Here is a 57,671-nt window from a genome sequence, read left to right as displayed (position 1 = left end):
GGTGGGTATTATAAAAATTTAGTAAGAATGAAAGAAACAGAATGCTTGAGCTATTTAAAATAAGTATACAATATGAATTAGATTATTAACAATACACATGCAATTTCCTAAAATTTAATCAATTTCTTAAGCAACATTGACAATTTTAAGTTAATCTGTATGCTTAATATCTATTCTTGAAGATGGTATGAGAAGTAAAGAACATGATTTTCATTTAGTGGATCCAAGTCCTTGGCCAATTGCTATATCAGCAGCAATTCTTATTCTTGTGCTTGGATTAGTTAGCACGTTCCATAAACAAATTTCTGGAATATTTGGTTTAGTTTTAGGAATCTCTACTATATCAGGAGTGTTGTTTTATTGGTGGAAGGACGTAATAAAAGAAGCTATTTACGATAAATGCCATACTGCAATTGTAAAACATGGACTCAAGATTGCAATGTATTTATTTATCCTTTCAGAAGTCATGTTTTTTGTGTCGTTCTTTTGTTCATTCTTTAAAGCCTGGCTTGATCCAGTTTTTTTGTTTGAAGGATTTTCTCCCACAGATAAAGTTAAATGGCCTCCTAAAGGAATTCTACCTCTTAATCCGTGGTCATTACCGTTCATGAATACATTAGTATTATTACTTTCTAGTACAACAATCACCTCGGCACATCACTTTTTACTTAAAAATGATAAAGAGAATATGGTTAAAATGTTGTCTATAACTATATTGCTTGGGGTATTTTTTACAATAGTGCAAGCAATAGAGTATCATGAGGCAAGTTTTTCTCTACAAGAAACAGGAGAAAAGCTAATCTATGTATCCAATTTTTATATGATTACTGGATTTCACTGTGTGCACGTTATAATAGGAATAATATTCTTATTAGTGTGTTTATTTAGAGCGCAGAAAGATCAATTTACACCTCAGAACCATTTATGCTTTGAATTTGCTTCTTGGTACTGGCATTTTGTAGATATAGTCTGGATATTTGTGTTTGTGTTTGTATATTGGTTAAGCGTTTATTGAATAGTTAAAATAATAGATCTTGATCACGGATAAATAAAGACTAGATGATTATTATTAATTTAAGTAAAAAAAGTAGTATTGAATTTTGGGTAGTAATATTACATCACCAACAGAAGCTCAGCGTAGGTAAACACACCTGCATATAATTTTTGAATAATTAAAAAGTTAATTTCTTTATATTCTCCAAATGAAGCTCAGTGGAGAGAATTTTTGTTAATAAAAATCTAAAAATCTTCGCTAATTTTACAATATGCAAGAGAAATCATAATTTTAGTGTTAGAAATGACAGAGCTGATCATAAATGAATATGACGTAAATTATGTAAAAAAGTATTACTGAAATGGCCACACTAATAAAGATCAGATTATATTTATAGTGAGATAGGTGGTTGACAACTTAAATATAAAGTGTCACCATGCTGCTGATGTTCTTGCTATAGCAATTTGTCTTTTTTATACGAAAGGTTCTAATTTTTATTAAATAGTTTTACATGAGGTTCAACATTTCAACAACAATATGAGTATCATTAAAGTGATAAAAGAAAAAATAAGAAATTCAATAGATATAATTGATATTGATATTATTGATGAGTCTATAGAACATGCAGATCATTATTTTGCTTCATCTTCAGCATTACCTTCACACATCAGGCTAATATTGATATCTAATAGCTTTATCGGAATGAACGCTTTAAAAAGACACAGATTGATTTATGGATTACTAAAAAGCGAAATAGAGCTAATACATGCAATTTCTCTTCATTTCTATACGCAAAGCGAATACAATGTTAAAAACAAATAGCAAAAGTATGAAAGAAGAATCTTTATTGATTAAAGCAGGAAGAAAATTCAATGACTATAAAGGTTCTATGAACCCTCCAATTTATCATTCTTCTACTATATTATTTCCTACTTACAAGGACTACTTAAATGCAGCAAACGGAAAGAGCATATATGATGTAATCAACGATGGTGTGTTAAGGGATTACAGTTATAGTAATGTTGGTACTCCCACTGTTCATTATCTTTCAAATGCGCTTGCTGAAGTTGAAGGTAGGGGACAAGCATTGATCTACCCTTCTGGGTTGTTTGTGCTTGCTTTTGCTATTCTGACTTTTGCTAAGGCAGGCTCGCATATTCTGGTTCAAGATAATAGTTATTACCGAGTTAGAAGATTTGTTGAAAGTGAGCTACCAAAAAGAGGAGTAAAAGTAACTTTTTATGATCCAACGCAGAGTATAACCAGTTTGATTAGGAATAATACTTCATTGATAATGATTGAAACTCCAGGTTCTGTGACGTTTGAGATTTCGGATGTAGAGCATATAGTAAAAATTGCTAAGGAACATAAAATCATAACCGTTTGTGACAATTCATGGGCTACTCCCTTGTTATTTAAACCCCTTGATTATGGGATTGATGTTGCTCTATACGCACTTACAAAGTATATAGCCGGTCACTCAGATTTATTGATGGGAGCCGTTGTTGCAGAAGGTGAAATTTTTAAATTACTTTATGAAAGCTATAAGAATTATGGAGTCACTGTTCAGTCGCACGATTGTTACCTTGCACACAGGGGACTTAGAACATTGCATATACGCATAAAAAGGCATCAAAGCACAGCCATGAAAGTAGCAAAATGGTTAGAGAAGCATCCAAAAGTGAAAAAGGTTTTATATCCAGCGCTTCCTTCTCATCCTCAGCACGAGTTGTGGAAAAATTACTTCAAAGGAGCAGGTAGCGTATTTAGTATAGTACTAGATAGAGAGTATTTATGTGAAGAGCTCAGTTACATGGTTGATCATATGAAAATTTTTAGTATTGGTGCTTCTTGGGGAGGGTGCGATAGTTTAATGTTACCAATAAATCGTACATCTATGCCAAGATCTATAATGCATTTGGATTATGATGGAAGTTTCGTGCGGATATTTTGTGGACTAGAAGATCCTGAAGATCTAATCTCTGACTTAGATGCCGCACTAGCTAGGCTGCCATGTTTAGCTTTTTAAGCTGATGAAGTAAGGCATGAAACTGAGGGAGTTACTGTATAACATTATTGATGTTACTTTTGATATTGAAATCAAAGGTGTCACGTGTAACCCTAAGAGAGTCAAAGAAGGCTACCTTTTTGTTTGTATATCAAAGGAACATGAAAAGTGTATAAGTGATATAAAAACTTCAGCTATAATAGCAAATTTTATGGTACATGACTCTCGAATTTATATTCTTCACCCAAATCCTCAAGAAATATATAGCAAAATAGTTAGCAGATTTTATCAATTCAAACAGCCTAAATATGCTGCTGCTGTAACAGGCACGAATGGCAAAACTTCAGTGATAGAGTTTTGCTGTCAGATCTGGCAAAATGCTGGCTATAATGCGGCGTCTATTGGAACACTTGGAATGTATACCAATAATGAAAGGAAAGCTAATCATAATAGCCTTACCACTCCAGATGCAGATGACTTTTATGCAACACTATGTGATATAAATAGTAAAGGTATAGAGTATTTAGCATTAGAGGCTTCAAGTCATGGAATTGATCAGTACAGAATTCATGGACTTGAGTTAACTGCTGCGGCTTTTACAAATCTCTCACAAGATCATTTAGATTATCATCAGAACATCAGCAAATATTTTAAGGCTAAGAAAAGGTTATTTCATGAGGTACTATCAAAAGAAAAAACAGTAATTTTAAATGCAAATACAGATAAGTACTATGCATTACTTAAGATAGCTAAAAAACGTGGCAACAAAGTTATAACTTATGGGGAAAAAAGCTCTAACATTACTTTAATAAAGCAAGTACCAGCACTAAATGGCCAATACCTAACGATTAGAATCAGTAATGAGGTTTATAACGTGTTTTTTCCAGTTTTTGGACAATTTCAAGCATGCAATTTAATGTGTGCAATCGGTATAGCTATCTCGTCTGGGTTGGATTACAAAAAAATGTGTATAGATAAGCTTATTTCTCCACCGGGAAGAATGGAAAAGGTAAAACCTTTTGTGTTTGTGGACTACGCACACACTCCAAGTGCACTTAAACAAGCGATATTGTCTTTAAAATGGCACTTCAATAAAAAAATAGTTCTAGTTTTTGGTTGTGGTGGTAATCGCGATCAGGCAAAACGTGCAGAAATGGGTAAAATAGCACAAATGTATGCAGAGAAAGTTATAATCACAAATGATAATCCACGTGATGAAAATCCAACAGAAATTCGTCGTGATATTTTGCTACATTGTCCTGATGCAGTAGAGGTAGAAGATAGGAAAGAAGCTATAGAAAAAGGTATAGATATTTCTTACAATAAAGGCATGATCCTGTTGATCGCAGGAAAAGGACACGAAAGATTCCAAATCATAAATGGTCAAGCTCTTGAATTCAGTGATGTTGAGGTTGTTAGAAACTATGCTTCATAATACTGATTTTTTACAATTGGCTCATCTCTTAACCTTACTACTAAATTTTTAATAACCTCAATTATTACATACTATAATAAAAAGTTAATTCCACAACCTAAGGTTGTAGCTTTACTAAATTCTAAAAAACAGCCACAATGGAATAGGCAAATATTTATAAGTTAAATTTAGTGTATAATCAGCAAACAAAAACGTTGTTAGCAATAATACTCTGCAAAGTCACAATATGGTATGATCATATGCTCTTTATTGATCTGGTTAATATAATCAGCAGGGAGTTTTGTTCTGCAAAGGATGTTTACTACAACATACTCCAATTATTTGGAATTGCAGGTTTGGGTGCGATGGTAAGACCACTTGGCGCATCTGCATTCGGTCATATTGGTGATAGGTACGGAAGGAAAATGGCATTAATGATTGCCATCTTGTTAATATCGATTCCATCTAGCCTCATTGCATTTATTCCAAGTTATAATCAAATAGGTATAACTTCTACTATATTGCTTCTTGCAATCCATGTAACACAAGGAATTGCGTTCGGTGCTGAACAAGGAGGCAGTTCTGTTTATCTAATAGAGCACTTACCTGATAAGAAAAAGCTAGGGGCGTTTTGTGGAATAACAAGTTTAGGTCGCTCTATTGGCATCTTGCTTTCTGTAATGATAGTAATCATCTGCAAGAAAAACACTGATTTTAACACTTGGGGTTGGAGACTGCCGTTCACTTTCTCAGCCATTTTAGGGTTAATCAGCACATGTAGTATATATACATTGGAAGAAACTTTAGAGTATGAAAAGGATCAAAAGCAAAAAAATCTACCAAATTTACCAATAATAGAGCTTATAAAACACTATAAGAGAGGTCTTATACTTGCTGTTTTAATATCAGTACCAGTTAATGTTATTGTTGGATTTACCATATTTCTCCGAACTCTTGCAAAAGAGACAGTATCAGTTAAAACATATGTAACAACATACGTCAATGAGATTATGTTGATTATAACCAGTATACTAATGCCAATATTCGCAATAGCGCTTGGAATGTTAGCCGATAGAATAGGCAAAGAACGCACTGCGATTTTGTTTATAGTGATTACAATGGTACTATGTTGCCCTATATTATCTATTGCGTACTACTATAAAAGTTATCTCATAATTATGCTTAGTATAATGGTCCTTTCTGCAGTAGAAAAAGGTATAAGCCCTATAGGAATAGTTGCATCTGAACTTTTTCCTACCAATGTTAGATTCAGTGGAGTGAGTTTATCACGCAATATCTCTTTTGCTTTTCATGGTGGATTTACTCCTATGATATGCACTTGGTTTACTATAACATTTCCTCAAGTAAACTTTGCAGCTGGGCTTTATATAGTTCTCTGTTTATTAGTCGGTTTAGTGGCAATATTACAAATAAAACCGCAGGATAAAAAATGCGACTGGTAAAATTCTGATATAAACTATACACGTTATAAGTTAATTCAAAATTGCAAGTTAAAAAATGTGATTAAATGTTTATAGAAAGTATCATATTATTGATAGTACTTTTTAAACTGGTTTAGTGTAACCTTTTCAAAATTCCTCGATCCAAAACTGGGTCTGAAGTTCAAAAAAGTCTTTGTTACAGAGAAAAAAAATGTCCTTGTTCATCTTTTGAACGATATTTTAAGGTATACTAATATCAAGGTTTTGTTGATAACAGATTTATGGTCAGAAATATAGCTTACTCATAATAAAAGCTTTAAAAACGCACTCAATATTACGCTGCCACAGCTTATTTTAAGAGGTCTTCTTTATTGAACCTCGAGCTGTGTTTTATTTTCTGAGATAATAAAACTAATAAGTACAGCTTACAAGACTTTCAATTTATATCTATTGAATTACCTAAATTCCCTTAAAATGAAGCAAAACAATTAACAAGCTAGTAGAGCGCTGTTGCTCTTTTAAAAGAATATAGAAAAAACAATAAAGGAAGATATAGAAATCGGTATAGAGAAAGGAAAAACTGAAGTAGCAATACCACTTGCTAATGGTATAAACGTTGTTACCGTTGCTAAGTTAACAGGGTCGCGAAATTGAAAATTATAAAATTGAGAACACTCATCAATTGATTTTAACCAGTGTGTTGAAGTGACAGAAAAATTTAATGTTAATTGGTAACCTAAACTAAGTCCTTAACTTTTCAAAAAAATCCCTTAACAAAAAAGAGCATTCTGTTTCTAATATCCCACCGTAAACTTCAGGTACATGGCTGCAAAATTGAAATATTTTAGCACCATTCTCAATTCCTCCACCTTTAGGATTATAAGCTCCAAAGTATACCCTTCTAACTCTTGCAAAAGAGATGGCTTGAGCACACATCGGACACGGTTCCAATGTCACATACATATCGACATCACAAAGTATTGGTGTTGAAAGCAATTTACATGCTTGTCTGATTGCTAACATTTCTGCATGCGCAGTTGGATCATTGTATATATTGTGTGCAAAAGAAACTATATTGTTTCCACTGACTATTACAGCTCCTATAGGAATTTCGTCATTTTTCTGAGCAATTTTTGCTTGCTCTACGGCAAGCTCCATGTATCGATATTTAAACATTTTCTCTTTTAGTCTTCTTTCTTTTAATTTTATTGACTGCTGCTTTAATAAAGGATACAAAAAGAGGGTGAGGAGAAAAAGGCTTTGATTGAAATTCTGGGTGGAATTGTACACCAGTAAACCATGGGTGATTATCTAACACTACTGCTTCTATGCATGTTCCATCTTCTGATATACAGCTGCATGTTAGCCCATTTTTTTCTAAATCATCTTTATAATCCAAATTAACTATATATCTGTGCCTATGCCTTTCGGAGATAGTGGTATTACCATATACATCTGCCATTTTAGAATTTGCTCTTATATTACATTTATACGCTCCAAGTCTCATAGTTCCACCAATATCAACGCCCTTATCACCAGCTAGCTTAATAATTGGGTGCTTACAGGTACAAAATTCTTCAGAGTGTACATCCTCAAGCTTAATGACATTGCGAGCAAATTCAATAACTGCAAGCTGCATACCAAGACATATTCCAAAAAATGGGATATTATGCCTACGGGCGTAACTTATTGCTGATATTTTACCCTCTACTCCATCGTCACCAAACCCTCCTGGCACAAGGATTGAATGAGAATTTTGTAGCTTTTCTCCTATAAATTTTTCATCAATAGGTTCTTTACTTTTTTCCCTCGAGTTAACCCAATTTATCTTTACTTTGACTTTGTTACTAATTGCACCATGATTCAATGCTTCAACCAATGATTTATATGCGTCAGGGAATTCAGTGTATTTTCCTACTATAGATACAGTGACTTCTTGTGTTGAGTTTCTTATAGAAAGTACTATTTGATCCCATTCAGTTAAGCTTGGTTGTGGTTTACTTAAATGAAAGTGTTCTAGAATTTGTGTACCAAGCCCAGATTGATTATATAAGACCGGCAACTCATATATATGATTCACGTCAGGAGCAGATATTACATTAGATAATGAGACATTACAAAGGTTAGCTATTTTTCTTTTTTGATCATCAGAGGTTTTCTTCTCACTACGACATAATATAATATCTGGTTGTAACCCAGCAAAATTTAACTCTCGAACTGAATGCTGTGTTGGTTTTGTCTTTAGTTCTTGCGCTGCAGTTAGATATGGTACTAAGGTTAGGTGAATAAGGATAACTCTTTGTTTTCCAAACTTATAACTGGTTTGACGTATGGCTTCTAAAAACGGTTGGCTTTCAATATCGCCTACAGTTCCACCTATTTCACATATTACAAAATCTAAGTCCTCCGTACCATTAAAAATAAATGATTTAATCAAATCTATTACATGAGGAATAACTTGTACAGTTTTACCTAAATAATCACCACGCCTCTCTTTCTTCAGCAACTCGTGATATACTTTACCAGTTGTTATATTGTCGTCTTTAGTTGCTTTAATTCCAGTAAAACGTTCATAATGCCCAAGATCTAAATCAGTTTCAGCACCATCTTCGGTAACGAACACCTCCCCATGCTGAGTTGGACTCATTGTTCCAGGATCAATATTCAAATATGGATCAAGCTTTCTAATACATACCTTAAAACCATAAGCTTGAAGAAGCGCACCTATACTTGAAGAGACTAAACCCTTGCCAATGGATGAAACAACCCCACCTGTTACAAAGATAAATTTAGCTTCTTTCATTAATCTTCAAAAGGAACGGAAGTAGATTCATTTTCTTGTTTCTTTTCCGATATAATTTTCTCTACAATCGACTTTTTGTGTACATTTTTTGAACACAATCCTGACAATAATAATGTGTTTGCTATAAATAGCCCAACAACTATAGCCGTTATTTTGCTAAGCAGACTTGCTGAATGTTTCACTGAAACCATTAAATTGAGTCCATGTTGTGAGTTATTAAAACCACTTAATGAACTACTCCCAGGAGGACGCGAAAGCACTAAGGTTGCTAAAATGACAACCAATATTATTTGTAGTATACTTAATACTGTTATTGACATTATGAGTAAGACTAAAACAAAGATTCTAGGAATGTAAAGTACATAAGTCAAGTTTTTATCGATATCTTAAAATAACAAAGAAACTTATTTATTATTTTATTCAATAATCTTATTTATTATTGTAAAAGATATATAGCAAATAATTTATTAATAGTGAAAAATTACAAAAGATAATATAGAAAACTCCTAAGAGAGAAAATTAACCTAGATGATGAACAATTACTGCTTGATTATACAGTTCTAAAGCATATTTTGTATTCAGCATACAGAAAAGAGCATTATAAAAAATTTTAGTAATTTAAATAAAATTTTTAATGCTAATTCTAGAAAGAACTATAAAATCCTAATAGTCAACAATACGTCTATACCTCTATCATCTTTTGTTCGAAATAAGCCTTCGCTCGTTTTATAAGAAAGAAAATAAAAAACCTACCTATGATCAATAACTGGAAAAATTACTTAATTATTTAAAGTAAGTATTAAGTATAGAAAGCCTAAGTAAAAAAATTTTCGTGTTACCTTACACATAAGTAAAAAGTATTGTCTAATAATGAAAGACCTTCAAAACACTAATACAATACGTTAAACTATTTATCTTGTGTAAATAGATTATAAAATGTGCACTCTTTTGATTAGCTAAATGTCCTTGTGCTATTATTATATAGTGTTCAAATGTCAACATATCTATAAATGTATTTTTATACAGTCCTTCTTTTTGATTTATTTTGTGTCTAAAAGAACGTTTAATTAAAAAAAGCCATTTTTATACACCCCTTTTATAAGATTATATATTATATTTAGTATAACATAGAGGATAACAACCTTAAGCTTGATACTATAAACTCTCAAAAAAAGGAAATGCATGTATATTAATTGGTAAATAGCATTTCAAGTTTCATCAAAAATCAGATTGCAGGGTTAAATCTTCTATCCAAATAACCATACACTCTATTTGCTTATTCGGATATACCTCTTGTACTAGGGTTTTGTAGGTCAACATTTGCTTTTTTATTTCATTTAATGAAGAAGCAGAAATGTTACGGTGTAATTTGTAATCAATTATGATTGCTTTATCCTGCGTTATGCACAACCTATCCAATCGTGCTAGTACTGGTTCACCATCGATCATTCCACTCAGCATAATCTCCGATTTACCTTCTAAGTCAAATAGGTAATCATATTTTTTATTAAAGGCTAATATTTTACTGTAGATCTCATCTTTTTTTTCTCTAGTGCTTATATTATCAAGGTACTTCTTAATCCAATTCTTTCTTCTATCTTTCTCTATCTTAGGCATATACTGCAACATACTGTGAATTATTAAGCCTCTTGTACAACCGTCTGTCATCCCAATGCTCTTTCCTCTATCATTCCAAGTAGCTACCACTGGGATCCGAGCTTCTTTTTCTTTGGATTCCAGTGTCACACCCTGAAACAGGGAAGGAGAGTAAATAGTTGACACTAATTCTCCTTCTTTTTTTCTAGATTCTTGAAATGATATCGCCAGTGTTGACGGAAGCGAAATCACTGAGTCATCAAAATAATCTAGTTTTTTATAAGCGTAAGGATAGTTTGCATTTATGCATAATACTTCAATTTTTTTTTTAAATATCGGCTGTAACCAAGCTTGTTTCTTTTCATATAACTCTTGACGCTTAGTAATCAGATCATACCAAGAACCTTTTTGCACTGGCTCTTTACCTAAAATATATAATTCATCTTCAGCACGTGTAAGTGCTACATATAGCAAACGCAGATATTCATCATAGTCTTCCACTCTCCTCTCTCTCTTTACTCGATCGCAATAAACGTTGCTATTCTTTCCACACCAAAATGGTGCTTCCATTGCATCGAAAATAATATTTTCATTATTTCTTGGTATTGTGTTTGTATCAACCAAGAACACTATAGGAGCCTGGAGACCTTTTGACTTGTGGATTGTCATTATTCGCACAGCATTGCGCTTTGATTGCATATCATTTTTAATTTCCGGGTTATTCTCCTTAATCCACTGAATAAATGCTTGAAGAGACGGGTTTTCAAATTGTAACACAAGGTTTATGAACTCGTCCAGAACCTCAAAGTACTCGAGACCAAGCCTTGCAGCAAATTTTTTCTTACCTGTACGCATTACATGCGTAAACAACGTAAGAGGCGATTCTGTACGAGATAAATTGATTAGATAACTTAATTCGCTATAGATAACCCCGCAATAATCACGAAGTCTTTCCCATAACGACTGTCCTTTGCGATTATATGCAATATTAAATAAATCATCTTCAGTAAAGTCAAATAGCGGTGATTTTAAAACATTTGCAAGAGCCAAATCATTTGTAGGAAGAAGTAAAAATTCAGCTAAAGCTACTAAATCCTGCACAACTATGTAGTCCATAATCCTAAAATAGTCCCGTCCTACAACCGGCACGTTTACTTTTCTAAGCTCATTTATTATATAATCAACTAACACATTTCTTTGTCGAACTAGGATCATAATGTCTCTTGGTTCTATATGGCGATCTTTAGCAACTAAAATCCGCCTTCTGCTTAACCAATTATGAATTTTATAAGCTATTGTTTGAGCAAGTAGTCGGTCTGATATCACATGATCTTTCTTATCTGTTAAGTGGATTTGTAAGGCCTGTTGTTCTTCCTCCTTACATCTTGGTAATAACGGCCAAATTTCAATGTACCCTTGATCATTTTTTCTATGCGGAATATGTTTTATTTCACTATTAATAAAAGATACCTCCTCACGAAAGTTGTTAAATATTCTATCTACAAAGACTAAAATTTCTGGAGCTGAGCGAAATGATTTTTTAAGTTGGCATGATATCCAGTCTCTGTCACCAGTTTTTGCATGGAAGTATTGTTGCATATAGTTGAACAGATGAGGATTTGCTCCTTGAAATCTATAAATAGATTGTTTTATGTCGCCAACAACAAATAAGGTTCGTTTTTCCTTACCACCAGTAAAAAATTCATCACAGAGATTTGTTATAATTTCCCATTGACCAATACTATTATCTTGCGCTTCATCAACAAGAATGTGATCTATTTTTTGATCTAGGCTAAACAATGCCCAATTTTTATACTCTGGATCGCTCAGAAGGTTTGTTGCTAAATCAATTATATCATTGTAGTCGAGCAATGCATTTTTTGCTTTTTCACTGTTATACAAGTTAGTGTATACTTTAAATATGTTGAGTAAGTTGCTAGTTCTCTTGAATATTTTGTAAGAGTTAACATTACTTATATAAGTGAATACTATATTCTGAATATTCTCTACTATCCATTCTGCATCTCTGAATTTCTCTGAGGTACCCTTTGTTATTATAGATGATATACTTTTTTTTTCATACGACTCTGATTTTAAAAAAATCTTAGCTAGGTTTTCTATTTTACAATCATCCCAGTGTATAACTCCGAAATCTATACTTTTTTTCTGTATCTCAGTGTCAGCTACTTGAATAGTAGATAGTTTTATGCCGTTACACCAATTAGAAAGTATCACACTATAACTTCGATCTCTTTTACTGCCCTTACTTAATATTTCGACCAATCTTTTTACATACTCAATTATCTCATTCCTTGAATCATGAATTTCATCTAGAACGTTCAGCTTACCTTTGATATATTCCAAATCAGTTGATAACAATGGCCTTCTTACACATAAAGTGTAAAGCAAATCACGTAGTCTATTCTCATCAATTTCCACTGCAATAGAGTTTATACTATCTTGCACGGCCTCATTGTGAAGTGTTTTTTCAAACACTATGGAATGTAATTCTTTGCACTCACTCAGCATATAATTTGGAGCGATACCAGCCTCCATAGGAGAGCTAGAGATCAATTTGTAACAAAAAGCATGTATGGTCTGTATAGTTAAGCCCAGATTTTCCAATTCAGAAAAAAGCTTTCTTGCTTGAATTACATAACGATTAAGTACTTCACTTTTTTTAGATCTTAGTGTTGAATACTGGGATAACATCAAAGAGTGGGATGGTGAGTGGTGACACTTAGGTAGCAATAAGGAAAGACCTAGTTGTTCCAAATGTGTAATTAATTCGCTATTTGAGCACATTGCCCATTTACTGAGTATAGTGTGAATGCGGTTCGCCATTTCATTCGCTGCAGCATTAGTAAGTGTTAAGCAAAGAATATTTCTCTTATTTTCTAATAAAAGTCTTAATACTCTATCTATTAAGATTTTTGTTTTGCCTGTACCAGCAGATGCATTTATCCATACAGAAAAATTAGGATTTATGATATTCAATCTCATCAAAAGAGCAAAATTGTATAAAATTTGACTAAAATGGCATTGTAAAATATACTGTAAAAGTAGTGTTAGTGAAAAGATATATAAATGAAAAGTTTTTGTGTAAAGGCTCCTGCAAAGATTAATCTTTTTTTACATGTTATGGAAAAAAAAGAAATAGGATATCATTTAGTTGAAGGCTTACTTGTTTTTGCTAATCTTTCAAATTTCTTAGAAATAAAGGTAGGTGAAAAGGAATCCAGATACGATAACTCTATAGTCGAATTCATAAATTCTGAACTCAAAATAAGTAACAGGTACAACACCGTAATGAAAGCAATTAATTTACTGCTCAGATATGCTCCTGTACGTACTAAAGTCGTTATAAAAGTTGTAAAAAATGTGCCAACTGCTGCAGGTTTAGGTAGCGGTTCCTCAGATGCTGGAGCTGTAATACGTACACTAGGAAAGTTATGGCGAATTGACAGATCAATCTTAAACGAAATAGCTGTAAGCATTGGTGCTGACGTTCCTGCAAGCATAGATAGTAAGCCAGTTTTGGTTAGAGGTATTGGTGAAGAGTTATATCCCATAAAAAAATTTTCTTTGCCCAGAAGTGTAGTACTTGTGAAACCAAAAAAAAAGTTTTTGAGCACACCAGAAGTATTTTCAAAATATAAAGGAAATTTTTCTAAACCAATTGAATGGAGCGATGACCTTGGAAAGGATATATTAAGACTCCTTAAAGAAACTAGAAATGATCTTCAAGAAATAGCGGTAAGTCTTGTACCTGAAATTAAGGATGTGATATTAGCATTAGAGTCTCAAAAAGGTTCTGTACTATCTCGCATGTCAGGTAGTGGTGTAGCATGTTTTGGAGTGTTTGATAGTGAAAAAAATGCAAAAGCTGCTGTAGCAAATATCAGAGAAAAGCAGCCAGAATGGTGGGTATGTGGCACCCAGTTAATAGTTTAATTTATGAATATAATCCCTTTAATTCCTCAAAGTAAAAACTTTATATATAGTTACGAGATAGGAAAATTCTTGGTAAAGAATCAAGAATATTGTAGCTCGGTTATAGTTTTCCCTGAAAAAGTGATTGAACTTAAAGAAAGTAATATAAATAGTAAGGAACATTTTATGTCTTTTTTAACAGAGGAAATAGAAATTTTATTAGTAGGCACTGGTATAACACGTAAGACAACAAATGTTTCAGTAAAGTCTTACCTTACAGAACAAAAGGGCTTGAACTTTGAGTTTATGACAACTGATGCAGCATGTAGAACACATAATGTCCTGATATCTGAAAACAGATTTGTTGTTACTTACCTAAAAGTAATGTAGTATGTTTGAAATATTTATGCAAGGCTTCTTTATTAATAGCCTGATTGCAATACTTATAATTAGCTTGGTGACAGGTATATTAGGATCATTTATGATATGGCAAAGATTATCATATTTAGGTGATAGCTTATCACATTCTTCGTTACTTGGTATTGCACTAGCTTTGATCTTTAGAATTAGTCCATCAATTAGCATAATGCTTATAGCAATTGCTTTTGCAATACTACTTTCCCTTAATTTTAATAGATTATATTCTGTTGATACGATATTAAATATCGTTACTAATGTAGTTTTATCATCAAGTTTAATATTGATGTCCTTTTTTCCATCTAGCAATAGTAGTATTATTAATTCCCTATTTGGCGATATATTAACATTGGAACAGAGTGATATAGTATTAATTTTTCTAATCTCAGTAGTAGTTACTCTGATATTAGCATTTAGATGGCGCTACTGGCTAATGATTTCAATCGATCAAGATTTAGCAATAGTTGAGAAAGTAAACGTGAGTTTGGTTAGATTAGAATTCTTAATTACTCTTGCTATATTTATAGCAGTGTCTGCTCAATTAATAGGAATATTACTCATCGCTGCATTTTTATTGATACCAGCCTCATCTGCAAGGCTTATCTCAAAAACTCCAGTACAGATGATTATTGCCGCAACAGGTTTCTCTGTGATCTCTGGAATATCAGGCCTGATATTATCTGCAAGTTTTGATTTACTAACAGGACCTACAATTATACTTGTAGCAGCTACATACTTAATTATTGCTTATTTTATAAGGTTGATATCAAATAGATTGGCTTAATTCCGTTTTAGGCTATCAATGATCTATCTAATGGTTATTAGATGTATATTCCAGTTGCTTTATGGTAAAATAATTCTTATTATATATATGTGGTTATAGTTATTAATTTATGAGTAAGTAATATGACTGAAGGAGAACTTTTTCTAAATACATACCTGACCCTTATAAAAAAATTTTATTATAAATATACTCTCAGAGAGACAGATTAATCAGATAACACGCAGAATACAGCAAGTAATGCATATGATGCTATACAACAATTTTTTAATTAAGCAAAAATGATATCATGTAAAAGATATGAGGATTACACCATCTAAGATTAAAAAGTTCTTAGAGAAGCCTGATGCTTTAAGTGGTGTATTAATTTATGGAAGCGATAATAACAGAGTAGATTTTTTTGCACAAGAAGTAATTGCTAGCTTAAATGAATATTCAGTTCAGGTAATGGACTTTGCGATAGTAGATAAATCACCTGGTTTATTATCTTCTGAGCTGGTAAATATTTCGATGTTTACTAACAAGAAATTAATTAAACTGATAAATATAAATAGGGGAATCTCTAAAGAGTTGAAGAATGTGTTGAATTATAATACAAATGGTCATTATGTAGTAATGGTAGCAAGCGATCTCCCGTATAACTCTACAACTAAAGGTTATATGGAAAGCTCAAAAAATTTTGGTGTCATTGCTTGCTATAAGGACAGCAATAGTAACCCTTGCGATATAATACTAAATTATTTGAAACGAAATGGCATAAAATATACAACTGAAATAATCTATCATTTGCAATCTTACTTTAAGTATAGTAATTTGCCTATATATTCAGAGCTTGAGAAATTAGTTTTATATCTGGGAGAAAGAAAAGATCTTAAACCTGCTGATATAGAACTATGCCTTTCAACTTCTAGCAATAGTTATGTTACACTCAATAACCTATTCTCTGCTATAGCAAACAGAGATATGGCACAATTCATCAAAGTTTCCGATACATTAATATTACAAGAAAATTTTTCACCAATAGCACTGATTCGTATTATATCAAATTATTTCCTACATCTTGAAAATGTTTTACTGTTAATCCAAAGTGGAATGAATGAACAAGCTGCAATTAACCAACTGCATCCCCCGTTACTCTTTAAACAATTACGAAGTTTTAAATCTCATCTAAAAATTTTCCAACTTTTAGAACTCAAGAAGTTTATAGAGAAATTAATAAGTTTGGAAATTACCTGTAAAACAAACGATTTAGATCATAGAATGATTTTTCAGCATATCCTGCAAATTGGCTGGTGTTAAGTCCTAGTTTTTCTTATAATCTTATCATAAGATAATATTTTATACCTATTAACTTTAAGTGCACTCTCTACGTTTTTATACTATTACTAATAGGCTATAATTAAATATAGCTAGACAAAAGTGCAAATATGCCTAATATTTCAAAAATCATAGTAATACCGAAATGCTAAAATTAGCTACTGAAATTGGTCAGTTTAAGGAGGTATCGTAATTGTTAGTAATTATTAAGCCCTTAAGAGAAGGTATAAGTACTCAAGAAAATTACTACAATTAGAAGTATTTGTCCTTTTTTATTCACATTGAAGGAGCAAAACTATTAGATCGTGAAGTTGATTAATTACTATCTAAACTTGATACATAGTCATTTCGTTCTCGGGGCGAACAAGAAATAGCTCTAGATATGCGCATTTATGTAAAGAGGTATTTCAAAATCTTGAAATATGCCATTTACAGAAAAATTATAGAGCAATTTCATATCTGGTTTATAAATTTTCATATAAAGATTAAAGTTATATGAGAAATAAAGAATATAAAAAACCTCCTAATTATATTTAGGCATTTGACAAACCTGAAAAAAGTTTAAGCATAATTTTTGAAACAGTGATAAAGATGCAAGAACTTATTTATTGAATCAGCTAGCAATATTAGAATTTGAATTATTACACCCTTTGTTAATTATCGTTATCTTTACAGTTACTTTTTTAGCTATCCACCTCTTTAGAGGTATTAGGGCATGTCTACTTGACTTACAGTTTTCTCGAGAGAATAACTAAAAGTAACAAGGGATATTACTCAACTTTGCATTGTACTTAACGTCTCTAAAGAGAATGCAGATGTAACTTTAGCATACGGCTTACCTTCTTTCAAAGGTCACTACAAAAGCAGAAGTCTCATTTTAAAAAAAGGTGCACATGAAAAAGCATTGAATTCCTGTTTGCCGCTACTTTCAGCTAAAATGTCAATTTTACTTGGTAAACACCATGTACGTCTTATAATTAAGAATTTAGAAAACATCACTAAAGTAAGCCATAGTGCCTTAAAAAAGCATGTATCTAATCTTGTAAAGAAAATCACACATTTGACAACGAAAAAAGCATGGCAGTTTAGCATATATTTCGATAAAATATATACTTATTTTAAATTGTAAGTAGATCTATTTAGATTATAGCTTACAACAATGACAAAGTTTCAAAAAAGGTCTAATGTAACATAAAAAGCTTTATGAAAATCAGAGTTGGAGTAGTAGGCTGCTTAGGAAGGATGGGCAAAAAAATACTTAGTGAATTAGTTACAAATACTAAAGTAGAGATAGCAGGCGCTGTTACCCGCTTTGGTAGCAAATACATAGGTTTGGATATTGGGCAAATCATAGGTCACAGTTCTATTTTAGGAATCAAAATTACACATTCCATTAGTGATGTATTCGAGTCATCAGATATTGTAATAGATTTTACAACTAAAGAATGTATGTTAGATTGCCTTAAAGCGGCTGTGAAATTCAAAACACCTCTGATTAGTGGAACAACTGGAATAGAAGATATCAATTTAAAAGAGTATGCTGCTGAGATCCCGATATTGTGGTCAGCGAACATGAGTGTTGGAATTAATGTGCTGCTAAAATTGGTAAAAAAGGCTACTGAGCTTTTGGGAGATAAATATGACGCTGAGATTTGGGAAATGCATCATAGCTTAAAAAAAGGTTCACCATCTGGAACAGCTATAGAACTTGGTAATGCGATTGCTAACGCTCTAAAAAGAGATTTAAAGTTCAATCAATATTTACTTAATAGTTCAAATATAAGAGAAAAGAGTGGAATAGGTTTTGCAGTGTCTCGTGGAGGTGGAGTAATAGGAGATCATAGCGTAATGTTTATTAATTCTGATGAACGAATAGAATTAAATCACAAAGCAATCGATCGAACAGCGTTTGCTAAAGGCGCTATTCAAGCAGCAATATGGCTATACGAGAACAAGAGGAAAACTCCAGGGCTCTATTCAATGCAGAGTGTAATATGAGTGATATACGTGCCTCCATTAAAAACTTAAACCTTTGGTACAGTTCTAAACAAGTCTTGTTCAATATAAACCTAGATATTCGTAAAAAAAAAGTTACTACTTTTATTGGACCATCTGGATGCGGTAAATCAACATTTTTGCGTTGTTTCAATCGCATGAATGATTACGTACCAGGATGCAAAGTTATTGGTGGACTGATTATCGATGGACTAGGTAATATATATTCACGTGATATGGATGTTGTACTGCTCAGAGCAAAAGTCGGTATGGTATTTCAAAAGCCAAACCCTTTTCCAAAATCAATATATGACAACGTTGCTTATGGTCCTAAATTACATGGCATGGTAAAAAATAAGGAAAAATTAGATGAAATAGTCGAAAATAGTTTAACCAAAGTTGGTTTATGGGAAGAGTTAAAAGATAGATTACGAGATAGTGCATTAGATTTATCTGGCGGTCAACAACAAAGGCTATGCATCGCTCGCGCAATTGCAGTAAAACCGACTATTTTATTGATGGATGAACCATGTTCCGCACTTGATCCAATGGCAACCAATGCAATCGAAAATCTTATACAAGAGTTGAAATTAAGATTTACCATAATTATGGTAACTCATTCAATGAAACAAGCTAAAAAATTATCTGATAGTGTAATTTTCTTTCACAATGGCAAAATTGTTGAATCTGGAAGCGTCCAAGAAGTATTTGAAAACGCTCGGTTTTCTTTAACAAAAGAGTATATTCTGGATCATTAAAATTTTTAGCTATACATAATAAGGGTTTTACATCGATAATTCCTTTAGCAATAACATGGCTTTCACGGTCAATATCTATTTATTATATTAAGTAATGAATTGATGTTAATATAGCTATCAAAATTTTCTATTGTTAACTCTACCACTTTTACTATCCCCAGAAAAATCAACGCATGATTTCAGAAATTCATTGACAGCTACTTTGTTTGCAGCATTGAGCACAATACTGTTTGTGGTGTGGCAAAAAGAAATTTAATACTCCCATGCTAAGCTTTAGTGCAGGAAAGCATTTGTAGTCAGGCTCTTAAAAGGTCAATTTCTTTTGCTTTGTTAAACTAAGTTATAACTTAAAGCTGATCTTTCTGGCCAAGACAGAACCTATAAATAGGAACTACCATATCAGTTTTCGCAAGTACAGTAAAGTTGAAATCATCTTTATAAACTACAACTCCATGTATTACCGATTCAGGGTGTACTATTGCTTCAACTTTATTTGGCGAGACTTTCCCATGCTCCAAATAGAACGATTTAATGCTTGATCTACTATAACAATTCTTAATTGCTCAAAGCTATAATTTAAGAATGCCCTGCAAGAAGCAGCAAGTATAATCTTCTCTATGCATTTGTCATCATTTTGCAAAACTTTAAAAATTGTATTGTGTTCAGAATCAATAGTAAATTATTATATATTTTTTTCTTTAGCTTTCTTAAGTAGTAATTTCCTACTGTAAACAATACTTTCTTTATTTGCTAATGCCAATGACTTTAGTGCCACTTTCTATAACTATTACATTAACTGAGAGATCAATAGCCAAAGAAGCAACATTTGCTTTAGACCTTTAATTTAACATCTTGTACCAAGCAAACTTTCTTTTAAACCTTTATAAAACCTTTCATCAGAGATAGTTACGTTACATATTTTGCGCCTCAATTTTGCTTAATTTACTAGCAAAGCGAAACTCGAGTAGGTACTGAGTACTTCTTACCTGATATTTTCTCCTTTTCTTCAGTAATAAATCTACAGTTTTTTCTCGATACTTCCTCTTGATCCTAAAATTGAAACCTTTTTCACTAAAACTAATTCGTGTCAATTATGATAAATTAAAGAAAAATATTACTCCTCAACTGTTATTTAACCAATTCTTAGACACTAAGCTCATATCCATGGTCATCACCAACAGAAGGTGAAGGAGAAGGTGAAAAAGAACAATCATGATAATCACCTGAATTATGTATACCATGTAAACCATCAGCGCTATGAGCTATTTCACTGCTAGAGTTAGAGTAATCATCTAGGTGAGAACCTTTATTACTATAACCCATATCCGTTTCTTCTAATGTTATACCTTCACCATCTCCTCCTCCACCTGAAAAATGTTCTGCAAGACCTTCAAGAAATTTTATGTCAAACATATTACCTGATTTTCCAAATAATGTTACCAAACTACTACCACTTATCAAACCTTCAAATACGTTATTGTAGGAAGTAATTGCTCCTTCATGAAAGCTGAACAGCCATTTCATTCCATCTACAATCGTAGCAACAGAGTCACTATGACCAAGACCAAAACCACTCTTTCCTCCTTGATATTCTTGGTGTTGTTGTTGAGCTTGCCACTCTGCAATGTTTGGACCTTGAACTTCACTACTCATAAGTTTTTACTTTAAACCCTTGAACACTATACATTTTATCACAGATATTAAAAAATGTCAATAAGACTCTTAAATAACTGTTTCTTGAATAAAGGCTAGCGAAACGGTTTCACAATCACTGCAATAATTATAACTATTATTAGTACTGTGATTACCTCATTTAGGACACGAAAATAAACATGAGCTTTCTTATTTAAACCCATTGCAAAATTTTTCCTATGTTTTGCAAGTAGCACATGAATAGCAAACATAAAGAATAATGCTAATACTTTTACATGAAACCATCCCTCGTAGTAGGCCTCTCTTATCATCATTAGTGTAACACCAAAACCGAGCGAAAAAAGCATTGCAGGGTTCACAATATATTTAAGTAGCCTTTTTTCCATTGTTTGAAGTAAGCTATCGTTTTCTGATCCTAGCTTTACAGCTGCATGATAGACATAAAGCCTAGGCAAGTAGAGCATACCTGCCATCCACATAATGACAGAAATAACATGAAAAGCTTCGAGCCAACGGTAATAATCCATTATAAAATGTTAGAAATTTCTGATATTATCTGAGTTTAATAAAAAAGAAATCGATATGAAAGCAAAAAATCTCACTAAAGAACAGGTAATTGGATTTTACAGAAAAATGTTACTAGTGCGCAGATTTGAGGAAAAAACAGGACAATTATATGGAATGGGATTAATAGGTGGATTTTGTCACTTATCGATAGGGCAGGAGGCAGTTGTAGTTGGAACTCACGCTGCATCAAATCCTGGCGATGCTTTTATCACAAGTTATAGAGATCACGGGTTAATGCTTGCATGTGATTCTGATCCGAATATTATAATGGCAGAACTAATTGGTAAAGAAACGGGGTGCTCAAAAGGTAAAGGTGGTTCAATGCATATATTTGATATTGAAAGAAAATTCTTTGGTGGACATGGAATAGTTGGTGCACAAGTTCCAATTGGTACAGGAATAGCCTTTGCTAATAAATATAAGAAAAAAGACAACGTAGTATTTACATATTTTGGTGACGGTGCTGCAAATCAGGGACAAGTATATGAATCGTTTAATATGGCATCTCTGTGGCAATTGCCAGTGATTTATATTATAGAGAACAACGGATACGCAATGGGAACCTCCGTTCAGAGATCAACTTTAGTAACTGAGTTATATAAAAGAGGAGAGGGTTTCGGTATTCCTGGAAAGCAGATTGATGGAATGGATTGCTTTTCTGTTTATGAAGCAACAGCTGAAGCAGCTAAGCACGTTCGTTGCGGTAAAGGTCCTATTCTGCTTGAAATGAAGACGTATCGATATCGTGGCCATTCAATGTCGGATCCTGCTACTTATCGTTCGAAAGAAAAAGTTGAAGATATGAAGCAAAATCGTGACCCCATAAGCACTTTAAAAAAATACATGATAGATAATAAGGTTGCTTCAGAGGAAGAATGCAAGACAATCGATAAGGAAATACGTGATTTAGTAAAAAAATCGGAGGACTTTGCCAAAAATAGCAAAGAACCAAGCATTGATGAGTTATGTACTGACGTTTACAAATCTATTGAATACTAGCTATTAGTAAAACGCAAAAAAATTGCTTGATAAGGTTTTAAAGAACTTTACTATTACCATGCTAAAGCTATTTTATAGCCTGAAACTTATTTCTCCTGTAGGGCTTTTCATTATTCCTCTTCCATGTCTACTGTATTTTTCTTGATCATTATTTATTGAGTGTTCATCATATAAAAGATCAGTCACATTTCTAGTCTAGATTAGAAAACAGGGGGGGGAGTGCTTATATCTGTATGTTTTTTCCTTTTTAAAAGGCAACTATCTCGTAATCACCCCTTAAGAGGGGGGGGTACAACACCTCAATGGACTTTTTAAAGTTCTCAGGGAGAGGAGCAATGATAGTGATCTCTTTGTTACTTGGCAATTTAAAAGATAAAGAATACGAATGGAGATGAATTTTATTTGCTATTCCATTAACAAAAGCTTTTTTACCACCGTATTTACCATCACCAAGAATAGGACAGTTTATATAGGCTAGATGTGCCCTTAACTGATGAGTCCTGCCGGTAATTGGTTGCAGTTTTACGTAAGCAACATTTTGTTCTAACCTCGCTATGACCGAAAAGTGTGTAGTGGCACTCTGAGGTGAATATTTGTCAACAACCACTTTTTCTTGACCTGAAATACACTTTTTTATCAATGGATAATCTATTACTCCTTTATTTTTACTTGGTATGCCGGAAGTTAATGCTAAATAAGTTTTTTTTACTCTTTGCTCTTTAAACTCCTCCATAAGGTACCTGGCAACATTAGTATTGTGCGCAAATATTATCACTCCGCTTGTATCTTTATCTAACCTATGGACAATCTTAAATATTTTTCCTTCTCTGATTCGGTCAAGTAAATCACTAATGCTGACTTTTCCCTTTATACCACCTTGAACAATTACTCCTGTAGGTTTATTTACAGCTAGTATATATTTATCTTCATATAAAATATTATCTTTCAATATATTCACTAACTCTTGATTATATCTGCGGTCAGAATTAGCATTTTTAATATAATTTAAGTATTTTATTGTTATAGTTTGTCCATAGTACACTCTATCACTTGATTTCGCTTTACAATCGTCAACTTCGATCAACCTTCTTCTTAAAGATTTCTCAATTGTAGACTGTCTCAGGTCTGGGAAAATTCTTCTTATATATCTATCCAGCCTAATATTATTATCTTCTATTGATATGGTTGTAATACTTTGAGACATTTCATTATTTGTAATAAACATCCAATAAAATGTCAATTGTCGTTTTCATTCTAATATTCCTTCCTAATATTATCCAATTAGCAAGCATTGAGATCAGATTTTTATACAATTTTATTAGAATTAGCATAAGGACAGCTACTTTCGTGTTACTTAAATAAGTTAAATATAAAATTTCAAAACTCCACTATCAACTTTCTACAGAAGTAGTGAAACCAGACTTGCTTAAAATTATTTAATTAGTTATAGTTTAAACTTTCAATTGTAATAGAATGATTGCTTTTATCCCTTTATTTATTTTTTTAATCTTCCATCTTGGAAGTGGCATTTATTTTTTCTTTATCGGAACTGATAATCCACTTCGTCAGATTTCTCCGGTAGTTTGTTTACTGCCAGCACTATTTTTTGCTATCTCACGTAAAACAGATAAAATTCAACATAACATCGATACCGTCATCGAAGGCATGGGTAACAAAAACACCCTTACTATGTGCTTAATTTTCTTGTTTTCAGGAGCATTTTCTTCTGTTAGTCAATCAATTGGTAGCGCAGACACTGTTGCCAATCTGATTCTCAACTTTCTTCCAGCAAGGTTATTGTTACCTGGACTATTCTTGGCTTCTGCTTTTATTTCAACTGCAATTGGCACATCCATGGGAGTTGTTGCACTGATGGTGCCAATTGCTGTTAACTTAGCAAAAAGTGGAGCTTTTGATCTCGAAATAGGAACTGCAACTGTAGTTGGAGGTGCCGTATTTGGTGACAACCTCTCAATGATATCTGACACCACTATTGCATCTGTTTCTTCACAAGACGCTACAATAAAAGATAAATTTCAAGTGAACTCTAAAGTAGCGTTTATTGCAAGCATTATAACACTTATCTACCTAGTAATAACTGCAGGTAGTACAAGAATTGTTACTATATCAAATTTAGATTACTTATCGATAATAAAGGTTATTCCCTATATTTCTTTAATAGTCATGGCCCTATTTGAAGTCACTACACTAGTAACAATAACTGTAAACATAATTATTGCCGGTATACTAGGAATAGCTTTTTCTGACTATTCTATTATTCAATTCTCTAATGACATATATAGGGGATTCAAAAAAGTAAATGAGATAGTAATGTTTGCCCTATTTATTGGTGGATTGAGCAATATAATGTATAAGCAAGGTCAAAAAACATTACATAAACTCATCGATGAAAGCAGTATTACAAAAACTAAAGCTGAATTTTTAATAGCAGGAATAGCATCTATGTTTACTATTTTAGTTGCTAATAATACTATTGCTATTCTACTAAGTGGTAGCATTGCAAAAAGACTTGCAAAAAAGCATAATATTGCACCATACCGTAGTGCATACTTATTAGATGTTTTTGCTTGTTCTACAAAAGGCATTTTACCTTACGGGTCCCAACTATTGCTAGCGGGTAGCATAGCCTCTGTATCTCCTATTTCCTTATCAACACAGGTACATTACTGCTTTATTTTAGCAGTAGTAACAATAGGAGAAATAATTATCAACAGCAGGAAAGAAAAGGGTCATGCTACTGTAACTTAATGTACAGGAAGATTGGAGTTTCTCTTATTTCCATATCTTTTTACTTATTTCATCTCTTCTAATGGCTCTATGTTAAAAACAGAAAGCCCAGAAGCAATGATATGTGCTAAGGCCCGGACAAGGAATATCCTTGCAGCAGTAAGATCTAAATTATCTTTTAGTATAAACCGCATGCTCAAGTCGTTTTTACCATATCCCCATAAAGTATGGAATGCTTCTGCAACTTCAAGTAAGTAAAAAGTAATTCTGTGTGGCTCATAAAGCCTTGCCGCTATTTCTACCACACTTGGCCACTTTGCTAAGATTTTTATAAGTAATAGTTCTCCATCGGTCTTTAAAAGTGAAGTATCTGCATTTGGAAGTCCTTTTGGAGCGTTACGCATCAACGAATGAGCACGGGCATATGCATATTGCACATAAAAAATAGGATTGCCTTTTGACTGTTCCTTCACTTTAGCAAAATCAAAATCGAGAACCACGTCATTTCTTTGTGTTAACATCATAAAACGGGTAATATCTCTACCAACTTTCTCAACTACATCTTTTACTGTCAGAAAATTTCCTGACCTTTTAGACATCTTAACAGGTTTTCCGTTTTCGAAGAAATTCACAATATTATGCAGTTTTACTTCTATCTTCGCTTTATTATCACTGAGCGCAGAAACAACTGCTTTAAGCCTTTTGATATAACCACTATGATCACTACCAAGTTCTACTATTATATTGTTAAAGCCGCGTGATATCTTATCAAAATGATAGGCTACGTCTGATGCAAAATAAGTCCAGCTACCGTCTTCTTTTTTAAGTGCACGATCAACATCATCACCAAATTTTGTTGAGCAAAACAACATCTCCTTTCTAGAGGTCCAATTTTCACTTTCTTTACCCTTTGGTTTTCCTAGATATCCTTCATATATTAAACCTTTGTTAGACAATATCTTTATGCTCTCCTCAATTTTGCCACTTTTTTGCAACTCATATTCTGAAGTAAAAATATCATGATTTACTCCAAGTAAGTGCATATCTTCTTTTATGAGTTCTAAGATAGAACTTAAAGCATAATCTCTAATTATTTGATAATCTTGCTTTTCTAGAAGACCTTTACCATATTTTTTGGCTAGCTCTTTTCCTATTTTTTTTAAATATTCGCCTGGATATAAACCTTTTTCAATACTAATCTTTTCTCCAAGAGCTTCCTTATATCGCAAATATACTGACCGAATTAGTGTATCTATCTGTGTTCCAGCATCATTAATATAATACTCCTTAGTGGCTTGATAACCAACTTTTTTTAACAAATTTGCTAAAACGTCACCGAATACTGCTCCTCTTGCATGACCAATATGTAATGGACCAGTTGGATTTGCAGATACAAATTCAACATTAACGGCCTGGTTATTCCCAATGTTTAGAGTACCAAACTCTGTTTTAAGTTCATTTATTTGCTTGAGAAGCTTGTGCCATACTTCTATTTTAAAGTGCATGTTAATGAAGCCAGGGCCAGCTACTTCTATTTTTGCGATTTCATCAAAAAGCTTAAATTCTTCTGCTAACATCTCTGCAATCTCAACGGAATTTTTTCTTTCATGCCTTGCGAGCACCATAGCAATATTTGTATAAACATCCCCATGTGCTTTATTACTTGGAGGTTCTAAGATAAAATTTTCTACATTAGCATTTATGACGCTCCTTTGCTTTAACTCATCTAATTTACTAAGAATTAGCGAGGAAATTCGTTTAAAAATGTTCATCAATCAAAAAGTTATAAATCCTGTAGGTTATAAAGTTAACCCTCTTTACCCTCTCTTTTACACAAGTTTATTGAGTTTAAACAGCCTTTTGTACCTATAATAACAATTAAAAACATCGTAACCTTGGTCATATATATTAGTACAGGCTTATATAAATCAAAGAGTTTTATATGACCTCTAATTTTTACTATAAGTAACCTACCTTTCCAACCATAAAGCATTAACTACTGTATTTCTAGAATCATAGGTATAATAACATGCAGTTGTAGTAACCACTGTAACATGGATATTCATATACAGGAGTTGCATTTTACTTTCCCAGCCCACTACAAAAATATAAAACTTGACATTATTTCAGATTAATAGTATAGTAAAAAAGGAAAGAAAAGTCACACAATCAAATAAGCTATCAAGATTATAAGCCAACGACACAGGCACGTGATGTATGTTATATTATATTTAATATATTAAATCACTACTCTCGATCATCTACACATCTTTTATATTTTTCATCACCTTCGCTATAAATTAGCTTATAAAGTTCTATTATCTTTGAACTATTCCAGCAGTAGAAACAGCCTCTGCATGATCTTGTACTATTTTAGTTTCTGCAATTTCTGTTGCTCTAGGTCTGTTTTTTTAACTTCCAGTCCAATATGCTAGTATATTTCAGCATCACTATGTACTAGATTTATGAATATGACAATATGCTACATTATTAGAACATAAATTGTAATAATACTTAAAAGATGAAATATAGCGACGCTCGAGAAACTTAGAAATACAGTAATCATTGCCTATAGGAAAATTTTTATTCAGTTATGAAGGTCTTATTTTAATAGATCCTGTTATCAAATTTATCAGATATGTATCACGGGTTTACAATCTGAGAAATAAGGTTCATCTATATTATGAAAATAGACATTGTGTAGTTATGAAATTGAGAATAACAAGCTATAAAGATCCTTTTTAAAATAACTATTAGATTATTATAAGGTAAAATTGATCAGTTATTTTATAATATAGAGATTAAAATTAGCATATCTTGAATCCTGAATCTATAATGCATTTTAAAATACAACTTCAATAGTAATGCAATTAAAATAATTATGCTTAACAAACTTACTTCTATGGCTGGCAGATTTATTATGCTGTGTATGGGTAAGCAGCTATTACACAAAATTATTAGAGTTCAGAGGTTTTACTACGATCAAAAGATGATAAAATTTCAAAAGAGAGCTATAGATATAGTTAAATTAGTTGTGTTATTGATAGTATAAAACTGCTATGTAGGTAATAAGTAGTAAGCTATTTGCTTATGAACTTTCTTTATTAAGCAAAGTGTAAAGTGCGTAGTATTGTTTAAATAATGCCCATATGCTCTCAGAAAGACATAAGGCTACGCTTAAAGCAATACTATGTACATATATAAATTATTTTAAATAATTTTCTAATAAATAGAGCTAGTGCATTACGATGATTTTGATTTACGTTAAGCAGGTAATAACATGAGTTAAAGTGACTATAATACAAATTAACAACATAAGGTATATATGTAGACATATAAAAAGTGTACATTGATAAAATTAGTGCTGATAATAGGCAATTACATATTGTTGGCATGGTAAAAAACATGAGCGTAAATCATAGTAATCCTTAAAAAGGAATGTTGGTTTATTGTAAGTTAAAATATTTAAGAATTAAATAATTTAACCCTAAATTTAGGGTGTCAATCTGACTTGTAACAGTATGATTTAAATTTTTTAAATTTATATTATATTTCAGTAAACTATATCCGCTATATTTTCGCTAATTTTGCATACAGTCCATTCTTATTTATAAGGGAATCGTGAGTTCCTACTTCTTCTATTTCTCCATGATTAATTACTACGATCTTATCGGTTTTGAGTATAGATGACAGTCTGTGTGTAATCATAATCGTTGTTCTGTTTTGCATTAATTCATTCAGTGCTTTTTGCACAAGGTTCTCACTTTTATAGTCAAGAGCGGAAGTTGCTTCATCCAATATTAAAATCTGAGGATTTTTGAGTATAGCTCTTGCTATTATAATACGTTGTTTTTGCCCTTCAGAGAGCTTTAATCCTCTTTTCCCTACAAATGTATCGAATTTATTAGGTAACTTATCAATAAACTCCATCGCATAAGCACTGATAGCTGCTTGTCTCACTTCCTCATACTTAGCACCTGGTTTACCGTATAGTATATTTTCCATTATTGAGCAGGAAAATATCGTATGATCTTGTGGTACTAAACCAAATAACAATCTAAGGTTACTTAATGCGATTAACTTAATGTTGTGCCCATCAATGGTAATGCTGCCTTTGTTTGGATCATGAAAGCGAAGCAGAAGTTTTAAAATAGTACTTTTACCACTACCAGATGGTCCAACAATTGAGACAGATTGACCTACCTTTATAGAAAAGGACACATTGTTTAATGCTGGTCTATCAAGCTGAGATTCATAAAAAAACGTTACATCATTAAATGCAATTTCTTTTTGAACACTATGAATTTTTATAGGGTTGCTAGCATCCACTATAGAGCTTTTCATATCTTTAAGTTCAAGTAAACGCTCTATCACCCCAAGACCTCGTTGTAAATCACTGATATTATCACTCAAATTATTTACAGCTCCTGCTGCAAGCGCTGAATAGAACACAAATGAGGAAAGCTCTCCAATAGTCATATTACTGCTTAAGACCTCCTTGATACCAAAAAAGAGCAAAACAACTAACGAACCTATTACACATGAGATAATCAAAGTTACTAAAATAGCACGTAAGAGCACTAACCTTACGTATGATTTCGATACTGAGTTTAGGTACTCCTTAAAACGTGCTTTCTCATTTCCTTCCAACACGAATGATTTAATAGTTGCTATAGATCTGAAATTTTCCTCACTAAATGATGCAAGTTCACTCAGTTTACTCTGAGCAAAACGTGCATAACTGCGCACCTTTTTTCCAAGTGATGTCATAATGATCAATAATATTGGTACTATTGCGGCTGTATACGTGGTTAAGTGTAGATTTGTATATAATAACATGGTAATACTGCCAATCAGTATTACAAAATTTCGCAATATGGTGAGTAAGCTGCTATTTATTATTGATTGTAGCACAGAGGTATCAGTAATTAACGCTGAGATAACATCTTGTACGCCAGTATTCTCAAAAAAACTTGGTTGTAAATCAGTAATATTGCTATATAAGTCATATCTGATTCTCGCAATAACTTTCTCACTACCAATTCCCATAAAATACAGTTTAACAAATGCAGCAAGAGAGATGGCTAAAACTATAAATATAGTCACTACTAATTTAATAGTAAAATTATGCCCTGCACTAGAGTCAATTATGCTACTCAAACCTCTACCAAAAAGGAGAATCATTAAAGAGGAAGATAGAACTGCAATAAAAGCTATAATAAAATAATGTAGATTAGGTTTTATATAGTAAAATAATTGCCTAATACCGGATCGCATTTTATTTCAAAGTTTCTAAAATTAAGTATATGGATTTTAGTTTCAGGAAAAAGAGGAAAAAGATATAGTTTGCGAGATCAGAACAACCTTACTAAAATGGTGATAAGTTAGTTTATAGTGCTTCATAGAGGACTCAAATATAAAGAAGGTTGAATATTTGTACAGAATAGGCATGCTATTTCCTGATAAATCTGAGTACAAATCAAGACATACTATCCAAGATAAAAGAATATCAATGAACATGATTAGAAGGATTTTTATTTTGTATTTATAATTACCAAAATTTTTGAAAACGAAGAAAAATCAACTCTCAAATACAGCTGAGAAGTGGATGTATTTTCTTGGGTACGCTAACGAAACAAGTAAAGAAAAATTAGGAGGAAAGATCATTAAGAAGTTGTTTAATGATTAAAAGATCATGTAAAGAGCAAATAGACTCAATTAGTCAAAAAAGAATTTATTGCCTACGAACACAAAGTGAAGCGGATTTATGATGAAAATAGAATTTACTCTTGCTCAAGAACTTGATGATGCTACTAAAAAAGAAGGAGATAAAGATAAAAAAGAAAAAAATCGAAGTGCAAAAAATCTATTCAACTAGTACTCCTAGTGAAGCTATTTCTCAAATAACTAAAGATTCCCTAAAGTTGAGGTAAAGCAACTCCAAGAAGGAATAATCTAATGTCTCTGTGATCTTTTTGGTTAACTACTCATTTTTATATCACCTAAGCAATTGAGTTACTAACTGTTACTCAACTAATAGTTTCTAATTTGAATTTAAAAGGCAATATTATGTCAATGGCAATACTAGAAGATAAAGGAGAGGAACCGCATAACTAAGCAATGATAGAGTTATACCGATAGTGTGAGAAATGCTCAACGTCACTCCTATGTTTATTTATAAATTGTGTAATAAATTGAATTGAAATATCAAAAATCGCCAATAAGTTAAATAATTTACTCTATATACGTAAAACATAAAGCAAAAGAGCGGTAATGGTACTAAACAACACTAAAGGTTTTTGTGCTACTTTTTTATTTAGTACATCTCCAATTAGTTAACCTACTTTGAATATTTTTAATAATCTCATGACTTGAAAAGTGTCGTGCTGCACAAAAAAAAGAAAATTGCAAATTTTTTGTTTATGTGTAAAGAACAAGTAACTGTCGTGATTCCAGCATAACTATTTCTGCTATACACGGAAAGTACAGAAGCGGTATTCACTATGAACATTTGACCAATAAAAGAATACGTTGAAAGCATGGATATACTAAATTAGGCTGCAAAAGTAATAATGCGAAAATCGATCGTTTGCACCTTTTTTCCCATGCTAAGTATTATTGCAGCCACCATTAAAATAAAAAATATTAACTTACTTATAAATAAAAGATTAAGTATATTTTTTATATTGATAAAAGAGAATGTTACTAATGTTACTAAAGTAATCAACAATAGAATTACATAAGTAATATAATATTATATAAAATAATTCTTGTGACAAAGAAAAAAGACGCTGTGTAATTGTAAAACTTGTTGAGTGAAGAAGAAACTTACTAAAATAACGAAATAATGTTTAGTACTCTATACTAGGGTTTGATGTTCATTTTGTTCCAATATGTAATGTTACTATTCCATAGCTCATATCATGAAATTCAACATTATGAAAGCCTATCTCTTCAATTTCCATTTGAAACTCAGCCTGAGTTGGAAACTCTCTGATGCTTCTTACTAAATATTTATAAGAGTTTTTATCTTTAGCAACTATGCTGCCGATTTTGGGAATTACTTTAAATGAATATAAGTTATAGAATTTAGTAAATACCTCATTTTGGTAATGCATAGGAGCAAACTCTAAGCAGATGAATTTCCCATTTAGTTTCAATACTCTATACGCCTCACTTAAAGCCTTTTTGCGATCAGAAACGTTTCGAATACCGAAAGCTATTGTACAATAATCAAATGTAGAGTCTTCAAATGGCAAATTTTCTGCATTTGCGCACACCCAATTGAAATTAAGTTGGTTTGAATTTATAGCTTTATCAATTCCCCTGCTTAGCATGTTTTGATTTATATCGCATACTGTAACTTGAATGCTTGGTTCTCTCCTTGCTATTCTTATTGCTATATCGCCGGTTCCTCCAGCAATGTCCAAAACCTTAGAGTCTTTTGTAAAATGCGTAATATTTATCATCTTGTTCTTCCATAGCCTATGTATCCCAAAGCTCATTATATCATTCATGATGTCGTAGTGACCTGCTACGGAATCAAATACCTCCTTAATTAATTGTGATTTATCCATTTCCTTTGCGATTGTTATATAGCATGCAATTTTTTGTCATTTATTATAAGTTAAGTCAATTCGAGTACAATTGAAATTCTTTCTTTAAATAAGCAAGAATTCTTCTTAATTAAGTGTTAGCAACATATGAACTACTTTATCAAAAATTTAAGAAATGTTATACTATAGCTATAATAGTGAACGTCAGTAAAACTTTTATAGATTCAGGAATCAATATAGTTCTTGATAGAAAAACTTCAAAGTATCCTACTGAATTATCTAGCTTTATGAAGTAGCATAATTCAAGAACAAGTAGAAAAGAGCTATTCAAAGAAGTAGTTAGCTTGAAATAAAGAGTTTTTTGGTATCTAAAATTTCTGATGAGCGTGATGTTTAAAGTTGTGTTAAGCAGGATTAGAGCAGAATAAGATTAATTTTTTAAAGGAATTTTACCAAAAGGAATTTACTTACTCTCCTAAGAAAAATAAAGTTAAGAGTTTTAAAAGCCATAAAAGAACGCGCCTTATTTTGATAGAGAAGTTTGGTGAACTCGCTCCTATATATTATAGAGTAAAAAAATGCAAAAGGCTAAATAAGTAACTATATTTGTATAGTTTACAAAGTAAATCAATCAGAACGCAAGTAATTATTATGGAGATAGGACATAAAGATAACCCTTACAAAGAAGGAGCGTATTTTTCATAAGTATTAAATATATATTTCTGTATAACCTTCTCTCCTGATCTATGTTCTTTATTCAAAAATTTAAAGCAAAGAGAAAAGGGATAAGCAGGTATTGATGGAAAAGTTAGCCTTAAATTTAAAGAGAAAGTAAAACCATCAAGATGTTTTTAGATCATAGTGTCCGCTATTTAAGTTGCTTGAATAATATTCTCTTAGAATAGATTTAAATCAAAATGCTTGTACAGCTATATACCAGCTGTTTAGATAACATACTTCCTGCCTAATAAAAGGCAAAGATAAATAGAAAGTATTTCCTTTCTCTAAGAAATCTATTATAATTACTTTAACTACTAGTTCTCATTTTCTGACACGTTTTTCTTTCACAGTTAACAGCTGTTTTGTAATGAATTTTGTCAATAATTATGAGTTTTAGTTGCTATACTCTCTGAGATCTAAGCCTTTCTAGGCTAGACCCTTATTGGTTAGGCTTAAAGATGTTTAACTCTATATATTAGGTAATTTAATGTGAAAAGGACCCAATACAATAATTTAATTTTATCTTATGCTAAGGCGCTGTTTTACGTCTCAAAAAGTAAGTCAAGTACTATAAGAAAAGAAGTAAAGTTTCTATTGACTTTTTTAAAAAATCAACGTGACGTTTTTATGTATCTGTCCAGTCCTATGATCTCTCTCTCACATAAGAAAGAAGTAATATTTTGTATAAATGAAGATTTGAGTAGAAACTTGGTGAAATTTATTATGGTGACATTTGCAAACAGGCGCTCTAGTTTATTACTCCTTATATTAGAAAAATTTTTGAATCTTATAAGAGAAAATGAAAATGAATTAGAAGTTACTATAAAATCAGCAAAGGCTTTAAAGAAAACCGATATAAAAATAATTACTGAATCTTTAAGCTTTCTTGGTAAGATAGTAAAAGTAGATAATGTGGTTGACCCTTCCATACTAGGTGGTTTTATAGTAAAGTACGGTTTTAATTTAATCGATGCTTCGCTGAAAAGTTACTTAGATAGACTGGTTAGTTTGAGCAAAATGGAAATATTAAAAATAGGAAACTGTAATGAAAAATAGTATAAATGCTTCTGAGGTAGTAAACATAATACGGAAAAAAATTGAGGCATTTGATAACCCTATAAAACGAGAAAATATAGGTGAAGTAACTTCAGTAACTGATGGTATTGCACTAGTTTATGGGCTTGAAGAAGCAAAGTTCGGTGAAAAGGTATTTTTTGCAAGTGGTGTAGAAGGAATAGTTCTTGATTTAGACCATGATATAGCTGGAATAGTGGTGCTTGGTAATGACCGTGATGTAAAAGAAGGAGATATTGTAAGATGCAGTGGTGACGTTGTACAGATACCTGTAGGACACGAATCCCTTGGAAGGGTTGTAAACGCACTGGGCTATCCTATAGACAAAGGTGGAGAAATTAGAGCCAAGAGTAGAATGGACATAGAATCTAAGGCGCCAGGCATTATTGACCGCAAATCTGTACATGAACCTCTACAGACTGGAATTAAGATTATAGATTTATTAATTCCGATAGGCAGAGGACAGCGTGAGTTAATTATTGGTGATAGGCAAACCGGAAAAACTACTATTGCACTTGATACTATCATAAATCAGAGGAAGATTAATGATGAAGTAAATGAAGATCAAAAAGTTTACTGTGTTTATGTTGCTATCGGGCAAAAAATTTCAGTAGTAGCAAAAGTGGTAAATAAGCTAAAAGAAAGTGGAGCATTAAAGTATACAACTGTAGTTGTTGCTAGTGCATCTGAATGTGCACCTATGCAATTTTTAGCACCTTATGCTGGTTGCACTATTGGAGAATTTTTTCGTAATAATGGAATGCATTGCTTAGTCGTGTACGATGATTTGTCTAAACATGCTGTAGCATATAGGCAAATGTCCTTACTGCTAAGACGTCCTCCTGGCCGCGAAGCTTATCCTGGAGATATATTCTATGTACATTCTCGTTTGCTTGAGAGAGCTGCTAAGATGTCTGATGGAAAAGGACAAGGGTCTTTAACTGCTTTGCCAATTATTGAAACTCAAGCCGGTGATGTATCTGCGTATGTCCCAACTAATGTAATTTCAATTACTGATGGACAGATTTTCCTTGAGTCTGAATTATTTCACAAAGGATTTCGTCCTGCAGTAAATATAGGTTTATCAGTTTCGCGGATTGGTTCTGCCGCACAATTAAAGTCTGTGAAAAAAGTTGCTGGCTCTATAAAGTTAAGTTTAGCTCAATATAGAGAATTAGAAGACTTTGCAAAATTTAGTTCTGACCTTGATGCCAGTGTTCAATCGTCCTTAAACAAGGGTAGATATCTTATTGAACTGTTAAAGCAAAAACAGCACTCACCTATGCCAATAGAAGAACAGTTAATACTGATGTATATCTTCTCTAATTTGTATGATCAGTTAAGTAAGATACAAATAAACAACATCAATAAATTTGAATATGATCTTATCAATTATTTCCATAATGCATACCCTGAAATTTTAAAAAAGTTGTCAAACAACATGAATAATGGTATAAAAAACGATATTTTAAGTATCGTGAGTAATTTTATTACTCAATTTAATTGCGTGTAGGTGGTGATTATGGCTTCATCCGTCGTTAAGAAGTTTCCTATAACAAAAGAAGGTTTTGGATGCATGCAAGCTGAGCTTGAGAAATTAAAAGAAGAGAAACCTTCCATTATACAGGCCATTTCTGATGCCCGTGATCAAGGTGATTTATCTGAGAGTGCAGAATATCACATTGCACGAGAAAGATTAGGTTTCATCGAAGGTCGTATAATGGAGCTAGAAAGCAAGCTTTCGCATGCAGAAGTAATAGAAGTGAAAAGCTTGTCTGGCGATTCGGTAATGTTTGGTGCAACCGTAACATTAAGCATGTTAAATGATGATGGTAGTGAAGTAGAATATATTTATAAAATTGTAGGTGAGTACGAAGCTGACGTTTCAAAACAGTTAATATCTACTAGTTCACCTTTGGGTAGTGCTTTAATCGGCAAAAAAATTGGCGAATGTGTGGAAGTAATAGTACCAAGTGGAGAGAAATTATATAAAATAGTTAAGATTGAATTTAAATAAACTATGGTACAGGCCACTTATGCATCGATTAACCTATCCTGTATTTCTCCTGTTGAAGGTATATTTGAAGATGCTTAGTCTGGTAAATTGTTTATTTTAGTTGATAACGAAAATAGGGAAAATGAAGGTGATTTAATTATCTTAGCTGAAAAGCTAAAGCCAAAACACGTAGTCTTTATGATTAGATATGGAACTGGCATCGTATTTTTAGCTATGACAAAGCTTCATATGAATAAATAGACTAGGTCTTGAGTTTATGAAAAGAAGTAATGTAGATAAAAAGCTTACTTATCACACTGCATTTACTACATCAATTGATGCACGTCATGATATTACAACAGGTGTTTCTGCTAATGATAGAACGCATACAATACTTATTGCCATTGATGAAAAGAGTACTAAGGATGACATTATCACTCCTGGTCATGTTTTTCCTATTATTGCAAACAATAGAGGAGTTTTAGCATGCAATGGTCATACTGAAGCAAGTGTTGAGATAGCAAAGCTAGTTGACCTTAATCATGCAGCTGTAGGGTGTGAGCTAGTGAATGATGATGGCTCTATGATGCGTCTACCTCAGTTGCTTGAATTTGCTGAACAACATAAGATTAAGTTAACTACTATTGACAAACTTGTTAACTACGTCAAAAAGTTAAGCTAACGTTTATAAATTCATATAATTTAAGTGTTAAGATGTAAAACCCATAAAAATTATGCAAATACAGAATTCTTATGTTTAAAATTATCAAAGTTTTTACCTTATTATTTTTTTTTGCATGTTACGATAATGTTTACTCTGTTAATATTATAGAAGACAGTGAAGTAGAAGCAATGGTGAAAGAACTAGCACAGCCACTATTTTCTGCTGCGGGTATTGATGGTGACCAGGTAAGAGTTTTCATAGTTAATGACAATTCAATTAATGCTTTTATTATTGATAATAATAATATTTTCATTCACTTAGGACTTTTACGATACTCAACTGAACCATACGTTTTGCTTGGCATATTAGCACATGAGATCGCTCATATATCTGCTGGTCATATATTACAGATGAGTGTTACTGTAAGTCATTTACAATCAATAGCAATGATTGGCTGTATGATGGGACTGGTTTCGACTATTATTATTAATCCTCAGGTTACTAATACAATTTTGCTAAGTGGTATAGCACTCGGCTCAAGATTGTTTTTTAAATATTCTCAAGAGCAAGAAAGTGCAGCAGATAGGTATGCGTTAAGGTACCTTGATAAATCCGGTTATGATAATTCAGGTATGAAAAAGATTTTTGGCTACTTAAAGAGTGTTGAGCACGAAAATACCAAAGGGTACTTTCGCACTCATCCACTTAGTGATAAGCGCATAATTGCTGTACAGAATTATAAGGTTAAAAACGATGTAAAGCCAATTCTCGCAGATAAATTATTAAAATTTAAGCATATAGTCGCAAAGCTAGATTCTTTCTTTTCTCCTATCCATGTATTATCTGATAAATATGAAGATAATTCTGAATGCGTAAATGCTATAGTTCACTACAGGCAAGGAAAGATAAAAGAGGCCATTGCTATAATTGATTCGTTAGCTCAGAAGTCACATAGTGACCCATATCTATATGAATTAAAAGCAGAAATGTTGTATAAGGCTGGAAATCTAAGTGAAGCAATAAAAACTTATGAAGAATCACTAAAGTATTTATCTGAGAGGAACAGCTATCTGGTGAAACTTGCATTATCTCATACTCTACTATTATACGGAGATGTAAAGAGGGCAATTTTTTACCTAGAGCAAATCGCAAGTACAGAACCGAGTAACACCTTTATTTGGAAGTATTTAAGTATTGCATACAAACGTAATGCTGATATAGCAATGCATTATTTTGCTTTAACAAAAAAAGCTTATATTGAAGGTAATTTAGAACAATTCATAAAATATGCTAAGTTAGCTATTAAAACTTTACCAAAAGCCAGTCCCTACTTATTACAAATTGAAGATATGAGACAATTTAATAAATAATAAGTATTTTAATACATTATCAATTTTACTATTTTTTCGTTCCACAGTTTTCCAGCATAACTTTTACACTATCATTCATATTAGGTATAACCTTCATTATGATTGTCTTAGCACCAAAAAAAACACCACAAAACACGCCTAAAGCAAAGAGAGCTGGCCAAGGCATTCTCCCAAATATTGCAAGCAAGGATGCACCGATTATTACCACGGTCATCAGTGGACCACCTATCCCCCAAATATAACCAATAATGTTACATATCACTTGAGCAGTTGTATCATCTATATCAGTACCTCCACCACCAGAAGTAGTTGGATAACCTAAGAAAAGCAATATCACATATAAGATATTTAAAAATTTTCTTATTATAGAGCCCATTTTTTTGCCTTTGATAATAAACTAATGTAGTAAAACTAATTTTAGTTTATGCATACTTATTTTAAAGTAAAGTCTATAGCTTGTCCATAAGTAAGATTTTACTACATAAATAAACCGCCATTAATATTTAGCACATGTCCTGTAATATATTTTGCCTCATCACTTGCTAAAAATAGAACCCCTGCTGCTACTTCTTCTACTGTTCCCATTTTTTTCATTGGAATATTATCTAATATTTTTTTCTTTTGTTCTTTAGTTAAAACTTCAGTCATCTTAGTGACTATAAACCCAGGAGCAACACAATTAACTGTTATATTCCGACTTGCAACCTCTTTCGCTATAGATTTGCTCATAGCTATTATTCCAGCTTTTGACGCTGCATAATTTGCTTGTCCAACATTCCCTGTTAATCCTACTATTGAAGAAATATTTATAATCCTTCCCCAGTTATTTTTAATTAGTTTCCTACACGCTTCTCTACTCAACTTAAACGTGGAGTTTAGGTTAATATCAATTACTTTTTGCCATGCTTCGTCTGTCATTCTCAATAGCAGACCATCCCGTGTAATACCTGCATTGCATACAAGCCCATCAAAACCTGCCATCAACTCGCTTGCTTTGTTTACTAGTTGATTTACTTCCTCAGCATTTGATAAGTTACAAGGAAGTACATGCATGTTCTTTTTATACTGCTTAGCAATTCCTTCGAGAATCTCTCTTTTTGTACCAGAGATACATAAAATTGCTCCGGCTTTATGCATAACTTCTACAATTGCTCGACCTATCCCACCTGAAGCACCAGTAACAAGAAACTTTCTACTTTCCAATTGAAACATAATGACTTCATTTTTCTGATTACTAGCAGAACATTGTTTAGTTAGCAATGGGTTTCTTATATACATAAACAGCTTTGGTACTCACTAAAAGTCTTAGTTTAGATAAAATATAGCAAAATTGTTGTTATTAAACGATTGATTCTGATGCTCCAGTCTAAATTAGATGCTTAAGTCATGAATTTCTTAGTTTTTGCATATTACCTTAGTACTAATATAAGCCCACAGTAATGTATAATAAGTAAGTTAAAAAAAACTGAGCACTGGATTTTCTTTGACAGGGTTCCTTGGCCATAGTGATAATATAAATATGCAAGAGATAAGAAAGAAAAAAAATCCAAAGTTTTTAGATAGAACTTTCATATTAATTGATATGATGACAACTTTTATTTTAAAACGTAAGGGAAATAACGTAAATGAAGTCCTGAGAATAACATGGGGACCGCTATTTTTTGGCTTGGTGGTAATATTCATCTTTTTTGGAGTAGGAGGCATTTGGTCAGCTGTAGCTCCAATTGATGGAGCAGTACGTGCAAGCGGAGAAGTTATTGTATCTTCAAGCAGAAAAGTAGTTCAGCATTTAGGAGGAGGAATAATAAGCAAAATTTTAGTCAAAGAGGGTCAAGCAGTCAAAAAAAATGAGCCTTTAGTTTTACTAAACGATGTTAATGAGAAGGCAAATTTAAGTATAGCTAAAGAGAAGCTCTTATCGCTTTTGACAACTGAAGCAAGATTGATTGCTATTAGGGCAGGATTAGACAAAATTGAGTTTCCTGATGAAGTTAAAAAGTTGTCTAACAGTGAGCTTGTAAACAGAGTGGTAAAAAATCAGATAGAATTATTTTATTCTCAGCGCAAGAGTGAATTAGGAAAAACTGGTGTACTGCAACAACGCATAAAACAGCTACATGACGAATTAGTAGGACTGAATTATCAACTAGATGCAGCTCTTAAACAATACAGCTTAATAGCTGAGGAACTGGAAATAAATAAACAGCTTCTTAGCAATGGCTATATAGGCAAGTCGCATATCTTCGCTTTGAAAAAACAGCTTGCTGAAATTGAAGGTAGAGTCGGTCATTACCGCGCTGCAATATCTCGAGCACAGCAAAAAATCGGAGAAAATGAATTAGAGATCGTAAACGTAAGAAACGATTCTCAAGAAAAAGCAAACACCGAACTTAAGGAAATCAGTACATCTATCGCTGACTTAAGAGAGAGGTTAATGGTTGCAGAAGACACGTTAGCGCGCACAGTAATTAGATCGCCTCAAGATGGAATAGTTACAGACATAAGATACCATACTGAAGGCGGTGTTATACAATCTGGAGTTCCAGTTATGAGCGTAGTGCCGTCTAATGATGATTTAATAATAGATACTAAAATTCAGACTAGAAATATAGAGGAAATAATATCAGCACAAAAAAAAGGTACCAATATAATCTCCATTGACGGATTAGAAGGGTTAAAAGTCAAAGTAAGGCTGAGTGCTTACAGTGCGCGTCGTTTAAGTTTAATTAATGGTATAGTAAGCCATATTTCTCCTGATGCTCTTGATGACCCAAAATTAGGACGTTATTACTCAGTACGTGTAGTGATACCAAAATCAGAGCTTGCTCAATTTAAGAATGTATATCTATATCCTGGTATGCCAGCAGAAGTATATATAGTTACCCAATCCCGCACTCTTTTATCATTCTTATTTGCACCTATAATTGCAACAGTTGATAGATCTTTTATAGAAAGGTAGATAACTCGTTAGAGTAAATAGACTTTTTTCGTAATAATATTTAAGTACCGCTTAGCTATTTTGATAATAGCCTTCTTATAGGTCTATGTTCATAGAATCAAATTATGTTTAGTATTTCAACTACATCTATAATAACTCTTCTGAAAACTCTTTATAATGGATCAATTCCTAAGTGTGAAAAATATTTAATTTAGTAATAAAATAGGTAACTTGAGTAGAAAATAGTGAGAATGCAGTGCAATATACTGAGTATCTTTACTAATTTAAGAAATTTAAAGCACATTAAGCCTCACCTTATCTCCTTTAATAAGGCCAAATAGACTCTCGCTTGAAGTGTATCTTGAAAAAGACTAGCGAATATGAAAAAGGAGTATATAAGACAATTTAGTCCTTAGTGTAGATAGATATATTCTTGTTCTGAGAAAAATAAATCCATACTACAGTATATAAACTTTTATATATGGTTGAAAACAAGTTTAACTTAACCTGGAGCAAGAGTTTTCTCAATAAAGTTTATTAAGGATCGAGCAAAACCTGAAACAAGTAGTAGATGTTCTCCTGCACGAATAATTGCTGATTAAGCCATATTAAAGGGAATATAAGCCTATCAAACTGCAAAATCACGTGCACATAAATTATCTAAGAGTAAATATTATAGGTAATGAAGTAAATAAATATAGTACCAAATTAACGTTAAAGATGTAGCTAAAGTGCAAAGCAGCTGAACTAGTAAACTTTTTTTTCCTGGAAATAAAAAATTAGCCCTATATTTGAAAATGATGATTAATTTATCAGAATGCAGTTAACTTTTAAGGCATTTCAAAGTATAGTTTAGTAATACAGTAACCAAACACAAATGAAGACCATTTTAGCTGTTGAAACAAGCTGCGATGAAACCGCAGTAGTAATCATAAATAGTGCTAAGCAAGTCCTCACTCATCAAATTCTTTCTCAAACAGAGCATAAAGAGCGTGGTGGAATAATCCCTGAAATAGCGTCACGTGCTCATATGGAACATTTAAGTGATCTAATAAAAAGTGCTATAAACAAGTCTAACATTAACTTTTGCGATTTGGATGCAGTTGCGGCGACATCAGGACCAGGACTCATAGGTGGATTAATAGTCGGTACAATGATGACTAAAGCGATTGCGCATGTAACACAAAAACCGTTCATTGCTGTTAATCACTTAGAAGCACATGCATTGGTTATTAGGTTACTTTATGAGGTCGAATTTCCATTTTTGGTTTTGTTAATATCAGGTGGTCACTGTCAACTTTTAATCGCGCAAGATGTAGGTAAATATATTAAACTCGGAGAAACATTAGATGATTCGTTAGGTGAAGCGTTTGATAAAGTTGCCAAGATGCTAAACTTAAACTATCCGGGAGGACCATTGATAGAAAAATTAGCTAAGAAAGGTGATAGTACAAGATTTAAGCTTCCAAGGGCAATGATAAAACGTTCTGGATGTAATTTTTCTTTTTCTGGAATCAAGACATCAGTAAAAAACTTAGTGCAGAAGCTTAAGATGGACGAGCAAGACGCGTATGATGTATGTGCTTCGTTTCAAGAGTGTATTAGTGATATACTACTTGATAGAGTCAAAAATGCGATTATTATGGCTGCATCTTTAAATATTAAAATCAAAGATCTTGTAATTACTGGTGGGGTTGCAGCAAATAACTTTCTAAAAGGAAAATTAAAAAAATACATAAACTTAAACATATTTTCCCCCCCAAGTAATCTATGTACAGACAATGCAATAATGGTTGGATGGGCAGGAATTGAAAGATTGAAGAGGAACTATATAGATCCGCTCAATTTTGCGCCAAGGCCAAAATGGGAATTGGAAAATTATTGAAAGTCTTCAGCTCTAGATTAGGCAATAAAAAAAATCTATCTCTTTTGATTACTGTTGTTTATATTTTTTATTTATGTATATTAATATTTTATTAACTTAAAGTTAACCAACTTCTGTTAATATTTTTGCAATAAAAACTATATATGCGGTGCATGTAATTAAAAGAAAGACTGTGGAAATCACCCCATCAATAAAAAAAGAATTGAAGCAAAGTACTCTATATATTTGCCTAGAAAAGTGCAAGAGTGCATTTTGGTTTATTTTTTGGTTTAGTTCAGGAATTAACTTGTTAATGCTATTCTTGCCACTTTATACCTCTCAAGTGCTTGATCGGGTAATATCAAGCGGAAGCGTATCGACGCTAGTTATGTTAACAATTATTACCTTATCTGCATTTGCCTGTTCTGCAATGCTTGAAATCTGTCGATGCTTAGCTATGGCAAAAATCGGTGATTGGATTGATAGAACTGCAACACCAGATCTAATAATAAGATCAATCAGGCTAACATCAGTGCAGAGCTTGACTTCCAGCGGTGAAGCAATACGGGATCTTGGGGTGATAAAGAATTTTATTGTAGGAAATGGTATATTTTCGTTATTTGATACTCCATGGTCATTGATTTACCTTGGTGTGATCTTTATGATACATACCTCTACGGGATTTATAGCTATTGCTGGAATCGTTATATTGATCTCCATGGCAATGTGGAATGAACTCGCTACTAAACGCATATTGCAAGAAACCAACGAAGAAACTATACGGAATATCAATGCTATAGATGTTGCAACAAGAAATGCAGAAGTAGTTGAAGCTATGGGTATGTCAGAATTCATAGTTTCTGATTGGTGTAAACGGAATGATCAAACCCGCATGATGCAAATCAAAGCACAGAATCGTTCTAATGTAATTACTGGAATTACTAAGTTTTTACGCTCAACTCTACAAATATCAGTAATTGGAACAGGCGCGCTACTCGCAATTACATCTCATAAGACTGCTGGTAGCATCATTGCTGCCTCCATTTTAATGGGCAGGGTATTAGCTCCATTTGATGCAGCAGTCCATACTTGGAAGTTTTTAAATCAAGCCATAATATCTTATGATAGGCTGCAAAGACTTATATTAACATCGCCAAAAAGGGAACAGACTCTGTCTCTACCAGAGCCTAAAGGAAAATTAGAATTTGATAGAGTATTTTTTACTCCTTATGGGAGCAATAAACCAACGATAAAGGGTATATCGTTTGTAATAGAACCAGGAGATATAGTTGGTGTTATCGGTACAAGTGCCTCTGGTAAATCAACCATCGCAAAATTAACTGTTGGTATATGGAAACCTATATCTGGTGTAGTAAAGCTGGATGGTGCTGATGTATATACTTGGAACCGAGAAAATTTTGGTAACTATGTTGGCTATTTACCTCAAGATATTGAACTATTCAACACCAGCGTTAAAGCTAATATTGCACGTATGAGACCAAATCCAAATCCTGAGGAAATAATTAAAGCAGCAAAAATTACAGGAATACATGAATTAATACTAAGTTTACCAAACGGATATGATACAACAATAGGAAGCTTTGGAGTGACACTTTCTGGTGGACAGAAACAGCTACTTGGTCTTGCAAGAGCTTTTTATGGTAATACGAAACTTTTAGTACTTGATGAGCCAAATGCTAACTTAGACAGTAATGGAGAAGCATGCTTAATTAAAGCGATCAACGCTGCAAAAAAGCAAAACACCACTACTATAATTATAACTCATAAGCTACTGTTATTATCCGTGGTTGATAAAGTTATTCTTATGTCAGATGGTACTATTTATAGTATGGGGCCAAAAGACGAGATTTTAAGCAAATTAGTTGCTTCATCGTCAAACAACACTACAGAAAGTGAACAGTCTTCAGCAAATGGCTAAAAAAAAAGGAAAGTGTAGTACTTTCCCTTTACCTTATAATCTCTTTTATTTATTAACGCACTCAGGTGTTTTTTGATTACCCTTTAAAAAGAAAATAAGCTTTTTCGATTCACTATTCCCCCACTGGAATCACGTTACTACTTTCTACTACAAGAGGTTTATTAGCAATTGTTGTGCTAGTTAATTATGAGGATCGAATATGCTAATATTATCTAAATAAGAAGAATGTTACTATTTCCTTCTTTTTTTACGTTAATTACCAACTCTCATGGATACCTTCTAAAATTACATAACAAACAGAATTATTAGTTACTCTGATTTTGTATCCTCCGTTTTTGGTATTGCTATTATCACCTTTTTAGTTTTCACATCCCAATTCTTTCATAGGATTTCATATCTGCTTACTTTTGCTATATCTTTTCCTTTATCTTCTGCAACCTTTCTTTCAACTACTTCTGAAAAAAACTTTTATTGTGGCTTTTGAGTTTAGTAATAGAGGAATTTTTTAGTACATTGCTACTAAGAGGTTTTCCGCTTAGGAGAAGAGGTGACGGTGGTGGTAAATTCACGCTTTGACTTAGTAAATAAGAAGGATGATATAAGCGTTACACTCGCATTTTTACTTGTGGCAAAAGAAGGAAAGAGAAAGGTGTAAGCAGTGTGCCAACTGAGAAGACTGAAGTAATGTAACTGTAGAAAATAACAATGGAGTAGAGATTGGTACACTGGTTATAGTAGACTCTTTTAAACATAAAGCAGATAAAGACGAAGATATAGCTGTTACTGCTGGCATTTGTGTGCTAACGCCATTACCATTTAATCTTTTTTCAAGAAGATTACATATGACCTCTGCTTTTTATTATTTATTGCATAAAAAGTCGTCTTAGAAAGATATATTACTGAGCTCAATGCAACAACAACTACGAAAATAGAGGTAATTACCACATGAAGCGTTGGTGCTATAGTAGTACTACAAATTGCTAGACTCATAGGATAAATAAATACCCCTCTTGTGAGAACAAATGCACATAGCAAAAAAGTAATAATTAAATGCTTTAACGAGGGTGAGATTGTAAAAGAACCAATTTTACCTTACATATTAATACTATGCTAATAGTAACTAGGTTAATGTTCCATGTCAATTAAAATTGTAAAATAAATTTTCTTGTTTACATTATATAAGTATGCTAATACTGCACTAAATTCATCAAAAAATCATACTATGAATAGCATAGCTGTGGAAATTTATAACAATACTTCCTACAATGTTTAATGAATTCCAATAAATTGCTTTTTAGTTATAGATGAATACAAGTTCTGTTAATATGTTTAATTCGAAATCTAAAAGTAAGCTCGTGATTTCTATTGAAGAAAGAAGTACAATGTCACTATATTTCAAGAATAATGTTTTAAATAAAAGACATTTTGTTAGGACAAAAACAATAAAACAGTATCTGAATTAAGTTCATGCCTTATGTCAAATAAGAAAGTACCTTTACATCTAATACTCAATCATACAGATCAGAATTACTTGCTACAGTCCATTTCAAGAATAAATAGAATCAGCTCCTATTTATCAGAAAAGCAAAGATGAAGCATTTTGCTTGCAAAATAATATAAGCTCAATTTTCTTAGTTAAGGATCAAGCAAAATCAATCAGAACTGGTATTATTTCTCCTTATTTGATCAAAAGCAAAGCACTTGTTGAATATATTGCCTCTAACTTTAAGTAAGTATTAATATTTTCTATAAAAATAAGTAATACAGTAAAAAAGGTTTTCTATCTCAGAACTATGATAATTGGAAAGTCATAGTTGTTATAATTAAAAGACTAAAAGCACAGGCAGATGGTTTTTAAAGAGAATAAAGTTGGCATCCATGCGTTTAGTGTAGTTTATTAATAATAATCTACCAGAAATTAAGGCTAGTTTTATTAATTAAAAATTTCTAAAGAAAAATATTAAAATATTAACTTCACATGAGTTAAGCAAATTACTAGAATGAGAATTAAATGTGGGTGAAAAAGACAGTTTCTCTGTGAGATCACATAACTCTATTTCACAGCTTTAAAAGTAAACAGCAGCTATTTTCAACATAAAAGAAACTAAAGAATTTTATCTGTTGAATTATCTTTATTCAAACTCTCCCTAAATCTTTCTATGCTTTACTTTAACTCTTATTGTAATCAACATCATTTGTCTATTGAATTTACATTTAAATCTTAATGTTGCTGATAACTTATCAGTAAAAAAGTAAACCTTAAAAATTAATCAATAAAGTACAACCAAAGCCATAATGTAAAAAATAGATGAATTTATGATTTTATTAATATTAAAAGCATTTTGTTTAAGGTAGAATGTCTTCTTCTTATATAAGTTAGATATGTAGAAAAATTGAAAGTACCAGGTTGTAGTGCAGAATTTTGCTCATTTAAGTAAAATTATAATGAGGCAAAAGATTATATTACTACAGCTTTAAAGTTCAATTTTTAACCTAATAAAGATGTTTCTTATTAAGACAAGAACTGCAGAAAAATTAAGCAATAATTTTCATACTATGACATTGATATTTCCGGTTTACCTGTCATTAAAGAGCAAAATATATTTATTGATGTTCAAATAGAGAGACTACGTAAGCAACAACCATTTTCTGATTAAAAGGAAGAGCTACAATTTGGTTTGTATTTTGCTTGTTATTTGCTCATTGGGTTAATAGTTTTTTAGTCCATGTTGTTGTTTATAACAAGAAAGTCTATAGTAAAAATCAAAATTCTATTGATGAGATACATTCTATAAATTTACAAATTACTGAGGTTCAAAAAAAAGGAAGTTATTTTAAGTAAAAGCCTAAATTTGTAGAAAAATTTTTTCTTCAAGTTTACACAGCAGTGGATACATTGCAAATTTCAGTTTTGAGCTCAGTAAGTTGCATAAAAGATACTACATGCTTGAAACTGAAGTGTCGATTTCTACACCTGAGAAAGTAAGATTACACAGTAAAAGTAAACACACAAAAGCAATAAAAAAGTGAAATTACCTAAGTTTTAGTTCAACTAGAAATAAACATATTTTTTATCTTTACAATCTGTCTAAGTTTGCCTGGTTATGTCATGATTAAACCTCTTATTTCTGAAAAAAGAGAGGAATATTGATACTGTAACTATGAATTAGATTTTGGACGGTAATATGGTAAAATAGTGAGAGCTAATATAGTTCTCAACTGGCACGCTATAATGAAGTAGATGAAATAATGAAGGTAAAAGAGCTATCTTTTGTTTTTACTATACTATTTTTCAAGGTCAATGCGTATTGCGACTGTAAAAGCAGTCTAGAAAATATAGAAACTTGTAAAAAATATGCCTGTCGGTAATATACTATTAATGATGAAGACCTCATCTAGCATAGAATGCTATAATTAAATAGTAGAGGTTTGTATGTATATTAGAAAAACAAGATAATGACGAAATAGTTTATATTATTACTCTAAGCAGGAGTGATGATAAAAAAAATATTTCGAAAGTATTTTCAAAATTAACAATCAAGAAATCGATAATTTTACTGATATATACGAAATTTACTTGCAAAGGAATGTTTCTTTATAAGCATCCGAAAGATAAAGGTATGTATAGAGTCATATAAATCAGAATGAGATAATAAGGGAAGCAGTAGAGAGTGATTTTGATGTTTTATCACAATATTATAATATAAAAAGTATTCTTTTAATGAGAAATTAGTCAGTAAGATAGTCAGCAAAATGGAAAAGTTTTACTTATGTTCTTCAAGAGAAATGATATTAGATGATTTCAATCATAAGATAGTGAGTTTAGTTAAATTTTATATTTTTTTCTAATACACTGAAAATGTGAGTAAAATGGGAAACTGTTTACAGGCATTAAGGACTTAAAAAGTCACTTAATAACCGGAAACTACATAATTTTTATGTGGACTGTAGATCAGAACATGATGAAAACCAAACAAGTAATTCAAAAGATATGTGTATTGACAGCATGAAAATGCTATGTTTGTGATTTATCCGAATCTAAAATTTAACTTAGTTAGCTTATCTACTAGGTAATTTAATATATGTGCGCTTGTAGTTCAGTTGGAGAGAGCGTTGCCCTCCGGAGGCAAAGGTAGAGGGTTCGAATCCCTCCAAGCGCATTTCCTATCAGATTTGACAATTGTATTTTAACATAAGATAATATAGGGAGTTTATTTTAAAGTACAATTATGTCCGCTGGTACAGTAAACAAAGTTATATTAGTTGGTAATTTAGGAAAAGATCCTGAAATTAGAACTATGCAGAGTGGGAAAGAAATGGCAAGTTTTTCAATAGCTACATCTGAAAATTGGACCGATAAGTTTTCTGGTATACGCTCTGAAAAAACGGAGTGGCATAATATTGTAGTGTTTAGTGAAGGATTAGTAAAAATCATCAAAGATCTCGTACGTAAAGGTAGTAAAGTTTACATTGAAGGTTCTTTAAGAACTAGAAAATATACTGACCAAAATGGGAGTGAAAGATATACCACAGAGGTAATGTTGCAGAATTTTAACAGCACTCTTGCAGTTTTAGATTCACGGTCAAATTCTGATTGTAAATCAAACGAATATAAGCAACGTGAAGTAGAACAAAAAAATCAGCATAGAGATTTTTTTGACAGTGAAATAAAGGAAGAGCTAATTGATGATGAAATACCATTTTAATAACTTCAATTGAAATTACTATCTCCATTTCTATGGACTGCCTGTGTTACTCCTTTTAATGATAAAGGAGATAGTATAGATTATAGCAGTTTACAGCTTTTACTTACAATGCAAGCTGAAGCCGAAAACGGTGTGGTGTTATTAGGTAGCACTGGTGAAAGTTTGTCACTTACTGATCATGAAAGGCGTACATTAGTTAACTTTCTATGTGGACTGAAATTAAGTACGAAAATCATAATTGGTGTACCAGGAGTGAATTTATATCAAACTCTTGAATGGCTTGATTTTTGCAAAGGCATGCCCATTTACGGCTATTTAATAACCACCCCAATTTATACAAAGCCTGGAATTATGGGGCAGACTTTATGGTTTGAAAAGCTACTCGAAAAAGCACATGTACCAGCTATGCTTTATAATATTCCATCAAGAGCAGGAGTAAGTCTTCATGTAGAAACTGTACGTAATTTGTCTAGCCACGAAAAGTTTTGGGCTATTAAAGATTCAAGTGGAACTATTGATACTTTAATCAAGTACAAAAAAGTTGCACCAAATATTAAAGTTTTTTGTGGTGATGATAATATGATACTTGATATGGCCGCTTATGGTGCAGATGGCTTAGTTTCTGTTGCTTCTAATCTTTGGCCATGTATAGTACATAAGTATGTTAAGCAATGCTTACTGTTATTCCAGCGTTATGCGCTGGAATCTAAAAAGGAAGCAACTACTAAAGTAATAGAAAATGAAGTAAAAAGTTCAACAAGTATCTGGCAGCAAGTCTGTAAAACACTGTGTATTACTAGTAATCCAATACCCACTAAAGCACTCTTGCATGATATTGGGATCATAAAGCACAAAACTGTCCGCCTACCACTCAGCACAGAAGACTTATCTTCTATTGAAGCACTAAGGCAAGCCAATGTAATGGTTTCCAAATGGAAAAAATTAATTAACAACTAAAAACAAAAGCAACAACTTAAGCCTTTTTTAATCAAAAACGATAACCCTTTTATTATTACATAATTCTGTAGCCAATGTCAATCATACAATTAAGGTTCTTTAATTAGTTTTCAACACGCTATAGTCTGTACAGCTCTGATGTCCTAAACTAACGGATATATCTAATCTTCAGCTGAACCGAAACTTAGGTTTATTGATAACTTAAAAAATCTTCATAAATGTCATTTAAATGGTGAACACTGTGAAATGACATTTTTTTACGGAGCTTTTTAAATTGCTTTAGCTACAAACACTTTAAAAGCTTACCAAATGAAAAAAAGATAAGGTAAAACCTGATTAATACCTGCTTAAAAAACTAGCATTCTACACTGCCTTAAATGTTTTATAAGTGCACTTTAACTCATATAATAAAAACCTAGAAATCTAAGTGAAATTAACAAAGATATTAAGCATATATAGTGTAAAGAATTAAACATCAGATATATCAACTACGCAATATTCTTATTACTTTAACTTGCATAAATTGAAAATAACTAAATAACCTTAGTTTGAGGTAAAGAAGCTAAAACGAACGTTTATCAAGTAGTTTTTTGTTTCTATTTAAATATAGACCTAGTGTACTGCCAAAAACTACATAAGAAGTCTACTTAATTTATTACAGCAAACACAGTTCACATTAGGTCTTTTGTGTCATTAAAATTTTTACAACATCAAGCGCTGCATAGGTAATTATTGCGCTTGCACCAGCACGCTTAAAACCAACTAAAGACTCATAAATTACTTTATCATAATTCAGCCAGCCGTTATTTGTTGCAGCTTTTATCATTGCATATTCACCACTTACTTGATAAGCAAAAATCGGAAAATTAAACTTATCACTTGCTGTTTTAATTATATCTAAGTATGGCATACCTGGTTTTATCATAATAAGATCTGCACCTTCGTTTATATCCATTTCAATTTCACAAATTGTCTCTTTTGCATTTCTATAGTCCATTTGATAACTACTTTTGTCGATAAAATTTGATGGTATACATGAACCAACAATTTGTCTAAATGGTGCATAGAAACTTGAACAGTATTTTACTGCATAAGACAATATCAACACATCTTGAAAGTTATTATCATCCAATGTCCTTCTTATTTTTCCTATTCTACCATCCATCATATCAGAAGGAGCCACTATATTACATCCTGCTTTTGCTAAAGCGAGCGCTTGCTTACATAATACTGACACAGTTTCATCGTTTTCCACATCTATCAGATCCCCTTTTAAAAGGCCATCATGACCATGAGTAGTATATGGATCTAGCGCAACGTCTGCAATAATACCAATACCAGGTACCTTTAATTTTACAGCATAAATTGCTTTGCAGATTAAATTGTCTTGATTATATGCTTCCTCAGCATTTTTAGATTTTAATTTACTGTCAACTACAGGAAAAACCGCAATAGCATTGATCCCCAAATCCTCAGCTTTTTGAGCTACAGAAACCAATTCATCTATTGAATAACATTTCATGCCGGGTAAACCTGGAATTGATTCAGTTGTTTCTTTTTTGTCATGAACAAAAAGAGGGAAAATCAAATCATTTACTGATAAAATGCTTTCACTCGTTAAATTGCGAATCCATTTACTTGAGCGCCTACGCCTTAAACGTGTGTTCGGAAAATTAAACATCATACCTTCTCTAAGATTGTCTTAACAAAAGTAAGTATCTATAGCATTTCTATAGTTTCTCTTCAAATTTTATTCTTATGAAAAAGGAGTATATAATTTGTCCGTTTATATCAATAATACATTCCCATTTCATGCAATTTTTTTATTTCATCTACTGAACGCCAGTAATTTTAGTAACAATATTTACAGAGACACTGGCCTTAAGTAAGTTTTTAGCCACAACTATTTTAACCTATTCTTATCTTCCATTAACCTTTATATGTTACTGATTCTTCTCATCAATAAAACTTGTCTAATTACCTCTTCATCAAGCTTTTTAATTACTCTACTCGACTTTTTGTAAATTTAGGCAACTCAATAAAAACAAATAAAAAGTTCTTTAAATAATATTCATTAAAGAAAAACCTTTTTGACCAATGTGATTACCAGACTGTCTTGAATAAGCTTTAGCAGCGTAAAGTTAAGCACGTCTTCAAAGCTCTTATTCCCATAGAGCTGCGCTCCACAATTTATCTGTTTTTCGTGAAAACCACCTTGCAAAAAATATTAACAATACTCTGCTCATCACAGAAGCGATTTTAGGATTTATAATGGTGCTGTGGGAATTCAACTTTTTGTGTTAATTTAACATTAATGAAGTCTAGGATGTCGTTTTGAAAAATAGGGTAGGTGAGAATATTCTTATTTTTCTCATATTGAAGATTTTTTTTTAAAGATTAATCCTATACAGCATATTTTTAATACTTCCCAATGTCATTAAACCTTTATTTACCTTCATTTTTGTTCTAAATTTCTACAGAATCCCATAACTTGCTTTTACACACCTATCTCACTACTCTGCTAAGAGCAATACTTTAAAAACTACTCCTCCCCCTCATTTTTTATCCTAAGCCAAGTTTCTTGAACTTTTATCACTTTCGTTCCTTAAAAAAAGAATCAACCTTTTTTACTATTAGATTTCTTATTTTCTCTATTTTGCTATTCTGCTAAATAGAGTTTTAATGAAAGTCCCATTTTACTGTGCTTAAATCTACCCCTTCTTGCACCATTTCCCAAAGCGGGCTCATTTCTCTTAGCCGCCCAACATTCTTAGCAACAAGATCCGCCGCGTATAAAATTTCATCTTTAGTTGTAAATCGGCCAAGACCAAATCTAATTGATGAATGTTCAAGGTCATGACCATTATTTAGTGATCGTATAACGTAAGAAGGCTCAAGAGATGCAGATGTACATGCAGAACCAGAACTTACCGCTAAATCCTTGATTGCCATGATGAGAGATTCACCTTCAACATAGGGGAAACTTAAGTTTAAATTGCCAGGAATTCTATTTTTATAATCGCCATTTAAAACAACATCAGGAAATGCTTCTTTTATCTTGTTATACAAAATATCTCTTAGTTCTTCCAACTTGATTGCTTCTATTTCCATTTCTTCTTTAGCAATACGCGCTGCTTCACCAAAACCGACCGAAAGAGGAGTTGGAACTGTTCCAGAACGCATACCTCTTTCCTGCCCACCACCACTAATCAATGGTGTTAACCTAACACGAGGATTTTTTCTACGAACATATAATGCACCTATTCCCATAGGTCCATAAATTTTATGGCTAGAAAGGCTCATGAGATCAATGTTCATTTCATTAACATCAATTGGCACTTTTCCAAAGCTTTGGGCAGCATCTGTGTGAAAAAATATATTATGCTTTCTGCATATCGCACCAATTTCTTTAACAGGTTGCACTACTCCAATTTCATTGTTTACCATCATCACTGAAACCAGAATTGTTCTGTTAGTAATTGCTTTTTTTAGCTTCGATAAATCGATAATTCCATTTTGCTTAACAGGTAAATATGTAACTTTAAAGCCTTCACTTTCCAAGTGCCGACAAGAATCCAAAACGCACTTATGCTCTGTGCAGACAGTTATTATATGATCCCCTTTATTTTTATAAAAGTGAGCAACACCTTTAATCGCCATATTGTTTGACTCAGTTGCACCTGAGGTAAAGACAATTTCCTTACTATTTGCGTTCACTAGATCCGCAATATACTTCCTTGCTTTTCCCACTGCTTCTTCAGCAATCCAACCGAACGAATGACTACGGGAATGTGCATTACTAAATTCACCAAAATAAGGTATCATCACCTCTAAGACACGAGGATCTACTTTAGTAGTAGATTGGTAATCAAGAAATATCGGTAACTTTACTTCAATATTGTGTGTTTTCTCATCCTTTACATTCATAGTTATTATAAAAATTTGAGTGCGGAATCTATACTTTATAACACTAAAACTTAACTTTTTCAAGACATAATTTTGTCTCGAATACAAAATCTAACTGCTAAATATTGTTACCATAAAGATAACTATTTATTATAAGAACAAATATTCGTTGATGAATTGCTTTTAAAAAATTTACCAGACAAAAAAAGGCAAAAAAAATCATAGGCAGATAATTATTTATTAACTTCAAAATATTGGCGTCCTTGTTCTAAGCGCTATATTTAACTACATTTTAAATGCAACTAGCTAAATTATAGATATTAAGGAGCTTACTAAGCAAAAAAAACAGAATGGACCTAAAACAAAACAACTAGTACTCTAATTCTCATTTATATCTATTTAATGTCTTTGCTGTCCAAAAATACTATACAAGTATGTTTCAACTTGCAAAAGTCTAGTGTTTTAAAAGATATAAGACGTACACAATGCAAAAAATTAAACATAACATACATCAAATACATTAAGTTTTTTGTCACTAATTTACTACAAAATTATAAAAATAAGTAAATAATTCCAACCTTATGGTGAAAGAAGCAATAAAACTCACTAAGCAGCTTTCGTAGCTAATACACTTCCATGCTATCCTGCTAATGAAAATTTTTCTTTACCAAGCTTCACATAAAATGATGCCTATTTTAGAAAGGTTTACCTCAGTCTATTATTGACAATCATGATATTTGTTCCTAAAGTTTTTGCAGCAAATAATAGCTTATTAAACACCGACTGCATAATATAAATTGGTGATCATACTTATTTTACTACAATATAGAGAAATTTATACCATTTTATAGCGATATCAAGATTGTGGTTCTTTTCATTTAAATAATGGCTATACGAGATGAATAATTCTTTAAACTCAAAAACAGTTTTAAACATCAACAAAAAGTTGTATAGCTACTTTAGCCTCAGTGCTGCTGGTGAATTTTTAGGAATAGACCTAACTAAACTACCTTGCTCACTAAAGGTCTTACTTGAGAATTTATTACGTAACGAAGATGGAGTGAATGTAAGATTTGATGACATAAAAATACTAGCAAGTTGTGTGGAAAAACACGTTAATCATGAAATTAGCTACAAACCGGCAAGAGTGTTGATGCAAGATTTTACAGGAGTTCCTGCTATTGTTGATTTAGCCTCAATGCGTAGTTATATAAAAAAAAGTGGAGGTGACCCAAGTAAAATAAATCTATCCGTACCTGTTGATCTTGTAATTGACCATTCTGTTCAAGTAGACAGTTATGGAAGCATTTCTGCGTTTAATAAAAATGTTGAATTGGAAGTAAAAAGAAATTTGGAGAGGTATAAGCTTTTGAAGTGGGGAGAGTCATCCTTCAAAAATTTTAGAGTAGTGCCACCTGGAACAGGAATTTGTCACCAAGTAAATATCGAGTATTTGGCACAAGTTGTGTGTAACAAAAATGGGGTTGTGTACCCTGATACTGTAGTCGGCACAGATAGCCACACTACTATGGTTAATAGTTTATCAATTCTTGGTTGGGGTGTTGGTGGAATAGAAGCTGAATCTGTAATGCTTGATCAACCAATTAGCATGATGATCCCAGAGGTAGTGGGATTTAAATTAACTGGAAAACTCTCAGAAGGAGTAACTGCAACTGATCTAGTACTGACAATTACAAATATCTTGAGAAAAAAAAGTGTTGTTGGTAAGTTTGTAGAATTTTATGGTAGTGGGTTGGATCATTTATCTATAGAAGACAGAGCAACCATAGCTAATATGGCTCCAGAGTATGGTGCAACTTGTGGCTTTTTCCCAATTGATCAAAAAACACTAGATTATTTAAATTTAACTGGAAGGCCAGAGGAGTTAATCAAATTAGTTGAAGTCTATGCAAAAGAACAAGGATTGTTGCGAAACAGTAACGAGTTAGCGTTTTTTGACATGTTGGAGCTTGATTTATCAAGTGTAAAACCAGTAATGGCCGGTCCTAAAAGACCACAAGATAAAGTTTTTCTTCCACAAATTTCAGAATCTTTTTCTCAATCGTTTCCAGTTAGTAAACTAGAGAAAAGCGATAAACTTCAAGACGGAAGTGTGGTTATTGCTGCAATAACCAGCTGCACCAATACCTCAAATCCAAGCACGATGATTGCTGCTGGTCTTGTAGCACGTAATGCAGTCAAACTTGGAATAAAATCAAAACCTTGGGTTAAAACTTCTCTTGCCCCAGGATCACAAGTTGTAACGGAGTACTTAGAAAAATCAGGATTACAAGAAGATCTAAATGCTTTAGGTTTTAATTTAGTTGGGTATGGCTGCACGACTTGCATTGGAAATTCCGGTCCACTTGATAAAGATATAGAAGATGATATAAAAAGCAAAAACTTAACTGTCACTGCAGTTTTATCTGGTAATCGTAATTTTGAAGGAAGGATTCATCCTTTAGCTAAAGCTAACTACTTAGCATCTCCGATGCTTGTTGTTATATATGCACTTGCAGGTACTATACGAATTGATTTAACAAAAGATCCTATATG

At 32.3% G+C, this 57,671-nt stretch carries 37 protein-coding genes, 1 tRNA gene and 4 pseudogenes (1 of these 42 cut by a window edge); 27 read left to right on the top strand and 15 right to left on the bottom strand.

Going from position 1 to position 57,671, the window contains the following annotated elements; all coding sequences use genetic code 11:
- The first annotated feature begins 187 nt into the window (after positions 1 to 187).
- From WOO_RS02995 to WOO_RS02975, 6 genes and pseudogenes are all read left to right on the top strand, one after another.
- A complete protein-coding gene (locus WOO_RS02995; protein ID WP_014869200.1) occupies positions 188 to 1,015 on the top strand; it encodes a cytochrome c oxidase subunit 3 in 828 nt (275 codons plus the stop codon).
- Between the two features lie 44 nt (positions 1,016 to 1,059).
- Positions 1,060 to 1,495: pseudogene (locus WOO_RS04330) on the top strand (crossover junction endodeoxyribonuclease RuvC).
- A gap of 36 nt (positions 1,496 to 1,531) precedes the next feature.
- Complete coding sequence (locus WOO_RS02990; RefSeq protein WP_014869199.1) at positions 1,532 to 1,816, top strand: BolA/IbaG family iron-sulfur metabolism protein; 285 nt, start codon at positions 1,532 to 1,534, stop codon at positions 1,814 to 1,816.
- A 7-nt stretch (positions 1,817 to 1,823) separates the two neighbouring features.
- Positions 1,824 to 3,023 carry a cystathionine beta-lyase gene (metC, locus tag WOO_RS02985; protein WP_044135510.1) on the top strand — a complete coding sequence of 400 codons (1,200 nt, stop codon included), beginning with the start codon at positions 1,824 to 1,826 and terminating at the stop codon, positions 3,021 to 3,023.
- 16 nt (positions 3,024 to 3,039) lie between these two features.
- Positions 3,040 to 4,437, top strand: a complete 1,398-nt coding sequence (locus WOO_RS02980) for a Mur ligase family protein (protein ID WP_014869197.1) — start codon at positions 3,040 to 3,042, stop codon at positions 4,435 to 4,437.
- Between the two features lie 170 nt (positions 4,438 to 4,607).
- Positions 4,608 to 5,879, top strand: a complete 1,272-nt coding sequence (locus WOO_RS02975; RefSeq protein WP_044135432.1) for an MFS transporter — start codon at positions 4,608 to 4,610, stop codon at positions 5,877 to 5,879.
- A gap of 720 nt (positions 5,880 to 6,599) precedes the next feature.
- Here WOO_RS02975 and WOO_RS02970 read toward each other — a convergent pair.
- The 4 genes from WOO_RS02970 to WOO_RS02955 all read right to left on the bottom strand — a co-directional run bounded on the left by WOO_RS02970 (position 6,600) and on the right by WOO_RS02955 (position 13,260).
- Positions 6,600 to 7,016, bottom strand: coding sequence for a nucleoside deaminase (locus WOO_RS02970; RefSeq protein WP_014869195.1), 417 nt, complete (start codon positions 7,014 to 7,016; stop codon positions 6,600 to 6,602).
- 10 nt (positions 7,017 to 7,026) lie between these two features.
- Positions 7,027 to 8,661, bottom strand: coding sequence for a CTP synthase (locus WOO_RS02965; protein ID WP_014869194.1), 1,635 nt, complete (start codon positions 8,659 to 8,661; stop codon positions 7,027 to 7,029).
- On the bottom strand, positions 8,661 to 8,981 hold the full coding sequence (gene secG / locus WOO_RS02960) for a preprotein translocase subunit SecG (RefSeq protein ID WP_014869193.1): 321 nt from the start codon (positions 8,979 to 8,981) through the stop codon (positions 8,661 to 8,663). Before secG ends, WOO_RS02965 begins: the two co-directional genes overlap by 1 nt.
- An 898-nt stretch (positions 8,982 to 9,879) precedes the next feature.
- On the bottom strand, positions 9,880 to 13,260 hold the full coding sequence (locus WOO_RS02955; protein WP_014869192.1) for a UvrD-helicase domain-containing protein: 3,381 nt from the start codon (positions 13,258 to 13,260) through the stop codon (positions 9,880 to 9,882).
- Positions 13,261 to 13,344: 84 nt separating this feature from the next.
- Between WOO_RS02955 and WOO_RS02950 the strand changes: the two genes are divergently transcribed.
- The 6 genes from WOO_RS02950 (at position 13,345) to pstB (ending at position 19,458) form a co-directional block, all read left to right on the top strand.
- A complete protein-coding gene (locus WOO_RS02950; protein ID WP_014869191.1) occupies positions 13,345 to 14,211 on the top strand; it encodes a 4-(cytidine 5'-diphospho)-2-C-methyl-D-erythritol kinase in 867 nt (288 codons plus the stop codon).
- A gap of 3 nt (positions 14,212 to 14,214) precedes the next feature.
- Positions 14,215 to 14,580 (top strand): Mth938-like domain-containing protein, encoded by a 366-nt coding sequence (locus WOO_RS02945; RefSeq protein WP_014869190.1) that lies wholly within the window; start codon positions 14,215 to 14,217, stop codon positions 14,578 to 14,580.
- 1 nt (position 14,581) lies between these two features.
- The gene (locus WOO_RS02940) at positions 14,582 to 15,391 is read left to right on the top strand and encodes a metal ABC transporter permease (RefSeq protein ID WP_014869189.1); all 810 of its coding nucleotides are present in this window, start codon (positions 14,582 to 14,584) and stop codon (positions 15,389 to 15,391) included.
- Positions 15,392 to 15,688: 297 nt separating this feature from the next.
- Positions 15,689 to 16,687, top strand: coding sequence for a DNA polymerase III subunit delta (holA, locus tag WOO_RS02935; RefSeq protein ID WP_014869188.1), 999 nt, complete (start codon positions 15,689 to 15,691; stop codon positions 16,685 to 16,687).
- A 1,221-nt stretch (positions 16,688 to 17,908) separates the two neighbouring features.
- Complete coding sequence (dapB, locus tag WOO_RS02925; protein WP_014869187.1) at positions 17,909 to 18,703, top strand: 4-hydroxy-tetrahydrodipicolinate reductase; 795 nt, start codon at positions 17,909 to 17,911, stop codon at positions 18,701 to 18,703.
- Positions 18,700 to 19,458: a phosphate ABC transporter ATP-binding protein PstB gene (pstB, locus tag WOO_RS02920; protein ID WP_044135429.1), complete on the top strand. Its 759-nt coding sequence runs from the start codon at positions 18,700 to 18,702 to the stop codon at positions 19,456 to 19,458. The genes dapB and pstB overlap by 4 nt, the downstream gene beginning before the upstream one ends.
- A 7-nt stretch (positions 19,459 to 19,465) precedes the next feature.
- On the opposite strand, the pseudogene WOO_RS02915 reads toward pstB, so the two are convergent.
- From WOO_RS02915 to hemJ, 3 genes and pseudogenes are all read right to left on the bottom strand, one after another.
- A pseudogene (locus tag WOO_RS02915) lies at positions 19,466 to 20,530 on the bottom strand (1-deoxy-D-xylulose-5-phosphate reductoisomerase); the annotation flags it as partial.
- Positions 20,531 to 20,601: 71 nt separating this feature from the next.
- Positions 20,602 to 21,111 (bottom strand): hypothetical protein, encoded by a 510-nt coding sequence (locus tag WOO_RS02910; RefSeq protein ID WP_014869185.1) that lies wholly within the window; start codon positions 21,109 to 21,111, stop codon positions 20,602 to 20,604.
- A gap of 95 nt (positions 21,112 to 21,206) precedes the next feature.
- Positions 21,207 to 21,638, bottom strand: a complete 432-nt coding sequence (hemJ, locus tag WOO_RS02905) for a protoporphyrinogen oxidase HemJ (RefSeq protein WP_014869184.1) — start codon at positions 21,636 to 21,638, stop codon at positions 21,207 to 21,209.
- 55 nt (positions 21,639 to 21,693) lie between these two features.
- Here hemJ and pdhA point away from each other — a divergent pair, with 55 nt between their 5' ends.
- Positions 21,694 to 22,677, top strand: a complete 984-nt coding sequence (pdhA, locus tag WOO_RS02900; protein WP_014869183.1) for a pyruvate dehydrogenase (acetyl-transferring) E1 component subunit alpha — start codon at positions 21,694 to 21,696, stop codon at positions 22,675 to 22,677.
- Between the two features lie 247 nt (positions 22,678 to 22,924).
- On the opposite strand, the gene WOO_RS02895 is transcribed toward pdhA, so the two are convergent.
- Entirely contained in the window at positions 22,925 to 23,881 is a 957-nt protein-coding gene (locus tag WOO_RS02895) for an RluA family pseudouridine synthase (protein ID WP_044135507.1), read from the bottom strand.
- 269 nt (positions 23,882 to 24,150) lie between these two features.
- Here WOO_RS02895 and WOO_RS02890 point away from each other — a divergent pair, with 269 nt between their 5' ends.
- Complete coding sequence (locus WOO_RS02890; protein WP_014869181.1) at positions 24,151 to 25,446, top strand: Na+/H+ antiporter NhaC family protein; 1,296 nt, start codon at positions 24,151 to 24,153, stop codon at positions 25,444 to 25,446.
- 44 nt (positions 25,447 to 25,490) lie between these two features.
- Here WOO_RS02890 and argS read toward each other — a convergent pair whose 3' ends face one another.
- Both argS and WOO_RS02875 read right to left on the bottom strand, forming a co-directional pair.
- Entirely contained in the window at positions 25,491 to 27,197 is a 1,707-nt protein-coding gene (argS, locus tag WOO_RS02885; RefSeq protein WP_014869180.1) for an arginine--tRNA ligase, read from the bottom strand.
- Between the two features lie 1,798 nt (positions 27,198 to 28,995).
- Complete coding sequence (locus tag WOO_RS02875; protein WP_014869177.1) at positions 28,996 to 30,702, bottom strand: ABC transporter ATP-binding protein; 1,707 nt, start codon at positions 30,700 to 30,702, stop codon at positions 28,996 to 28,998.
- A gap of 172 nt (positions 30,703 to 30,874) precedes the next feature.
- Between WOO_RS02875 and WOO_RS04355 the strand changes: the two are divergent.
- Positions 30,875 to 31,267: pseudogene (locus WOO_RS04355) on the top strand (PD-(D/E)XK nuclease family transposase); the annotation flags it as partial.
- 1,036 nt (positions 31,268 to 32,303) lie between these two features.
- Here the strand turns inward: WOO_RS04355 and ubiE are convergent.
- Positions 32,304 to 33,002, bottom strand: coding sequence for a bifunctional demethylmenaquinone methyltransferase/2-methoxy-6-polyprenyl-1,4-benzoquinol methylase UbiE (ubiE, locus tag WOO_RS02870; RefSeq protein ID WP_014869176.1), 699 nt, complete (start codon positions 33,000 to 33,002; stop codon positions 32,304 to 32,306).
- A 1,188-nt stretch (positions 33,003 to 34,190) separates the two neighbouring features.
- Between ubiE and atpH the strand changes: the two genes are divergently transcribed.
- From atpH to WOO_RS02845, 5 genes and pseudogenes are all read left to right on the top strand, one after another.
- Positions 34,191 to 34,757, top strand: a complete 567-nt coding sequence (gene atpH, locus WOO_RS02865; protein WP_014869175.1) for an ATP synthase F1 subunit delta — start codon at positions 34,191 to 34,193, stop codon at positions 34,755 to 34,757.
- Positions 34,747 to 36,288: a F0F1 ATP synthase subunit alpha gene (gene atpA / locus WOO_RS02860; protein WP_014869174.1), complete on the top strand. Its 1,542-nt coding sequence runs from the start codon at positions 34,747 to 34,749 to the stop codon at positions 36,286 to 36,288. The genes atpH and atpA overlap by 11 nt, the downstream gene beginning before the upstream one ends.
- Before the next feature lie 9 nt (positions 36,289 to 36,297).
- Positions 36,298 to 36,792 carry a transcription elongation factor GreA gene (gene greA, locus WOO_RS02855; protein ID WP_014869173.1) on the top strand — a complete coding sequence of 165 codons (495 nt, stop codon included), beginning with the start codon at positions 36,298 to 36,300 and terminating at the stop codon, positions 36,790 to 36,792.
- A 3-nt stretch (positions 36,793 to 36,795) separates the two neighbouring features.
- A pseudogene (gene ribB, locus WOO_RS02850) lies at positions 36,796 to 37,453 on the top strand (3,4-dihydroxy-2-butanone-4-phosphate synthase).
- Between the two features lie 71 nt (positions 37,454 to 37,524).
- Positions 37,525 to 38,805, top strand: a complete 1,281-nt coding sequence (locus WOO_RS02845) for a M48 family metalloprotease (protein WP_014869172.1) — start codon at positions 37,525 to 37,527, stop codon at positions 38,803 to 38,805.
- Positions 38,806 to 38,833: 28 nt separating this feature from the next.
- On the opposite strand, the gene WOO_RS02840 is transcribed toward WOO_RS02845, so the two are convergent.
- Entirely contained in the window at positions 38,834 to 39,181 is a 348-nt protein-coding gene (locus tag WOO_RS02840) for a TrbC/VirB2 family protein (RefSeq protein ID WP_014869171.1), read from the bottom strand.
- A 101-nt stretch (positions 39,182 to 39,282) separates the two neighbouring features.
- Positions 39,283 to 40,017, bottom strand: coding sequence for a 3-oxoacyl-[acyl-carrier-protein] reductase (fabG, locus tag WOO_RS02835; RefSeq protein WP_025264118.1), 735 nt, complete (start codon positions 40,015 to 40,017; stop codon positions 39,283 to 39,285).
- Between the two features lie 307 nt (positions 40,018 to 40,324).
- Between fabG and WOO_RS02830 the strand changes: the two genes are divergently transcribed.
- From WOO_RS02830 to dapA, 6 genes are all read left to right on the top strand, one after another.
- A complete protein-coding gene (locus tag WOO_RS02830; protein WP_083848120.1) occupies positions 40,325 to 41,764 on the top strand; it encodes an HlyD family type I secretion periplasmic adaptor subunit in 1,440 nt (479 codons plus the stop codon).
- Positions 41,765 to 42,620: 856 nt separating this feature from the next.
- Positions 42,621 to 43,628 carry a tRNA (adenosine(37)-N6)-threonylcarbamoyltransferase complex transferase subunit TsaD gene (gene tsaD, locus WOO_RS02825; protein WP_014869168.1) on the top strand — a complete coding sequence of 336 codons (1,008 nt, stop codon included), beginning with the start codon at positions 42,621 to 42,623 and terminating at the stop codon, positions 43,626 to 43,628.
- A gap of 172 nt (positions 43,629 to 43,800) precedes the next feature.
- Positions 43,801 to 45,546 carry a type I secretion system permease/ATPase gene (locus WOO_RS02820; protein WP_044135505.1) on the top strand — a complete coding sequence of 582 codons (1,746 nt, stop codon included), beginning with the start codon at positions 43,801 to 43,803 and terminating at the stop codon, positions 45,544 to 45,546.
- Positions 45,547 to 49,632: 4,086 nt separating this feature from the next.
- A tRNA-Arg gene (locus WOO_RS02815) sits at positions 49,633 to 49,706 on the top strand.
- Positions 49,707 to 49,775: 69 nt separating this feature from the next.
- Positions 49,776 to 50,252, top strand: coding sequence for a single-stranded DNA-binding protein (gene ssb, locus WOO_RS02810; protein ID WP_014869166.1), 477 nt, complete (start codon positions 49,776 to 49,778; stop codon positions 50,250 to 50,252).
- A gap of 9 nt (positions 50,253 to 50,261) precedes the next feature.
- Complete coding sequence (gene dapA / locus WOO_RS02805) at positions 50,262 to 51,209, top strand: 4-hydroxy-tetrahydrodipicolinate synthase (protein ID WP_014869165.1); 948 nt, start codon at positions 50,262 to 50,264, stop codon at positions 51,207 to 51,209.
- A gap of 676 nt (positions 51,210 to 51,885) precedes the next feature.
- Here dapA and hemB read toward each other — a convergent pair.
- Complete coding sequence (gene hemB, locus WOO_RS02800) at positions 51,886 to 52,890, bottom strand: porphobilinogen synthase (RefSeq protein ID WP_014869164.1); 1,005 nt, start codon at positions 52,888 to 52,890, stop codon at positions 51,886 to 51,888.
- A 998-nt stretch (positions 52,891 to 53,888) separates the two neighbouring features.
- The gene (locus WOO_RS02795; RefSeq protein ID WP_044135426.1) at positions 53,889 to 55,136 is read right to left on the bottom strand and encodes an IscS subfamily cysteine desulfurase; all 1,248 of its coding nucleotides are present in this window, start codon (positions 55,134 to 55,136) and stop codon (positions 53,889 to 53,891) included.
- An 877-nt stretch (positions 55,137 to 56,013) separates the two neighbouring features.
- Here WOO_RS02795 and acnA point away from each other — a divergent pair.
- Positions 56,014 to 57,671, top strand: the 5' portion of a protein-coding gene (gene acnA / locus WOO_RS02790) for an aconitate hydratase AcnA (protein WP_014869162.1). Its footprint extends 967 nt past the window's final position; only the first 1,658 of its 2,625 coding nucleotides appear in the window; it begins with the start codon at positions 56,014 to 56,016; the stop codon falls past the right edge of the window.

Origin of the sequence: Wolbachia endosymbiont of Onchocerca ochengi (assembly GCF_000306885.1) — a bacterium.
In the GTDB taxonomy this organism is placed as follows: Bacteria; Pseudomonadota; Alphaproteobacteria; order Rickettsiales; family Anaplasmataceae; genus Wolbachia.
Note: the sequence above shows the minus strand (reverse complement) of the source record. Positions and strands in the feature narration are given on the sequence as shown.

What these genes read in the sequence shown, in the direction of transcription:
- WOO_RS02995 (WP_014869200.1), top strand. Translation starts at nt 188, where the DNA reads ATGAGAAGTAAAGAACATGATTTTCATTTAGTGGATCCAAGTCCTTGG.
- WOO_RS02990 (WP_014869199.1), top strand. Translation starts at nt 1,532, where the DNA reads ATGAGTATCATTAAAGTGATAAAAGAAAAAATAAGAAATTCAATAGAT.
- metC (WP_044135510.1), top strand. Translation starts at nt 1,824, where the DNA reads ATGAAAGAAGAATCTTTATTGATTAAAGCAGGAAGAAAATTCAATGAC.
- WOO_RS02980 (WP_014869197.1), top strand. Translation starts at nt 3,040, where the DNA reads ATGAAACTGAGGGAGTTACTGTATAACATTATTGATGTTACTTTTGAT.
- WOO_RS02970 (WP_014869195.1), bottom strand. Translation starts at nt 7,016, where the DNA reads ATGGAGCTTGCCGTAGAGCAAGCAAAAATTGCTCAGAAAAATGACGAA.
- WOO_RS02965 (WP_014869194.1), bottom strand. Translation starts at nt 8,661, where the DNA reads ATGAAAGAAGCTAAATTTATCTTTGTAACAGGTGGGGTTGTTTCATCC.
- secG (WP_014869193.1), bottom strand. Translation starts at nt 8,981, where the DNA reads ATGTCAATAACAGTATTAAGTATACTACAAATAATATTGGTTGTCATT.
- WOO_RS02955 (WP_014869192.1), bottom strand. Translation starts at nt 13,260, where the DNA reads ATGAGATTGAATATCATAAATCCTAATTTTTCTGTATGGATAAATGCA.
- WOO_RS02950 (WP_014869191.1), top strand. Translation starts at nt 13,345, where the DNA reads ATGAAAAGTTTTTGTGTAAAGGCTCCTGCAAAGATTAATCTTTTTTTA.
- WOO_RS02945 (WP_014869190.1), top strand. Translation starts at nt 14,215, where the DNA reads ATGAATATAATCCCTTTAATTCCTCAAAGTAAAAACTTTATATATAGT.
- WOO_RS02940 (WP_014869189.1), top strand. Translation starts at nt 14,582, where the DNA reads ATGTTTGAAATATTTATGCAAGGCTTCTTTATTAATAGCCTGATTGCA.
- holA (WP_014869188.1), top strand. Translation starts at nt 15,689, where the DNA reads ATGAGGATTACACCATCTAAGATTAAAAAGTTCTTAGAGAAGCCTGAT.
- dapB (WP_014869187.1), top strand. Translation starts at nt 17,909, where the DNA reads ATGAAAATCAGAGTTGGAGTAGTAGGCTGCTTAGGAAGGATGGGCAAA.
- pstB (WP_044135429.1), top strand. Translation starts at nt 18,700, where the DNA reads ATGAGTGATATACGTGCCTCCATTAAAAACTTAAACCTTTGGTACAGT.
- WOO_RS02910 (WP_014869185.1), bottom strand. Translation starts at nt 21,111, where the DNA reads ATGAGTAGTGAAGTTCAAGGTCCAAACATTGCAGAGTGGCAAGCTCAA.
- hemJ (WP_014869184.1), bottom strand. Translation starts at nt 21,638, where the DNA reads ATGGATTATTACCGTTGGCTCGAAGCTTTTCATGTTATTTCTGTCATT.
- pdhA (WP_014869183.1), top strand. Translation starts at nt 21,694, where the DNA reads ATGAAAGCAAAAAATCTCACTAAAGAACAGGTAATTGGATTTTACAGA.
- WOO_RS02895 (WP_044135507.1), bottom strand. Translation starts at nt 23,881, where the DNA reads ATGTCTCAAAGTATTACAACCATATCAATAGAAGATAATAATATTAGG.
- WOO_RS02890 (WP_014869181.1), top strand. Translation starts at nt 24,151, where the DNA reads ATGATTGCTTTTATCCCTTTATTTATTTTTTTAATCTTCCATCTTGGA.
- argS (WP_014869180.1), bottom strand. Translation starts at nt 27,197, where the DNA reads ATGAACATTTTTAAACGAATTTCCTCGCTAATTCTTAGTAAATTAGAT.
- WOO_RS02875 (WP_014869177.1), bottom strand. Translation starts at nt 30,702, where the DNA reads ATGCGATCCGGTATTAGGCAATTATTTTACTATATAAAACCTAATCTA.
- ubiE (WP_014869176.1), bottom strand. Translation starts at nt 33,002, where the DNA reads ATGGATAAATCACAATTAATTAAGGAGGTATTTGATTCCGTAGCAGGT.
- atpA (WP_014869174.1), top strand. Translation starts at nt 34,747, where the DNA reads ATGAAAAATAGTATAAATGCTTCTGAGGTAGTAAACATAATACGGAAA.
- greA (WP_014869173.1), top strand. Translation starts at nt 36,298, where the DNA reads ATGGCTTCATCCGTCGTTAAGAAGTTTCCTATAACAAAAGAAGGTTTT.
- WOO_RS02845 (WP_014869172.1), top strand. Translation starts at nt 37,525, where the DNA reads ATGTTTAAAATTATCAAAGTTTTTACCTTATTATTTTTTTTTGCATGT.
- WOO_RS02840 (WP_014869171.1), bottom strand. Translation starts at nt 39,181, where the DNA reads ATGGGCTCTATAATAAGAAAATTTTTAAATATCTTATATGTGATATTG.
- fabG (WP_025264118.1), bottom strand. Translation starts at nt 40,017, where the DNA reads ATGTTTCAATTGGAAAGTAGAAAGTTTCTTGTTACTGGTGCTTCAGGT.
- WOO_RS02830 (WP_083848120.1), top strand. Translation starts at nt 40,325, where the DNA reads ATGCAAGAGATAAGAAAGAAAAAAAATCCAAAGTTTTTAGATAGAACT.
- tsaD (WP_014869168.1), top strand. Translation starts at nt 42,621, where the DNA reads ATGAAGACCATTTTAGCTGTTGAAACAAGCTGCGATGAAACCGCAGTA.
- ssb (WP_014869166.1), top strand. Translation starts at nt 49,776, where the DNA reads ATGTCCGCTGGTACAGTAAACAAAGTTATATTAGTTGGTAATTTAGGA.
- hemB (WP_014869164.1), bottom strand. Translation starts at nt 52,890, where the DNA reads ATGTTTAATTTTCCGAACACACGTTTAAGGCGTAGGCGCTCAAGTAAA.
- WOO_RS02795 (WP_044135426.1), bottom strand. Translation starts at nt 55,136, where the DNA reads ATGAATGTAAAGGATGAGAAAACACACAATATTGAAGTAAAGTTACCG.